Source organism: Fibrobacter sp. HC4, from assembly GCF_023373925.1.
Lineage (GTDB): Bacteria > Fibrobacterota > Fibrobacteria > Fibrobacterales > Fibrobacteraceae > Fibrobacter.
Map to the genome: position 1 here is coordinate 186,105 of NZ_JALCZV010000001.1, position 57,671 is coordinate 243,775.

The following is a 57,671-nucleotide window of genomic DNA, read 5'->3' on the forward strand; positions in this document are numbered from 1 at the left end:
TTCTCGCCGCCAACCACAAACAAAATAAAGAAAAGGCAGTGGAAACCTCGCTAAAATAGCCGTTTCCACCGCCTTTTTCCCACTCAAATTCCAACTTTTCGTGGAATCTACTGCTTGATCGTAGGGGCTTGTCTTGCCACGGGGGCCAGTTCGCCGTGCTTGCGGAACAGGTGTTTGACCAGGGTGTTGAAGCCGCGGAACACGCGATAGCGTTCACGGGGATTCTTGATGGCCATGATGCCCTGACGCAGGATGTAGCTGGGGCGCAGGTAGAACTCGCGGCGAGCCTTGTCGCAGAAGTCCACCAGAGCCTGGCTGGTCAGTTCACCACGCTGGATGGTAGTACGGTGGAAGCCGTCCTTGTCCAACCACTGGTTGTAATCCTTGGTCTGCAAGGCGCCACTTTCCAGAGCTTCCTTGTAGGCTTCGGTGCCGGGGTATGCCATGATCGGGTAGAACTGAGCCGTATTGGGATTCAACTTCTTGGCGTAGTCCAGAGTCATGCGGAGAGTCTGGGGAGTATCGCCGGGGTTACCCACCATAAAGCAACCGTGAACCAGGAGACCAGCCTTGCGGGCATTCTTGGTAAACTCGATAGCCTTGTCGGTATTCTTGATACCCTTGCGGATATTCTGGAGAACTTCGGGAGATGCGCTTTCGAAGCCGACGCACATTTCACGGCCGCCAGCCTTCTTCATCAGCTTAAGCAATTCCAGGGGAACGTCTGCACGGGCATTGCAGCTCCAGGTAATCTTGAGACCGCGTTCCAGAATCAGGTTGCAGATGTCGCGAACATGCTGGTGGTTAGCGGTAAAGGTATCGTCTTCAAAGAAGACTTCACCCAGATCTTCAAAATTTTCCTTGATGTACTGCAGTTCGTCCACCACATCCTTGGGGTCGCGCATACGGAACACATGACCGTTCAGAGTCTGGGGGATAACGCAGTAGCTACAGCGGTTGGGGCAACCACGACCGCTCAAGATAACAATCAGCGGGTTCAGGTTGGCGCCGTAGAAATACTTCTTGTAGCAGCTGTAAAGGTACTTGCGATAGACCTTGGAAACCCAGGGCAGTTCGTTCAAGTTTTCAATCTTCGGGCCTTCGGGCTGGAAGTCGGTAGTTCCGTCTTCCTTGCGGTAGGCAAGACCTGCAATCTGACCTACAGGGGCAGCACCTTCGTCACCACGGAGGGCACGGGCAAGATTGCGGCAGGTGTAGTCTGCTTCGCCAATAACCACATAGTCAAGGCTGGGTTCCATTTCCAGGGATTCCAGAGGTTCTGCGGTGGCGTGAGTACCCATGATGGCAACCTTGGCACCAGGCATAGCTTCCTTGATGGCGTGAACTACCTTAAGGTCGTTCAAAATGCTGGGGGTGCTGGTGCTGCAAATAACCAGTTCTGGGGCGAACTTCTTCATGCCATCCAGGGTCTGGGGCAGGTCCAGCTCCATGGCGGGACTGTCAATGAGCTGAATTTCGTTGTTGTCGGCTTCAACGGTGCCGGCAGCATAGCTCAAGAACATCGGCCAGTAAAGAGTACTAGACTTCGTTACACACGGGCTGCGGGATTCGCGGCTGAACATCGGGTGGAACGGAGGATTTAAAAAAGTAATACGCATAAGCCTTCGCAAAATACAAAAATATAGCGGTATTAGCTACATTTTAAGTAATTGATAAGGGTTTTTCTTGTGTACAGAATGAAATATTTGATCCTCTTAACATTAATGCTGACTTTTAACGAGGCAATCGCCCAGGATTCGCCTTCTAACCCCGAAGTCAGTACCGTTCTGGACACAATCCGCGAAGCCTATCCCGACGGCTCCCCCTCCAGAATCTACACCGTGCAGCACGGCACCACAATCCGCCAAGGCACGGCCATCAGCTACCACCCCAACGGCAAAGTGGCCGTAGAAGCACCCTATGTAGACGGCAAACTGGACGGTGTATTCCACAGCTATTTTGAAAACGGTAAAACCTGGCAGACCATCGGTTACCGAAAAGGCATCGAAGAGGGCATCACTACCACCTACTTTGAAAACGGTTTCAAGAAGAGCAAGGAAGTCTACCGCAGCGGCATCCTTCATGGTGACGTAGAAGAATATTACGAAAGCGGTAAGCTTCGCAGGCGCCTCCCCTACATTTTAGGACAGCTCCACGGTACCGCCAAGGTGTTTGACGAACTGGGGGCAGTCACCGAAGAGATGACCTTTGAAAAAGGTTTAAGGCACGGCCCCTACCGCAAATTCAACAAGGGCATCAAAACCTTCGAAGCAAAGTTTGCAAACAACCGCTGCGTAGAAAACTGCGACTTCTAATCCAGTCTAATTCCGGCCTAAAATTCGGCCTAGTATCCGGCCCACTCGGCTGCAATGCTGGGGCTTGATTCGCGGAGTTTCTTCGCCTCGGGGGAATCGTCGGCAACGGCGATATCGCCGCTGGCAATACGTTCCTTAATATCGGTAAAAGTCTTGGGGCGTTCCGCCTCGGGCAACTTGTCGCCAGGCACCATGCAAGGGGCATCAATGGCGGTCTTCGCCTTGTCCTTAACCGGAGAATACTCGCGGGCGGCAGGAACCACATAGAACTTGTCTTCTTCGGGGCACCAGGCAGTTAGCTTCTTGCCATAGACGCATCCAGAATCCAGGCCCACAAAACCGGGGCGACGATCCACGAAACCCATCTTGGCCCAATGCCCAAACACAACCGTCTTGTGCCAGTTCACTTGTTCGAACCAGGGAATATCATTCCAGTAGCGGACAGAAAGAATAACCTTGGGATCCATATCTTCGAGGCGGGACTTGCCCGGTTCAAGACCGGCATGTACCAGCAAGGCATGAGGCGTATCGCGCCACAGGGGCCAAGTCTTCACCTCGTCAAGGATGTAACGCCAGTCCTCAAGAGGCAGGCGGGAAAAACGGGCGCGCTGCTTTTCGGTCCATTCGCTTTCGTCGGTTGCCATCATGCGGATCAGATGTTCCTCGTGATTACCGCGAACCGTCAGAATCCCATTTTTCTGGATAAACTTGAGAGCCCTCAACATATCGGGTCCCTTGTTGATAATATCGCCGGTCTGGTACAGCGTATCCTTACCGCGGACAAAACCGAAGGCATCTACAATGCGTTCCAGTTCATCGGCGCAGCCATGGACATCCCCGATGTAGAGTGTGCGGGAACTCATACGTGAACTGCCTGACGGACCTTGTTCATTTCGTCGGCGGTCAGTTCGCGGAACTCGCCTGCAGGCAAGTCGCCCAGCTGAAGGCGGCAATAGCTAACGCGCTTCAAGTCGCGGATTTCATAACCCACGGCGCGCATCATACGACGGATTTCGCGGTTCTTGCCTTCAATAAGCACCAGTTCCACAAAACCCTTTTCCAGATAGACATCCGTTGCGAAAGCGATTTCTTCAACGTCGGAATCTTCATCGCGAATATCCACGCCGTCTACCAGGCGCTGGGCGGCATGTTCGCTGAGGGGGCGATCCGTCCACACGAAATAGCTGCGGGGCACTTCAAAACTGGGATGAGTCAGACGATGGAGCAGTTCACCATCATCGGTAAAAAGCAGCAGGCCGCGGCTCTGCAAGTCCAGTCGACCCACATACTTCAAGGACTGGTAAGCCGGCGGCAAATAGTCGTAAACGGTGCGGCGACCCTGAGGATCGTCCTTGGTGCAAACGCAACCGGCCGGCTTATGGAACATGATGGTGGTGGTCTTCTTTGGAAGCTTGGCAACCTTGCCATCCACCAGGACCTGGTCCACATTTTCATCGATCTGATGACCCAAATCGTCAATGACCTGACCATTCACTTCTACACGGCCATCGGCAATGAGAGCATCTGCAGCACGGCGGCTGGCAATTCCACAAAGAGAAATAAACTTGTTTATACGCATAACGAGAAATCAGTGAATAGTGAACGGTTAACTGTTATTCTTCTTCAGCCAGGGAGGTGTACGCTTGGCCTTGGTTTTTTGTTCTGGTTCTACTTCGGGCGGGTACAGCAAACCGAACCTAAGTCCCGCAGTACTGATGCGGAAACTTTCAACGCGGAGTTTTTCAAGCAGGGACTTCAGCCAGAACAAACCGCAAATGATAATGTCATGACGACCATTTTCGAGGCCCGGCAACATGGCGCGCAGTTCCTTGGACAGGTTGCTGATTCGGGTCGTTACCGCATCCAGATCGCTAATGGAAAGTTCCAGTCCTTCGATAGCCTTGTAGTCGAACACCTGCTTGTTCAGGAACACCATGGCCAGGGCAAGGCCCGTCCCACCAATCAGGTAAACAGGCTTCTTGGTCATACCCTTGAAGCTTACGTCCTTGAAGGCTTCCTTCACAAACTTCTTGTACTCGGGTCCGGGAATGGGGCCCATCTCCTTGAACATCTTCAAGGCGCCCACCGGAATAGAGAAAGCCGTTTCGCCGTTGGACAGTTCCGTCGAACCGCCACCGATATCGATGGTCACCAGATCCTTGCCGTGCCATTCACGGACAGAACGGAAGGTGAGCTTGGCTTCTTCTTCGCCAGAAATAATGCGGGGGCGAACCCAGATCGCCTTTTCGACGGCAGCGATCACTTCTTCGGAGTTGCTGGCCTTGCGCATAGCCTCGGTCATGACAACAGCCTGCAGGTCTGCACCCAAGGCATGCAAGTCCATACGGAACTTGGTCATGATGGAAACCAGTTCAGCGATTTTCTTTTCGCTAATGGGGCGCTTGCCCTCTTCATCTTCGGCATCGCCATCGTAGACATCGTCGCCCAGGCGACATACTTCAATTTTCTGGAGCTTTGGGACAAGAATCTTGCGAGGCGCAGTTGATGCGGCAGGTTCACTGGGGGCAGCCGGTTCGCTGACGGCAGGTTCGCTGACGGGTTCGGCGGCAGCAGAGTCTGCAGTTTCGGCAGATTCGGCGGCAGCAGAGTCTGCAGTTTCGACAGATTCGGCGGAGGCGGCGGATTCCCCATGTTCAGACGATTCAGCGGATTCATTAGCGGCAGATTCGCTGGACTCGGCAGACTCAACAGCCTCTTCAGCCATTCCGCCAGCCATTTCGGCGACCTGCGCGGGAGCCTCTTCAAAAGCTGCAATCAGCATGATGCAGCTATGGCTTCCTATATCCACTGTAGCTAAAAGCTTGTTTTTCATGACAATCTCGACGCTAACCGTTCTGTTCTGATTCGGCTACACGGCCATCGGCGGGAGTTTCGGCAGAGGCGGCGGGCGCAGAGTCAGCAGCATTGGCGGCTTCGGCAGCCTTGGCTTCAGCCTCTTCGGCCTTCTTCTTGAAGCCAGCCTTGATCTTTTCGGCAAGGGCGGCGGGATTCGTCAAAAATTCCTTTGCGGAAGCAATAGCCTCTTCCACAGTCCATTCAGAATACTTGCCCACCCAACTGGCCACCAGGTCGCCGGATTCGGAACCAAGTTCCTTTCCCTGGCGAAGTTCCTGACCCATCTTAAGGGCCAGAAGCAAACCCAATTCAAAAGGACGGGGTTCGGACTTTCCTTCCAAAAGCTTTTCTACACGGGAAATGCGTTCCTCGTAAGGAACACCCTCAAACTCAGCAAGATCTTTCTCTGAAATCATAGGGATAAAGATAGAAAAATGCGTTCATACAAAAAGGGCCCTGGAACACGTCCAGGGTCCATAACAAGGAGGTAAATACAACGATTACTTCTTCTTGGAAGCCGGCTTTGCAGCGGGCTTGGCAGCAGCCTTCTTGGCGACCGGCTTTGCAGCAGGCTTGGCGGCAGCCTTCTTGGCGACCGGCTTTGCAGCGGGCTTGGCGGCAGCCTTCTTGGCGGCGGGCTTGGCAGCAGGCTTGGCGGCAGCCTTTTTGGCGACCGGCTTGGCAGCGGGCTTGGCGGCAGCCTTCTTGGCGACCGGCTTGGCAGCGGGCTTGGCGGCAGCCTTCTTGGCGGCCGGCTTGGCGGCGGGCTTGGTGGCAGCCTTCTTGGCGACCGGCTTGGCAGCGGGCTTGGCGGCAGCCTTCTTGGCGGCCGGCTTGGCAGCAGGCTTTGCAGCAGCCTTCTTGGCAGCGGGCTTGGCGGCAGCCTTCTTGGCGACCGGCTTGGCAACGGGCTTGGCAGCAGGCTTTGCAATTACAGTTTTTGTAGCCATTTTTTCCTTCCTTATGGTGAGTTATTGTGAATTTATTGTTTATAAAATAAATTCCAATCCACAAATAATCAACACTTATTTAAACAAATTTTGTAAAAAAGTATTTCAGGCGACATTCATCACATTTTTTTATAAAAAATCAGCATAAACTATCGGCGTTAAAAACAAAAAAAAGAGCTGCACCTTCTAGGTACAGCCCTTAAATTTTCGAGGCGTTTCAAACAACGACGGCGACGAACTTACCAATAACGAACTTGTCAGCGACAAATTCGCCGCACCACCTCAGATTACCTCTTCAGTACGCTACGAGCCTTGTCGAGACGTTGCACTCTTACGAGTGCTAGGCTGTCGGCTCGGCAATAAAATAGGCTACGCCTATTTTGCTGCACTCGCCTTATCAAGCCTTTCCTGAACGATAGCGTCGATAACGGCAGCAACGGTCAGGTTGAAGATGTCGTGGACAGAAGCTTCGGAGTCGGTGAAGTGAACCGGCTTCTTCAAGCCCATCTGTACAGGACCGATGGATTCGCCAACGCCCATTTCCAGGAGCATTCTGTAGGTGGTGTTTGCAGAAGAGAGGCAGGGGAAGATGAGGGTATTCACGTCCTGGCCCTTAATGGTATTGAAGGGGAACTTCTTGTCGCGGAGTTCCTTGTTCAAGGCCACGTTCACCTGCATTTCGCCATCCACGGCGTAGTCCGGATACTGTTCGTGAAGGATCTTCACGGCATCACGGACGCTACCAGCGGTACCCAGGCTTGCGTTCTTGTCGGCACCGAAGTTACCGTAGCTGAGCATAGCCATCACCGGTTCATGAGCAAAGAACTTCACGGCGTCGTGAGTGAGCTTTGCAATGTCCACCAGAGTTTCGGTATCCGGGTCGCGGTTCACCAGAGTATCTGCCAGGAAGAAAGTACCCTTCTTGGTAGAGAGGATGTGCAGAGCGCCGAAGTGCTTGTAATCTTCGCGGATACCGATCATCTTCTTGGCCAGACCGATGTTGGTAGCGAAGGAGCTGTTGGAACCGGAAATCAGAGCGTCTGCGTCACCGGTCTTCACCATCATCATACCGAAGTGGTTGTGTTCCGGCATTTCGTAGGCGGCCTTTTCGAAGGTCACGCCGTTGCGACCGTTTTCGGCGGCATACATTTCGGCGTACTTCAGGCGGCGATTGAATTCCTCGGGAGCGCGGGGATTCACAATTTCGAGGCCAGAAACATCCAGCTTTTCAGAAGCGGCCAGTTCCTTGATGCGTTCCGGGTTGCCCAACAGGATGGGGAATGCGATTCCTTCGTCCTTGGCCTGGATTGCGGCCTTGATCATGTTGACGCTGAGGCCTTCGGTGAATACCACGCGCTTGGGGTTGGAACGAGCCATGTTTTCGTATTCACGAATCAGCTTGTTGTCGTAACCCATCATGTCGCGGAGGCTATCGGCGTAGGCATCCCAGTCGGTAATGGGCTTGCGGGCCACGCCACTTTCGATAGCGGCTTTGGCAACGGCGATAGAAACGTCGGTCAACAGGCGCGGATCCAGCGGCTTGGGAATGATGTACTTGGGGCCGAAGCTGAAGCGTTCGGAGTTGTAGGCAATGTTCACTACATCGGGCACCGGCTTGCGGGCAAGAGCGGCAATGGCGCGGACGGCGGCATGCTTCATGTGTTCGTTGATGGCAGTGGCGCGAACGTCCAGAGCACCGCGGAAGATGTAGGGGAAACCGATAACGTTATTCACCTGGTTGGGATAGTCGGAACGGCCAGTAGCGAAGATGATGTCTTCACGGGCGCTGACGGCTACATCGTAGGAAACTTCCGGAGTGGGGTTTGCAAGGGCAAACACGATAGGCTTGCTTGCCATGGACTGGATCATTTCCTTGGTGAGGATGTTGGGCTTGGAAAGGCCAAGGAACATGTCTGCACCCTTGATGGCTTCTTCCAGAGTCTTGACGTCGGTACGATCGGTAGCAAAGAATTCCTTTTCGGGAGTGAGCTTGCCGCGACCCTTGTAGATAACGCCCTTGGAGTCCAGCATGACCACGTTTTCTTTCTTGACGCCCAGGGAGAGGTACAGCTTGGTGCAAGCCACAGCAGCAGCACCGGCACCATTCACCACCAGCTTGATCTTGTCGATTTCCTTGCCGGCGATTTCGAGAGCGTTAACGAGAGCGGCACTGGAAATAATGGCGGTACCGTGCTGGTCATCGTGCATCACGGGGATGTCCAGTTCCTTCTTCAGGGTTTCTTCGATTTCGAAGCATTCCGGAGCCTTGATGTCTTCCAGGTTGATGCCGCCGAATGTGGGAGCGATACCCTTAACGATTTCGATGAACTTCTTCGGATCCTTTTCGTTCACTTCGATGTCGAAAACGTCGACACCTGCGTAGATCTTGAACAGAAGGCCCTTACCTTCCATCACAGGCTTGCCGGCCATGGCGCCAATATCGCCCAGGCCAAGAACGGCGGTACCGTTAGAAATAACAGCGACCAGGTTGCCCTTACCGGTATAGTCGTAAGCGGTTTCCGGGTTCTTTTCAATTTCGAGACAGGGAACTGCTACGCCCGGGGTGTATGCCAGGCCAAGGTCGGTCTGAGTGCTATGGGGCTTGGTCGGAACAACTTCAATCTTACCCGGCTTGCCGTTAGCATGGTATGCAAGTGCCTTTTCTTCGAAGGTCATCTTTTACTCCTTGAGAGCCTGTGCAACAGATCCATTCAGCTAGATCACCCTTTAGGCTCAATTTTCGGCGCGCAAGATAGAAATTTTCACAAAATTTGTAAAGTTTTTCATTCAGCAGTTTCGCCGTTCAAATCCTCAATTCCGGTAGAGCAATTCTCGGAGCTAGGATCCAGAAGGCATTCGTCTTCTTCTTCGGCATTAGCGGAGCCACCGCAGGCAGAGAAAGCGGTAACAATAGAGAGCAACAGGAACAGACCCAGGAATTTACGTTTCATAAGAACCTCTTCTAATTCAATAACAGTCAACAAAATACAAAAAAAATGCCAGGCTGAAAGCCAGGCATTTTCAAAAGCTCTAAATCAAGCCAGCAAGAAGGATTACTTCTTCTTGGAGTTCTTCTTAGCAGCAGCGGTAGCCTTGAGGCCAGCACCAACCTTGAAGGAAACAGTCTTGGAAGCCTTGATCTTGATGGTAGCGCCAGTCTGCGGATTGCGACCGGTACGTGCTGCACGTTCCTTAACCTGGAAGGTACCGAAACCGATCAGCTGAACGAGACCGTCCTTCTTGATACCAGCGGTGATACCGTCGAGCACAGCGTCAACAGCGCGGCCAGCAGCAGCCTTGGATTCAATGCCAGCTTCCTTGTTGGCGAGAATTGCTTCGATGAGATCTTGCTTGTTCATTATATAACTCCTTGAGTTAGGTTGAGAATTTTTATGCGTATATTATACCTTTTTTTTGAAGCTCTGCGAGAGATTTTTCAAAAAGTTTTCAAAAAATTTTCACAAAACCCCAATAAAATCAAGCCTTCGGCGCCGTTTCGTCCCCGCGATCCACGATTTCATCGGCCTTGCGCTGGATTTTCTCCACGTAGACCAGGCACAGACAGGTAAAGGGAATGGCCACGATCAGCCCCAGGAATCCAAGCAACTTGCCCCAGATCGAAAGGGAAAGAAGGATTCCCACCGGCGGCAAATCCATAGAGGAACCTACGATTTTCGGCACCAGGAAAAAGTCCTGAATCACCTGCACCACGGCGTAGACCACCAGCACGATAATCGCCACTTCCCAAAAAGGCATTCCCGTGTCAAGGGCGTAAACCACAGCCAACAGCAAGGCCACGGGAATGGTGGTCAGCTGCAGGTAGGGCACCATGTTCAAGGCTCCCGAGAACAAACCGAAAGCTACACCCATAGGCAAGCCCACAATGCTAAAGCCGATGGCGTAAAGCACACCAACACTCAAGGCCACCAGGGACTGGGCGCGGAAATAGTTACCCATGAAGCGGTCCATTTCCTTGCCCACGGAACTGGCCGTATGCTTGAACCTGGAAGGCAAAACGCTCACCGCCGCACGACGCAGCTTAGGCATATCCAGCATGATAAACACCAGGTACATGATTACCGCAATCACGCCCGAAATTCCCAGGAAGATGCTGGAGGTCTTCGAAAGCACACCCCAGGCGCCGGGCAAGATCTTTCCGGCCGCAGACTGCACTGCATTCCAGAAATCCAATGTCTTCATGGCATCGGCCACCTGGTCCCAGGAAATCAGGGAACGGGCAGTCCTCCACATATCAGCAGGCACGAAAGCCGTTAGACGACTACTCCAGGCAGAGTCACTGAACATGCGCGGGATCAGTTCCCCCAGGTGCCGCACTTCGTTCACCACCATCGGAATAAAGATCCACAGGGCTCCGGTTATAAGAAGCAACGCCACCAGCAGCACAATGATTACGGCCACGATACGATGTTTTACCTTTGTCTGCAATTTACAGACCAGCGGGTCCAGAATATATGCCATAAGGAAGGCGGCAAAGAACGGAGACAGCACCCCACTCAGGTAGTTCAAGACCCACAGGAGCGCCACCGCCCCGAGCACCATGATCAAAAACCGCATAATGCGGTCCAGCGTCCAGATTTTCGTCATTTTTCTTCTTCCTAGTTTTTGGAAGTACGGGCCACGGGCTTGCGAACAGAGAGGTACACGGAAAGTGCAAAACCAATAAGGGCGAGACCGAGGGCCAGGTACATCAAACTTTTAAAGGGGCGATTCTCGCCCCACAGACGGATGGAGCGCAGAATGATTTCGTCAGGAATTCCGCGGAGGGTTCCTTCCCCATTATAGACTTCAAACAAAACGCCACGTTGCATATAACGTAAGCCATCATCTTCTTCAAGCCCCAGACCAGCCAACCACCACTCGGGCACCTTGAAATCAGACAAGGCGATACGGGCTTCCTGGTCAGCCTTCGCCGGAACAGGCACCGAGGCCACCAGCGGACGATAGCTGGCATAGGCCCCCTGACGGCTGTACACCGGGTCGTTGTTCATAAAGCGGAACGAAACCTTGGCCATTCTCCCTGTTTCAACCAAGACAGCCATGGAATCAAAACGGGTAAAGTCAAAGAAATCCGCAGCAGGGCGATTATCTACCGAAAGCAAGTTCAGCCCCATACCCGCATAAGGGTAAGCCATGCCCGAACGGATATTCACCCGGGCGCTAACCACAGAATCTGTACGAGAAAGTTCAGATGTTGAAAATCCGCCTACCACGCCATCGGTCAAGGCATAAACTTCGTGATGTCCCGTAGGGAACAGCACCATGTGATTTTCGTGGAACTTTCCAAAAACAAAAATCCAAGCTACCAGGAACACCACCAGGCAGCCTACGGAAACAAGAACTTTCTTGAGGGCAGACTTAGTCATGATGTACCGAATGCTTGCGGCCCACAGCCACGATGGTCAAGACCAGCATAATGAACAGCACTCCGCCAAATACCTTGTTGCTCAGACCTTTGGCCTCGATCTTGTAAATCTTCAGGGAGAACGGCTTGCCATGGGGTTGGTTCCAGCCCGGAGCGATTTCAAGACGCACCATGGCCTCCTGATGACGGTCCACCAGAGAAGTATCCACGCGATTGTCGCTATACCAGAATTCGGGAGTGTAGAACTGATCCATGGGAATGGAAACACGCTGACGTCCCTGGACCAGAGGAAGTTCCTTCATGAGCAGACGGTAAGTCCTGGCCACATTGGTATCAGTAACCTCGGGATCGAAGGCCCACAACTTCAGCAGAATTTCAGAAGTGCCTTCGGCCTCCAGGTCAACGATAACGGAGTCTACAAAACTCCAGTCGCGATTGGCAAAACCAGCCTCATCCTTTTTGCGCAAGTCAAAAAGGATGCCGCACCAGCCGCCCTTTTCAGATTCGCCCAGGGCGCAGGTAAAGCGAATGCTGGATTCATCCGCTTCGGAAGAAACTACAGAGGCACCACCATCCGACCTATCATCATAAACAACGACAGAACCCTGGCATTCAAAGGGGAAAACACCATCTATAAAAAATCGTATGGGCAAATTGAAATACGCCACCAAGGTTGCGGCAGCAATTATCGCAAGAATGAAGCAAGTCTTTTTCATTATGCACCAAACAGCATTAGATTTTTCGGTTAGGTCTCATCAGGATCCACAACCGGCTTGATATGAAGATTGTACTGTACCAGGTCCAACGGATCTTCGTCGGGCAGCTTTTCACCAAAAAGCTTATCCACCACATTAAATAATGCCCGGATAAAGAAGAAGTGGTGTTTCCCTTCTTTCTGGGGAGTCTGGAACTTGAATTCCAAAGTTCTCTTTAAAAGTTGGACGGTCTGGGAAGGGGGCAAGTGGAACATCTTGCAACAATTGGTCACGTAGCCGTCAAATCCATAGTCGGGAACCTTGCCCCGTTCCAGCGGTTCACCATGATCAATGCACTTGGGATTTTCGATTACCGGATCCTGGACGTTTTTCTTGAGGAGCGCGTCTAACCACAGTTCGCGGGACTTGTCAGTCAGTTCGCCGCGAAAGGCCATGGTCTGGTCGCAGGGGAAAAAGGTGGAACAGCACTTGGGGCAAATACGAAGATCCAAGTGGCGGAATTTAATTTCGGCTACCTGGGAATTACAAAAGGGGCAATTACTCATGTTATGCAATATAAAAAATGAACAAAGAACATTGCCCGAAAAAAGCGTTCCCGCTTTACTATATTGCACCCCATGGCAAAAGTTGTACAGATTACCGCAGAAAATTTTGAAACAGAAGTTGCACAAGCTTCTGAAACCCGTCCCGTAGCAGTCCTCTTCTCCTCCGCCGAGTATCCGGATTGCGCCCCCTATTCCCAGCTGGTGGGAAAGTTCAGCACCGAACTTGACTTTACCCTGGGCGTCGTCAGTTGCGACGATCGCGCCAACATGCAGTTGATCCAGGCATTCCGCGTACGTTCCGTCCCCGAAATCCACGTGGTGGAAAAAGGCCAGATTGCCGACGTGATCGCAGGCGTGCTGCCCGAAGACGAACTGAAGAAGCGTCTCGAAAAGTTCTACACCAGCGACGAATCCCGCTTTATGGAAGCCCTCGAAATCGCCATCGCCAGCAAGAACTACGAGGTCGCCCTGCCCATGCTGAACGAAGCTCTGCAGAAGACTCCCGACGACAAGAAGCTTTTGCTCCTGTGGGCCAAGGCCAGTCTCGGCATGGGCGATACCGAAAAGGCAAAGGAAATTCTGAAGAAGTTCAACGAAGCCGACGACCAGTATAAGGAAGCCAAGTCCCTGCTGGAACTTCTGGATTTCCATGCGGAAGCCGCCAAGAAGGATGTTCAGGGCAAGGAAGCCATCGTTTATCACGAAGCCTGCTGCATGGCCGCCGCCGAAAATTTTGAAAGCGCTCTCCAGGCATTCCTTAATTTGTACGTAGAAGCCCCGGAATGGAACGACAGCGCAGCAAAGAAGGCTATGCTCACGCTATTCGGCGTTCTGGGACCCAAGCACGAACTGACTTGGAAGTACCGCGCCAAGCTGAACACGATCATGTTCATCTAGTTTAATATTTTTTAGATTAATGTTTAAAGCAAAGATGGGATTCTAGGAATTCCGTCTTTTCTTTTTCAGTGAGATCGCCACGACAGACTCTAATTCCGTCAGCGTAATTAATCCCCATGCCAACCAGGCCTGCGGTTCCACCAACAACAGTACCAACAGAGGCTCCAACAGCAAAACCCACTGGCGTCATAACAAGCATCAAAGATCCAATTACAGGATTGGAGCCCATCGTCGCCTTGGCGGCCTCAAAGAAGAATTCTCCCCCAAAATAAAAGCCCTTTTGGGCGCCCCCGGACAAATGATCAAGGAAAACCTTTCCATTACTTTTGGGAGTCCAAATTTCCGTTCCGCCTTCACAAATCTGAATTTTTTCTACCGGTATGGAAATGACGCTTTTCGAATCATTCGTCACGAACTTTAGGGCATCCTCTCCATAGCTGTAACAGTATCTGCTGGCTTCGAAAAAAGTCACCTGAGAACCGTACTCGTACCGGAAAGTCCTCTCATCACCATGCTGAACTGCAGACTGGTAGGCTTTCAGATCTCTTTCATCTATGGGCTCTGCTTCCGAAAGTTTTTCTGAATTATCACTAATCGAACCAACCTTTGATGAGCCGGAACAGCCCAAAAGCACAGCGGAACACACAATCAGAATCAAATTTAGACTTTTCATAATCAGACCTTCTAACCATTCCAAATCTACATTTTTTCTACATTTGATTTTATGAATATTGATTTCAACCGCAGATTGTCTATCGCCCCGATGCTGGATTGCACCGACCGCCACGAACGTTACTTCTTGCGTTTGATTTCAAAGCACGCGCTGCTGTACAGCGAAATGGTGGTGACTCACGCCCTGCTCCACGCCAAGCCCGAGATGTTCCTGGGGCACGAGGAATTCGAATATCCCGCCGTGCTGCAACTGGGCGGAAGCAACCCCGCCGATTTGGCCAAATGCAGCAAGATGGTAGAAGCCGCCGGATTCCAGGAAGTGAACCTGAATTGCGGCTGCCCCTCGGATCGCGTCCAGAGCGGAAGTTTCGGAGCCTGCCTCATGAAGGACAAGAACCTGGTGGCCGACTGCTTCAAGTCCATGCAGGATGCCGTAAGCATTCCCGTTTCCATCAAGTGCCGCATCGGCGTAGATGAATTCGACAGTTGGGAATTTTTCCGGGATTTCGTCGGCACCGTCGCTGACGCAGGCTGCAAGTACTTTATTATTCACGCCCGCAAGGCCTGGCTGAAGGGGCTTTCGCCCAAGGAGAACCGCGAGGTTCCTCCCCTACATTATGAATTTGTTCATAAGCTGAAGGCAGAAATGCCCCAGCTGAATATTGCCATCAACGGCGGCATCCGCAGCATGGACCAGGTGCTCGCCCACCTAAATGGCGACCCCACTTCTGCTGGAACGGGTGTGGCGCTGGACGGCGTCATGGTGGGTCGCGAACCCTACGAAAATCCCTGGTTCCTGCACGACGCCGACGAACGTGTTTTCGGAGATACCGCTCCCGCCGCCAAGTCCCGCAAGGCCGTCCTTGAAGCATACCTACCCTATGTAGAAAAGCAGTTCGCCGAAGGCTGCCCCGCCACCATCCTGGTGAAGCACATCTACGGCCTTTTCGCAGGCCTCCCCGGCGCCCGCAAGTTCCGCCAGATGCTCAGCGAAGGCGCCCCCAGAGCCAAAAATTACGGCGGACCCGCGGAATTAATCCGCAAGGCCATGGAATTTGTGGTGGAAGAAGTATAAAAACAGCTTACTTTAACCCGATTTTTCCCAAAAATTCCAAAACCCCTTGACAAACACCCCGAAATTTGCTCTATTTGGGGGCACAATTTTAAGTTTAACCTTTAACGGAGATACAATATGCCTTGCGGAAAGAAAAGAAAGCGCAGGAAGATTGCGACCCACAAGCGTAAGAAGCGCCGTCGTCGTGACCGTCACAAGAAGAAACTTCGCTAATATCCGTTAGCATCTTTTGTGATTTTCCTGTAAAGGATATAGAAAGACGGAGTGTTAAGCTCCGTTTTTCGTTTTTTCGTTTTTTAACCGAGCAGTTCCTGAGCTCACCAAAATAAGGAATAGAAAATGATCGATCGCAGCAAGCACTTCCTCCGCCTCGCCGACTGGAGCGAAGAAAAGATTCTCGAAACCGTAGCCATCGCTTCCCGCCTCAAGAAGGAAGTCCATGCAGGCCAGGTCTCCGACCGTCTCCACGGCCAGAACATTGGTATGTTCTTCGAAAAGCCGTCTCTGCGAACGATCACTACTTTCCAGGTGGGCATGAACCAGCTGGGTGGCCACGCCGTGCTGCTCTCCCCGGACTCCATCGGTCTCGGCAAGCGCGAATCCATCAAGGATGTGGCCCGCTGCCTTTCCCGCTGGGTGAACGCTCTCGTTGTCCGCTGCTTCAAGCAGGACCTGGTGGAACAGCTGGCTGAATACGGTTCTATTCCCGTTGTGAACGCCTTGACCGACGACTATCACCCCTGCCAGGCTATCGCCTTCGCCCAGATGATCGAAGAAAATCTCGGCGGCATGAAGGGCAAGACAGTAGCCTTCATCGGCGATGGCAACAACGTCGCCAACTCTTTCCTCGCCCTCTGCTCCAAGGTGGGCATGAACTTTACTTTGGCTTGCCCCAAGGGTTTCGAACAGCCTGCACACGTCATTGAAGAAGCTCAGGCCGACTTCAAGCGCCACGGCTGCCAGTACCGCGTATTCAACGATCCCAAGGAAGCTGTCAAGGACGCCGACATCCTTTATAGCGACGTGTGGGTTTCCATGGGCCAGGAAGGTCAGAAGGAATCCAAGCAGAACCACTTCTTGCCGTTCCGCATCGACGCAGACCTCCTGAAGTACGCCCCGTCCCATGTTAAGGTTTCCCACTGTCTGCCCGCTCACCGCGGCGACGAAATCACCGACGAAGTGATGGACAACCTGGACCTGAACATGAGCTACGAAGAAGCAGAAAACCGCCTCCACGCCCACAAGGCCGTGCTGTGGCAGGTCATGCCCCCGTTCAACAAGTAATTGAACAGCGTAGACTTTTTAAAAAGGCTCCCTCTGGGGGGGGCCTTTTTTCGTTTCCGTTAGAGTACAAAAGGCAGGCTCCCGCGAGAGCCTGCCTTTCTAACCACCAAATTCACTTTAGCTGTTCCGCACTCCGGCGCGTTCAGAACAGTCCTTACCTTAAGTCCTTTTCATTAACTCCATAAAATTTGATGTCATCAATCCAGATTTCCGTATCAAAATATGCAGAAACTGCGATGTTCGTAGCCTGCTTACTAACGTAATCCCAGCCCATGTTTCCATAGGTGCTGTCGCCCACCATAAAGTCGGAAGGTTTCACCACCACACGCTCCCATTCATCCGCACCACCAAGGGTGTCCAGGAACACTGCCTTGCCAGAAGTTCCGTCAACAATGGCTTCAAGATTGAAGGAATAGGAGCCCGTGCCACGAACGAAGTATTCCACGGAATCAATGCCGCTGAAGTCACAAGGATTGGAACTGGAGCAAATCCACAGGCCCATGAAAGACCAATGTCCCTGCATTCCAGAAGTTGTCCAGTGGAATGCCTTGCCCTCGCGACCTGCACCGGCATCTACAACGGCCAGGGCGGCGCTATCTTCAACAGGAGACATGACCACCGTGGTGTCCGTAGGCTTCAAATAAAGTTCGCTAGAATCTCCGGCAAACAGGACGTTAGACTTCAATCCGTTTTCAAAATCCAGGACATTTAGGTATCCCAGGAGCGCGGAGGAACCCGGTTCCTCGTCGGATGAGGATTCCGACTCATCGCTGGAGGAACTTTCGGCAATCTGACCGCTAGACGAACTTTCAGGAGCCGCCAGAGGAACAGTCACCAGGTCCTCGACAATAGAATCGCCGGCGACGATTCGAACGCGGTAATCTGCAGGAGCAAGGCCCTCAATCTTATAGAAGCCTTCGCTATCGGTCTTGACCTTCCGATCGGTACCGTAAACCTGGATCCAGACGCCATCGCTGCCTTCGGGCAAGTCGATCCTACCCGACATGACACTCAGGGGGCTAACGGCAATTTCAGAGGAATCCCCCATCTTGATCTGATTGGCCAGGAGCAGGGCAAATGCGCCACGGCCTTCATCCATCACCTCGAGGGTCATGGAATCTGCAAACAATGTATCGACGCGGACAATGCCGACGGAATCCGAGGTAAAGATCCTGACGGCAGTTTCCTTCTTCAAGACTTCCAAGGCAGGCAGATAGTTCGCAGCCCTCAAGACTGCAGTGGCGTTGGCCACAGGGGCACCACCTTCGTCCACCACCTGGACCACATAGGCGTTTTCTGTTTCGACAGTACTGACACCTGCCACCTCGCTATCCGTGGAACAGGCCACAAGCCAGCCGCCCACAAGCCCGGCAACAATGCACTTAAACATCTTAACCATACCACACCTCATTTTTTTACCCCTTTGGTGGCAGCGGCCTTGCCCGCCACACCTCCATTCTTGACAGCGGTCTTGCCCGCCACCGCGTCCATGTCGGCCACCGGGAACAGCGAGAACATGAACTGCATCACCTTGGTAGGCTTCTGCACCTCTTCTACGCGTTTCTGCACCTGGCGGCGGAATTCCAAGGTCATTTCCTTCAGGTCGTTAAAGCAATCTTCATCTACGCCCACCAGCAGCGACGACATATTTCGCCGGTCAGGTTCGATGGTAGCCAGGGCATTCTGAGCCAGAGCCAGCAACTGGTTCTGGTAGCTGCGAATGGCTGTCACCTTGGCGGTACCCGACGAGGTAAAGTTAGCCTGCCCCACCGCAAACCGTTCCGACGCCAGGGGCGTAATCAGTTTCAGTTCCTTCAAGACGCGGATGGCTTCTTCCACCTGTTCCTTGGAAACCACAGGCGTAATCTGCTTCACCAGCTGGGACACCACCGCCGAGCCGTTGTTCATCTCGATCAGGGTTCGCACCACCGGAATCCACCACTTGCCTAAAAACAGAAGCTCGTTGGTATTGAGTTGGCGCATCTTGACGTCCTTCAGGGACAGCGCCATCTTATAAAGCTTATCCTTCTTGGCGGGGGATTTCGTCTTGGAAGCCGCCACCAGGATTTCAAAAAGTTCGCCACTTCGGCCCTTCAGATCCAGCAGGTCCTTGACCAGGGGGATGCTGCGATTGGGCAAGTGAAGTTCCTTGTTCAGTACGCGGAACATCTGACTGGTTTCAAGGCCAAGTTTCTGCCCCATCATCTTATAGGAATACAGGGGCAACTCCAGCTTGCGCTGGGCATAGTAATTCTTCAGCAGATCCCTGTAATCACCAATTTCGTCGATATTCAGCATAGGCCCTTCTTAATTCTATATAATTTCCCATCTATAAGATAGATTCGCCTCCTGATTTTTTGCCCCCGTTAAAAAATGCCCTTTGCAAAAATTGCAAAGGATTTGTTGGATCAAGGGGTTACCGCAGACGGTCAAGAAGCTAACTTAAAGGTATCGTAAAACCACACCACAAAAAGCCCCGGGAAGGTCCCGGGGCTTTTTTAAACAGTCAGAATTCCCTACGGCTTACGGAGCGCTGTAATCAAACCAGTCGTAGTATTCCTGGTCTTCGTCATAGGTGCAGACCACCACTACATCAAGATCTGCTATGTAGGCGGTAGTACCCTCCATATCTTCATCGCAAGCATACACACCCAAGTCGTCAACCTCATCCAGCATGAGATCATAGCTTCCGGAATCGCCACTAGAGCTGGCAGGAGTTACGCTGGAGCTAGAAGGCAGAGCGCTGGAGCTGGAAAGATTGCCGTCATCATCGTCGTCATCATCGTCGTCATCATCGCTGGAAGAAGAGCTAGGCGGAGTAATATCTTCTTCGTCCATCCACATGTAGTCTTCCAGGTCATAATCGTAAGCGCAGATCAATTCCTGCTCCACGTCCTTGATGTAGGCAGTCTGACCCTTGGTCTTTTCGGAGCAGGCATACTTAGAAAGATCAGAGGATGTCATCACTTCTACATCGTACTTGGAATTGACAGACCTGTCATTGACACAACGCACGGAACGGTAGATGGACTTTTCCAGGGTATTCTTCCTGACACCGCCATCGGTGCTGGTAAAGCGCCAGCTGATAGCGTTTTTCAGGTCAAATTCATCGGAACTCCAGAAGGAGGCGTAATCATCCTGCTCCAAAAACTCGTTACCCTTCTTGTAGCCGGAAGCCAACACGCGGAAACCATACTTGTCGGTTCCGTTACCGTCATCATCCCAGCTAAAGGTTGCCTTCAACTTCTTGCCGGGGTCACTTCCCACAGCGTCAAACAATTCCTGCCATTCATCCTTAGAAGGCAAATGCCACCCATCGGGGCAGACATCCTGGGCATCGCCCCAGTAATACAGGGCGCCGTAATCTTCACAGTTGTCTGTCTTGTCATCATAGCAGAAAGAATTGGAGGACTTGTAGTTCAGGTTTTCCGCCATCCAGAGCTGATTACCGATAGTCACGGTCTTGTAACGTTTATTATCGCGGCTGTCCTTAAAGTCACTGTAGGAAATGGCCGGATTGAATTCTTCAAAATCAACCTCTTCGGAAGAGGAACTCGCGCGCACGGAACTGCTGGATTCCAGATCGTCATCAGTTTCGTTGTCAATCTTGGCGCTGGAAGAAGAAAGGATTTCTTCCTGTTCTTCGCTCGCACTACCGTTACCGCTATCGCCGCAAGCCACAAGGCCCAAAGTGAGGGCACTGCAAACGCCGGCCACACAGCCAACATAAAGAGCATTCTTCAAGATAGTCATAAAACCTCCTAATGATATCGCAAAGATAAAAAAATTTTTTGAGTCCTCCGTAAAAATGGATCCAACGACCTTTTTTTCTATCTTTTTTATCGCTATGGCTAACATCGGATATAGTTTTCTGCTTATTCTGGCGGCCTTCATCTGGGGAACAACCTTTGTGGCCCAGGCAGAAGGCAATTCTGCAGGCCCCTTCGTTTTCACCTGCACCCGCAATCTCATTGCCGCCGCACTGCTTTTCGGCCTAGCCAAGACCCTTGATGCCACTGGCAAAAGCCCTCGGCGTCCCGCCACTCCTGCCCAGCGCAAGAAACTCTGGAAGGCAGGCATTCTCTGTGGCATCGCCCTAACCTTCGGAACCAACTTCCAACAGCTGGGACTGTACCTAGGGACTTCCGCCGGAAAATCCGGATTCCTGACCACCTGCTACATTATCCTCGTGCCGGTCTTAAGCGTATTCATCGGGAAAAAAATCAACTTAAAGTCCTGGATTTGCGTAGGCATCACATTGGTGGGCCTCTATATGCTCTGCATCAAGGACGGCTTCACAGTCGAAGTTTCTGATGGGGTGCTGTTGCTGTGCGCGCTATCTTTCGCCATCCAGATCCTATTCGTAGACAAGTACGGCCCCGACGTAGATAACGTCCGCCTTTCTGCCATACAGTGTCTAGTGGCCTGCGTCCTTAGTGCCGCCCCCATGTTCCTAGTGGATATGGAATGTTCGGCTGCGGGCATGGTCCGTGCCGTAGAAATTTACTCCCACGGATCCGCCTGGATTCCGCTGCTTTATGCCGCCGTACTTTCTAGCGGTGTGGCCTTTACCTTGCAGATTGTGGCCCAGAATAAAATCAAGCCCACCATCGCCTCGTTGCTCATGAGCCTGGAATCGGTGTTTGCGGTTCTGGGAGGCTGGGCCGTGCTGGGAGAACAGCTGACCCTTCGCGAGGGCCTTGGCTGCATCATCATGATGGTAGCCGTCATTCTCAGCATCAAGAAATAGCTCGTCCGAAAGGACAGGGGGCAAAAAGGCAGTGGAAAAGAGAAATTCCACTCCATTTCCACCGCCTTTCTTTTAATTTGTATCAAACAAACTCTCAAAACAAGACAAATTTTACCTCAAACAGGGGTAAAAATGCAGAAAAACACAGCCTTACCCCACCTCTGGCCCCCAATTTTGCGAACGAACAAACAAAAAGGCAGTGGAAAATCGGTTCATACGCCCTTTTCCACCGCCTTTTTTCATTACCTCCGCGAGGCATCTCCATCTCCAAGCATAAAAAAAAGACCTCTCTTTCGAGAGGTCTTTTTCAGTGCGGATGAGAGGACTTGAACCTCCACAACCTTGCGATTACTAGAACCTGAATCTAGCGCGTCTACCAGTTCCGCCACATCCGCATGTTCGTGTGCCCAAATTTTGAAAATTATTTGCGATTTGTCAAGGGTAAAGGGCAAATTTTATTCATTTTTCATTAAAAATTTCCAAAATCCAGTCTTTTCGATGACTTTTCCAGTAACTCCAGTCATGTTCACCGGCCGGATCGAACTTCATATCGCACTGAAGAGAGGAATTTGCCTCCGCTCCCTGGTCCAGGGAATTGCAAAAGCGGGTAATCCAGGGAACTGTCACATCGGCAGGATACAGCCGGTCGGAACCGCCCTGAATAAAACGCCAACGTCCGGTTTGCAGACGACGTTCCCGGGCAATTTCTGCGGCATCGCCAAAGGCGGCCCCATAGGAACTGATCAGCAGTCTGGATTTCACCTGTCGACGGCCCCACAGGGAATAAGCCATTACACCCAGCGCCCCGTCTGAAATTCCCACCAGGTAGATGTTATCGATAGGGTAACCACGACGCCCCGCAATGGAATCCAGGGCCGCATCCACCCAACCAACAGCCACGGGAGTTACCCAATGGTCCTGCTTACAGGCAGACGCACTCATTACGATAAAACCGGGAAGCAGCTCCGCCATATCGCCGCCTGCAACCAACCCCTTTTCACAATTGCCGCTAGTCATACCACCGTGGAACCACACGGCGACAGAGCGGTGATCATTGCCCTTGTTTTGTCCGTTAGACTTTAAATTCCAGACGCCCACCAATCCCTTTTTAGGAGCAGACATGCCCGAAGCTGAGCCATAGGCGACCACGTTCAAGGTATCTTCGGCGGAGGATCCCCAGCACGAAGCCGCAAGGCCCACCACAAGAAACAGCGCCCAGACGGACTTAAAAAATTTCATTGGCTATGCCCGCTTTTTAACAAGCCACATGATCAAGAGCACCTGCGCAGCCAGGGCCATCGCCCCCACAATGCCGCTACCGATAAAGGCATAATAGACCTGGTAATCCATCACCAGTTCATCAAAGCTCAGTTCCCCATCCATAGACGAAATGGAGTGTACTACAAACAAATTGCTTTTTACTCGTACAGCCGTAATCTGCAACGGAATATCCCCAGCATCCATGGCGGCAAAACTGTACCATTCAGCCATATCATCCATCATGTCCTTGGAAGCATACAGCACGAAATTCACATTGTCGTCACCGTTAATCTGGAAGTTGGTCTTGTCAAAAAAGGGAATGTCCGTTCCGCCAAAGATGCTTGGAATCGAGGCGTGGGTCACCGTACCATAGAAAAGCTTGTCTTCTTCCGTAAATCCCTTGAGGGCAGGCATCATATAGGAAAGCAGCCAGCCCGCCAAGAACAGCAGCAGGAAGGCGAAATGCAAATAGGCCGGTTTACGGGAGGTATAGAAACGGAACATAAAACCCACTAGTCAATATTTTTAGAACGGAAGATAAAGAAAAATGTAGAAAGCAAAAGCACCAGACTCAAGAAATAGAAGGCCATGGGAATCCTGGATTTCAGGGAAAGCTCATCCATATTCTGGGACTGGAAGAACTGGATCATGTCTTCACAATACATAGCCGCCATGGAATTGTCGAAACGGCTCCAGGCCAGGGCAAGTTCCTCGTTTTCACGAGACAGCTTGATAAAGTCCGTCTTCAAGTTCTGGGGCAAGCGGGCAATTTCATCTTCACTTAGAGATCCCAAGCCCACCAGGTATCCGGCACGCATGGAATCCAGGGACATCACCATCTTTTGATGAAGGGAGCCTTCCAATTCCATAACCTGGGACCGCACCCCTTCCAGCTGATGATTCCAGGCCATTCGACCGGTCGTATAGCGGCGCATTCCCGCCACCTTGCTCAACACTTCCTTTTCAAAGCGGGACACGGACTCGTAGGACGGGACCTTTACACCAAGACCGCGAATGTTATCCATTTCCCTTGAAAAGGAAACGGCCATTTCCCGCAGGTTCATGGTCTGGGCCTGCACAAAAACAGAATCCGCTCCAAAGCCGATGCGGACACGTTCCATGCCGCGCATGGTAAAAGCTTCCTGCAGCTGGTAATCCGTCAGAGATTTCAGATGACGGGAGTAGATAACCAGTTGCGGCTTCTGGGAAAAATAGAACAGCGCCGTAAGCCCAACCGTAATGGCCAGGACAAGCCAGACCCAAGGCGTACGGACCCGCGTATTGAAGGTATCAGCAAGCTGTTTATTCTTAATATCTAACACAACACGAAATTACCTTTTTCTACTTTAGTTCGTATGAGAGCTTTTCGATTTACAGCTGTTTTTCGGGTCATTTCCCGCTTTTCTGCAACCTTTGCCGTCTGCGGGGCACTCTGCAGTTGCACAATCGAACGAGCCGAAGAAACCATTCTGGCCACCCATGCCAATGGCGCCAAGAAAACTTCCATCTGGGTTTACCCCAATGGCGAAATTCTAAAGCGCAACGAATGGTACTCCGACGGAATCAAGGAATACGAAATTCCCTACAAGGATAACGAGCCCGACGGTGAATTCAAGCGCTGGACGGGCTACGGCGACCTGGTTCTCGAAGGGGAATACAAGAAGGGCTTACGCCACGGAAAATGGATCAGCTATTACGGCGGACATTTCAACAAGAAGAAGGAAGCCATCCGTTACTACAAGGAAGACCACCCTGTAGGCGACTGGGAAGGCTGGCACTTTAATGGTGAGAAAGCATTTGAAGAACATTATAACGAGAACGGAGATTCCGTTGGCGTCTGGAAAAAGTGGGACGAAAACCGAACCTTGGTTGAAGAAAATTCCTGTTTTGAATCAAACGAAAAAGGTCATTTCAAGAAGTTTGCCAAGAGTTGCAAAATCCTGGAAAGTTACGAATGCAATTCGGGAGAACGCGAGGGATCCTACAAACTCTACTACGAAACCTTTGATGCTCCGGACTCTACGGGGGAAAGTTGCAACATATCCAAAATCCGTGAATCAGGAGTCATTGTATACGGAGCTTTAATTCCAGATACACTCTATAGAGCCGACGGTTCAGTCATCAAAACCATCAAGTATGGTGGTGGACATTATAAACGATCCCTCGATCAATGGTTTGACGAGCAAGGCAAGCTAATAAGAGAATCCTTCTACACTGAACAAAATCATAATGGATATACCGGTGTTTCCTACGGCTTATGCGAAGGATCCTCCAACTTTTTTTGCGCAGAAACATCCCATGTTCGAGAATTCAGTCCTAGCGGATCCATGGACAGCAGCGCATTAAGTCAAAAAGAAGCGTTCCGCCAAAGCGTCGGCAAATACAAAGCCTCAATACGTTATATTAAGCCCGACCACAAGTTGCTTTACGAAGAGTTCTGGGATTACGTGCCTGACAAAAGCTTTGGAGATCCGAGAATTCAAGAATCCCGTAGCTTCTATCCCGACAGCATGGGAGGTAAAATGGCCAGCGAAGGATTCTGGAAGTTTGACCTCAATAAGGGATCGCAGCGCAACGGCATCTGGCGCAACTGGTACCCCAGCGGCATCCTCAAGGACAGTCTCACCTACGTGAACGGCGAACGTGTTGGCGAACAGTTCAGCTACGACTCCACCGGCAAGCTGACCATCCACAAGACCGAGAACGGCAAGAACCGCCCCGTGATTATGCATATCCTAGGCAGCGAACGGTAAGAGGACGGGTATGAGGCGCGAGGTATGAGGGCGGAGCCTGCGGCTCCCTTGAGATATTATAATCGCGCCAGAGGCGCCAAACTTACTAATTCATATCTCATAATTCATAACTGTTAATCGTTCATTGTTAATCGCCTCTTGCAAGAAGAACCTCAAAAAATTTCTATCTTATGCCCCACTATGAGTGAAGCTATTAATAACGTAAAACAGGCATTTGACGCAGAACTTGCTCAAACTGACCTCACTAATCAAGAAGCCGTTAACAACCTCCGCGTGAAGTACCTTGGCAAGAAGGGCATGGTAACCGACCTGATGAAGCAGATGGGTTCCCTTTCCGCAGAAGAAAAGCCGGCTTTCGGCAAGCTCGTCAACGAACTTAAGGTGGCCGTCTCCGAAGAAATCGAAAAGGCCATTGCTACCGCCAACGAAGCCGCCCTCCAGAAGAAACTTTCCAGCGGCAGCGTCGACGTATCCCTCCCCGGCGCAGGCATTCCGTCTGGCTCGACCCACCCGCTGTACGACGTCCGCGAAGAGATCATCGACTTCTTCAGCCAGATGGGCTTTGAAGTGGACTTCGGCCGCGACATCGAAACCGACTGGTACAACTTCGAAGCATTGAACACTCCTCCCGACCACCCGTCCCGCGACATGCAGGACACCTTCTACGTGGACGACAAGGTGATGCTCCGTACCCACACCAGCGGCACCCAGATTCATTACATGGAAACCCACAAGCCGCCTTTCCGCATGATCGCTCCGGGCCACGTGTTCCGCGTCGATAACGATGCTACCCACGCCCCCATGTTCCAGCAGTGCGAAGGTCTGGTGGTAGACGAAAACATTTCCTTTGCAGACCTGAAGGGCGTCCTCCAGGTGTTCATGAACAAGCTCTTCGGTGAAGGCGTCAAGACCCGTTTCCGCCCCAGCTTCTTCCCCTTCACGGAACCTTCCGCTGAAATGGACGTGAGCTGCGTATTCTGCGGCGGCGAAGGCTGCCGTCGTTGCAAGGGCACCGGTTGGATGGAAATCGGTGGCTGCGGCTCCGTGGACCCCAACGTGTTCAAGAACTGCGGTATCGACGGTGAAAAGTACACCGGCTTTGCATTCGGCTTCGGTCTAGACCGTATCGCCATGCTCCGCCACGCTATCCCGGAAATCGGCTTGCTCACCGGCAACGACCAGCGTTTCCTGGACCAGTTCTAGTCCGAGCCAAAAGCTTTACAGGGCCTCGCCTTTGGCGAGGTCTTTTTTACGTACAAAATTACGAACAAGAAAGGCGGACCTTGCAAGGTCCGCCTTTCTTTAATAGTTTGCGATCTCGTTTAAGACGTCCAACAATTAGCGCTGCTTAAACCAGTAGCTAAGACCGATTTGGATACCGAAACGGTTTGAATCCACATTATCCAAATCAAAAACATTGGTCAAACCGTAGGTAATACGGCCATCAATGCCCAGACCGAACTTGAACACATAGCCCAAGCCTGCAGCGAAGTCTACGTTAAATCCACTGGCCTCATCTATGGATTCTGCATCGGTAGACCTACTTCCATATTCAGCCCAGCTCAAGGTAGTCAGGTTAAGGCCCAGGTTAACACCCAGATCCATGAAGAAACCCGGAGTAAAATTCAGACGGGCCAGTACGGGGATACTCATGTCAACATACATGATGTATCTATGGTAGTCATCATAATCATCCACATCAAAGTCATATATGGCGTATTCAATACCTGCACCGGTATGAATGCCGAAATTTTCGTTAACCGGGAAGAGCATTTCGAAAGTGAAAGCATCACCGGTACCGATGTTACCATCGGCATCACCCATCAGGGAACCAACGATAAAAGCATCTCGGAGACCGAGACCCACAGCAAAGCTCTGCACGGCGGCAAAAGCAACGAAAGCAAGAACGATTAGTTTTTTCATGTTTCCTCCATATTTAATTTAAGGCGGAGCAAATATAAAAACTTATCCATAAAAAAAAGCCACGAAAGAAAATCTTTCGCGGCCCATTATTGCTAAACAAACAGCTATGTTACTTTACACGATGGAAGTCATCTTCGACGCGGATGATATCGTCTTCGCCGGTGTATTCGCCCACCTGGATTTCGACGATGACCAGCGGAAGCTTGCCTTCGTTCTGCAGGCGGTGTACTTCGCCAACAGGGATGTAGGTGGATTCGTTGGGACGGACGTAGAACACCTTGTCGCCCACGGTGACGGTTGCGGTACCGCTGACTACGACCCAGTGTTCAGAACGGTGCAGGTGCTTCTGCAGGGAGAGGCGCTTGCCCGGCTTCACCACGATACGCTTCATCTTGTAGCGTTCGGAGGATTCCAGCACGGAGTAGGTACCCCAGGGGCGGTTCACCGTCTGAGGCACGCTGATCAGGTCAGAGCCGCGGACTTTCAGTTCTTCCACCACCTGCTTTACCTTCTGGCTGCTGCTGAGAGGAGCAACGAGAAGTGCGTCGGGTGTATCAACGATGAGCATCTTGTCAAGGTCGATGGTTGCGATGGCACGCTGGGAACCCATGACCAGGGAGTTCTTGGAGCCCACTGCAATGTGGCGGGGGTTTACGTTGTTACCATTTTCGTCGTGGGGATATTCGCCATAGAGGCTGTCGAAGGAACCGAGATCGCTCCAGCCGATATCGCTGGGAACCACCTTCACCTTGTCGGACTTTTCCATGACGGCGTAGTCGATGGAATTGGAAGGAATGGCCATCATGTCATCCATAGAAACGCGGATGGGTTCCTTTTCTTCAATGGCGGTATTGGCCAGAGCCTTCTTGGAAGCGGCCAAAATATCCGGAGAATGCTTCTGGAGTTCGTCGAGGAAGGTCTTTGCCTTGAAGCAGAAGATACCGGAATTCCAGTAGAAGTTACCTGCCAGCAAATACTTTTCGGCAGTGGCACGGTCCGGCTTTTCTACAAAACGCTTTACGTTTTCGCCATCGGCTTCGATGTAGCCGTAGCCAGTTTCGGGGCTGGTGGGAGTGATACCGAAAGTGACCAGGTTGCCTTCCTTGGCAAGTTCCTGGGCGCGGAGCAAAACAGCCTTGTATTCATCCTTCTTGCGGATCACATGGTCGGACGGAGAAACCAGGACGATTTCTTCGGGATCCAGGGTCAAGCAGGCCAGGGCGATGGCAGGGGCGGTATTACGGCCCACCGGTTCCAGCAGGAACTTGCCGCCCTTCTTGCCTTCGGCTTCCAGCTGGTCCTTAGCCAGGAAGAACTGGTCGGCGTTGGAAACGATGAACTGGGCTTCGCAGACTGCGGAGTTGGTCACCACGGTCTTGCGGAAGAGGGACTGTCCGTCAAAGAGCGGAGCAAACTGTTTCGGCATCAGGGAACGGCTTACGGGCCAGAGGCGAGTGCCGTTACCACCACAAAGGATAAGGTTGATCATTGAGTTACACCCTATAAATTAAACTTAGAGAATTATTACCGTCCCCACTGACCGCTGGACATCAACTGGATATTACGTCCAGTACTTGCAGCATTGTTAAGCAGAGCACCGGTCGGAGCAATCAAAGAAATGATACGGTTCCAGGTTGCAAGGCCAGAAGCGTCCACATAGACCACGTCATGAGAAGACAGGTTGAAGCGTTCTGCCATAGCAAGGGCCATGGCATTCTTGGCATTCAGCAGATAGACATCGATTGTCGTCTCATTGGAATTGCGAATCACATACACGGAACGGGAATCCGCATTCAAGGCATTCAGACCACCGGAAGAAGCCAAAGCTTCTACAAGGCTCAGCTTGCCATTGTTCACATCTACGGTTCCTACACGGCCAACTTCGCCAAGAACGTAAACCTTGTTGCTCTTCTGAGTTTCCTTCAGAGCGGGAACAAAGATCTGGTCACCGGGGCGGAGCAGAATCTTTTCAAGAGCTAGATTGTTCTGGAAAGCATCCAGATAGTTGATACTATAAACCTTGCCATCGCGGCGGAACTGCATGGCGGAAGGATCGGCATATTCATCAAATCCACCCACAAGGGAAATAGCGTCGGGCAAAGTCATGGGCTTTTCATCAAAGCCTACAGCACCGGGCTTGTTCACGGCGCCAGAAACAAAAGCCTTGCGACCATTGTAACCCGTCACACGCACGTCCACCTGGGGATCGTTCAAAATCTTATCGGAGAGGCGCTTTGTAATTTCTAAACGAAGTTCCTGTGCAGTCAAGCCAGCGACATTCAATTCACCGGCATAGGGGTAGAACAGCTTGCCATCGGTAGTGACCTTCTGACCGGCAGGCTGGTACTGACCCATAGGAGAAGTCAGTTCCGGATGTTCCCAAACCACGATCTGGACCATATCCAGAGGTCCAATATGGTATTCCAGCTGAGGCAGGGAATCCACCATCAAATCCTTGAGATTGCCTGCGGCAGATTCTTCTTCAGCAGAGGCGGCGGCAACGTTTGCCTTGCCCAGATCGCCCTGATCAATGTAGTGAACACGAACGGTATAACCATTATACTCGGCAGAATCGCCAGGCAGAGCCATCTGCATCTGGGGACCAGCGGCGCATCCAGACAAGAGGGCAGCAGCAACACCGCAAAGTCCCAAACAAATCTTCTTCATAAATTCCTCACACCAGGCCTAGGCCTGGCCCTCACTCTGTTTAATTTTTTCGACCCAGTAGGGAGTCAGCTTGGAGATGTAATTCCATGCAAGAACAAATGCATTTTCCGGACGGCGATAGGGGTCAGGTACGTCGACCCTCATGTTTTCGCCATAACGGAAAACCTTGCCTTCCATAAAGGGATAGCGGGCAAGAATATCCATCTTCTGACCGTTTTCCATAGTTAGAATCAAGTCGGCCCACTTTACAATATCCAGGTTGATCTGACGTGCACGATGGGCACTCATATCTACACCATGTTCCAGGGCAATCTTCTGGCTGATTTCGTGAGCAGGGTGATCCACCAGGGCACCCAGACCAGCACTCATCACATTATAATCGGGGCCGAGTTCCTTCTTGAGAAGGTATTCGCCCGTGGGGCTACGGCAAATATTGCCGGTACATACAACAAGAATATTTTTCATCAGGTTAATAATAAAAAAATTAGGCCGATTACAATTCAAAAGCGAAGCCAAGATCCTTCAACAGAGGGTTCTTGGTGTCCTTTTCGCTGAGAAGCGGTTCAAAACCATTTCCCACAGGCCACTCGATTCCGATGGCCGGGTCATTCCAGAACAGACCGCCTTCATCCTTGGGATCATAAAGGCGTGTACATTTGTACACAAAGGTTGCAGTTTCACTCAAAACCACAAAACCGTGAGCAAAGCCTTCGGGAATGTAGAACTGGCGCTTGTTTTCGGCAGAAAGCACCACACCTTCGTACTTGCCGAAAGTGGGGCTGCCCTTGCGCAGGTCCACAGCCACGTCATAAACTTCACCTTCCAACACGCGGACAAGCTTGCCCTGGGGATTCTTTTTCTGGAAATGAAGGCCGCGAAGGACACCCTTCTTGGAGCGGGATTCATTATCCTGAACAAAAACCATATCAAGACCGGCTTCATCAAATTCGGCCTTGTTATAGGTCTCCATGAAGTAACCGCGATGATCACCATAGACGGTGGGTTCAACGATAGTTACGCCTTCAATACTGGTCTTTATAAAATTGAACTTTCCCATATGATTACCTAATATCTAATCTTTCCTTCGGCGACTTTACGCAAGTGCTGGCCATAGGGGCTCTTACCATATTTGGCAGCAGATTCCAGCAACTTGTCCTTGCTGATCCAGCCATTGATGTAGGCAATTTCTTCTATGGCGCTGATCTGGATGCCCTGGCGATTTTCCACCATACGAACAAAGTCTCCAGCCTCGATCAGGCTGTCCATGGTACCGGTATCCAGCCAGGCAAAACCGCGACCCAGCAACTTCACATCCAAGTCACCCTGATCCAGGTAGGTCTTGTTCAGGTCCGTAATTTCCAGTTCTCCGCGAGCGCTGGGTTTCTGGGACTTGGCATATTCGACCACGCGGTTGTCATAGAAATACAAGCCGGTAATGGCATAATTGCTCTTGGGTTCCTTGGGCTTTTCTTCTACAGAAATCACCTTTCCGGCTTCGTCAAATTCCACAACACCGAAACGTTCGGGATCATCCACATAGTAACCGAACACACTGGCGCGACCGTTCTGTTCGGCGTTCTTGACGGCAGCCTTCAGAAGGGGACTAAAGCCGTTGCCGTAGAAAATATTGTCGCCGAGAACCATGGCGCAGCAATCATTTCCAATAAATTCCTCACCCAGAATAAAAGCCTGGGCTAGGCCATCAGGGCTGGGCTGAACCTTATAGCTAAGGTTGAGACCCATCGAGGAACCATCACCCAACAGACGTTCAAAATTGGGAAGGTCCGTCGGAGTGGAAATAATCAAAATATCACGGATTCCCGCCAACATCAAAGTAGACAGCGGGTAATAGATCATGGGCTTGTCGTAAACAGGCAACAGCTGTTTCGAAGTCACCATGGTCAGGGGATAAAGTCTAGTACCGGAACCACCGGCGAGCACAATACCTTTCATTAGTATTTCCCGTACTTGTAGCCGTAACCTTCGGTGCGGCTATGTTCATACTTGTTGATGACAATAGAAGCATGAGCAGTACTGTTGCCCTTGAGGATCTGGCCCATACCTTCCTGAATGGCTTCAATAGAATGCCTATTGTATTCGATGACCATAACGATCTGGGCAGCCAGGCGGCAAGCCAGGGCAGCATCCGTCACCAGCATGATCGGCGGAGTATCCACAATCACCAGATCATACTCAGACTTAAATCTTTCAATCAAATCGGAATAATGCCTGGAGCCAAGAAGTTCAGCCGGGTTGGCAGGGACATTGCCGCAGGGGATCACAAACATGTTTTCCACTTCGGTGGGGTGAATAACTTCTTCCACCTGGACTTCACGGAGCAGCACCTGGGAAAGACCGTTGCCGCGCTTGATTCCGAATTCCTTATGGAGGCGACCCTTACGGAGATCCGCATCAATGAGCAAGACCTTCTTGCCCAGACCTGCAAACAAGGCTGCCAAGTTCACAGAAATAAAGCTCTTGCCTACGCCGGGAATCAGGCCGCTAACACCAATGACAGAACCATTATCGTCCATCATAGAGAATTCCAGGGAAGAACGGAGAGCACGGAGGGATTCCACGGCCACGTCGTCGGGTTCCACCACGGCCAGCGGTCTTGTGCCCTTGGTTCCCTGGGGATTGCCCTTGGGCACCTTTGCATAAACCGTAAAACCAGTTTCCTTTTCGATAAAGCTAGCGCTCTTTACACCGCTGCTGAACTTGGTCTTCAGAGAAATAATCAAAGTACCAAACAGGAAGCCAAGGAACAGGGCGACAGCAACAATCAGCTTGGGCTTGGGCTTAGTGGGTCTGAGAGCCTTTTCAGCAAAGTCCACAATACGCACGGAGCCCACTTCACCGGCAGAAACAAGACGCAGCTGCTGGATATTGTTCAGCATGGTGGTGTAGAGAATCTTGCTCTGTTCCACTTCGTTAGTCAGTTTTAGCACTTCCTGCTGAGTGGTGGGAAGCTTCTTTACCTGGCTGGCGGTTCCTGCCAGTTCACGCTTCAAGGCATCTTCCTGATCTTCCAGAGTCTTTACAGTAGGATGTTCAGAATGGAAAAGTCGAATCGCTTCCTGCTTACGCTGTTGCAAGGCAAGAATGTCCTGTTGCAACTTCATGCGGCGCTGAAGCACCAACTGAGTTTCTGCATTCACGTCTACAGAACCCACGCGGTTACGATAGGCGTTCAAGTTCATGAGAGAGGAATCCATCTGGGCCTTCACATCAGGCAGCTGCTTTTCCAGGAATTCCAACGTCTTCTGGGCTTCAGCATTACGTTCTTCCACATTCTGACGTAAATAAGAAGAGGCTACCTCATTCAATACGGCCATGCCACGATCCGGATAGATATCCTGATAGGTAAATTCCAGGATTCCAGTCTTTTTACCCTTTTCCTTTACGTCAAAGGCGCTACGGAACGAACTGATGGCATCGAGACGCTTACGCTTACGGACGACAAAACGCTGACCCGGGCGAACATCGCAGCTGATAATGCCAAATGCGGCAGAATCACCGGCATAGGGAAACTTGTAGGTATGGCCAGGTTCACCCGACAGAACAACTTTATCAAGGTGGTCATACAGGTCAAAACGACCAGTACTGTCCTTGATTTCCACTTCCCATTCCTTAATCTTGTCAGTCTTGGGGACGCTATCCCAGGGGACTTCAATCTGCGCAAGGTCAAGTCTGCCTTCCCTATGGAGAAGACGGTCCAGGAAATTCAAGGGTTCAGCCTCGTACTGCAGGCGCATCTTTTCGACAGCGGCACCCATCACCTGACGGCTACGAATCAACTCAATTTCTGTTTCGGCAGGAGAAGCGTTGGAGAAAAGGGCTCCAAGTCCACCCATCATACCCATAGAGTTCTTGCTGTTTTTCGATTCAATCTGAAGAAGAGCATCTACCTGGTAAACAGGCCTAATCCACAAGGAGACAAAGACACCTACAATGCCAGCAACCACTAAGCAAGGCAGCATGATATACCAATTTTTGGCAACATCCTTAAGCAATTCAGTCAAGTCGGTTTCTTCTTTCTTTTTCGATGCCATAAAGACCCTTATCTAGAACGAGTTTAAATTCACACCAATGAACTCAAATTTAAAAAATCAGACGTTCCCTCAAAAAACTATCTTTACTTTTATGACTGAAAAAGCCCCCGTTTCTTTAAAAGACTACTTGACTAAAGCCGATTCCGATGTATCATCTGAAGCCCTGCTGGAAAACTTTCTGGCCTGGGCTGATGCCAAGGGTACTACGCTGTACCCCGCCCAGGAAGAGGCAATCCTTGAACTTTTAGACGGGAAAAACGTTATTCTAAATACGCCTACGGGTTCAGGAAAATCCATGGTAGCCCTGGCGCTCCATTTTGACAGTCTGGCCCACGGCCGACGCAGCGTCTACACCTGCCCCATCAAGGCCCTGGTCAACGAAAAGTGGATGGCCTTGTGCAAGGAGTTCGGTCCCGAAAATGTAGGACTTTCTACAGGAGACGCTACCGTCAACCGCGACGCCCCCATCATCTGCTGTACCGCAGAAATCCTTGCCAACATGGCCCTCTGCGAAGGGGAACAGTCTACCATTTCCGACGTGGTCATGGACGAATTCCATTACTATTCCGACAAGGAACGCGGTGTCGCCTGGCAGGTTCCTCTTTTAACCATGCCCAACACCCGCTTTTTGCTCATGAGCGCCACCGTAGGCGCCACGGAATTTTTCGAAAAGGAAATGACCAAGCATACGGGCAAGGAATCCGTCACCGTTCGCTCCACCCAGCGCCCCGTACCCCTGGATTTTACCTACTCCGAAACCGAAATTTCCAACACAGTTCAGCGACTGATCAACGAAGGGAAGGGCCCTGTTTACGTGGTTCACTTTACCCAGGCCGCAGCCGCTACCAACGCCCAGAACTTCATGAGTCTGGACCTTTGCACCAAGGAAGAAAAGGTGGCCATTAACGAGGCCATCAAGGAAATGCGTTTCAGCAGTCCTTACGGCCCCGAAGTAAAACGTTGGCTGAAGCAGGGCATTGGCATCCACCATGCGGGTCTACTTCCCAAGTACCGCATCCTGTGTGAAAAACTGGCCCAAAAAGGTCTGCTGAAGGTCATCTGTGGAACAGACACTCTTGGCGTAGGCGTGAACGTTCCCATTCGTTCCGTGCTGTTCACCCAGCTTTGCAAATATAGCGGCGACAAGACCGCTATTCTAACCGCTAGAGACTTCCACCAGATTGCAGGCCGCGCAGGCCGCAAGGGTTTTGACGACATCGGTTACGTTGTGGCCCAGGCCCCGGAACACGTCATCGAAAATCTGAAACTGGAAGCCAAGACAAAACAGACCGGCAAGAAGTTCCAGAAGAAAAAGCCGCCTGAACACGGCTACGTTCCCTTCGACAAGAACACCTACGAACGTTTGATCCAGGCCCAGCCGGAACCGCTGACCTCCAGTTTCCACGTCAGCCATGGCATGCTCTTGAACATCCTCAGCCGTCCCACCGACGGTTGCAAGGCCATGCGCAACCTGATCAAGGACTGTCACGAAACGGCCGCCAGCAAAAAGCAGTTGAGCAAGCGCGCCTTCCAGCTTTTCCGTGGTCTGGTAGAAGGCCATATTATCGAATTTGCCCCGCAAGTGGCACCGGGCTACAGCAAACTTCGCGTGAACATGGATCTGCAAGATGACTTTTCCATGAACCAGCCCCTTTCACTTTATCTACTGGATACCTTGCCCAAGCTGGATCGTGAAAGCCCCGAATACGCACTGGACGTCATTACTTTATGCGAAAGCATCGTTGAAAATCCCGAAGCCATTCTCCGCATCCAGATGAACAAGGCCAAGAACGCCCGCATGGAAGAACTGAAGGCCCAGGGCATGGAATTCAACCAGCGCATGGAAGAATTGGAAAAGGTGGAATACCCCAAGCCGTTGCGGGATTTCATTTACGACACCTACAATAACTTTGCCGAAACCCACCCCTGGGTAGACGTAAATGTGGAACCCAAGTCTATTGTCCGCGAGATGTTCGAAAACTTCAGCACCTTCAGCGGTTACATCAAGCAGTATGGTTTGCAGCGCATGGAAGCCATCTTGCTCCGACACCTGAACGGGGTTTACAAGGTGTTGGCCCAGACCGTTCCCGACAGCTACAAGAACGAGGAACTCCACGACATGGAAGAATTCCTGGGCGATATGATCCGCAGAACGGACAGCAGCCTGTTGGAAGAATGGGAAAAGATGGCCCACCCCGAAGACTACCAGAAACGTATGGACGATGCAGGCGCCACCGAAATGGAAACCGCCTTCGGTGCCGACAAGGTGGCCGCAGACATTACCTACGACAAGAAGCGCTTTATCAACATGGTCCGCCAGCGCATTTTCCAGCTCATGAGTGCATTGCAGAAGCAGGCTTTTGGCGACGTATTGGATATGTTGGCAGACGACCTTGCAGAAGGCCAAATGCTAGTGGATGGCGAAGGCAAACCCTGGACCGAAAACCGTCTGATGGAAATCATGGCAGCCTACATTGCAGAACACCACAAGTTCCGCCTGGATGTGGAAGGACGTTCCGTACACCACACCATCATTACCTACGAAGGCGAAATCATGCACGTCCAGCAGATGCTTCAGGACGAAGAAGATTTCAATGACTGGAGTATTGACTTCAAGATTGATCTAAAGGAATGCCGTGAGGCAGGCATGCCCCTCCTGAACATGGTCCGCATCGGGGAAGTCTAAAACATCGCGCCGGCGCCTAGCAGTCTTTCACGCAGCGGATAGCAAAGGCGTCGGTCTTGTAGGTATAATCGGCACCGATCTTTCCGCCACGAAATGAAATGCTGCGATATCTAGCATATTCATTTCCCATGCTGGTGGAAGTCCAGTAATAGGCAGACTTGTTCAAGTCATAAAAGTAACCCATGCTATAGCGGCCGCCAGAAGGTATGGAAGCAAAACCTACGCTATCCTTGCCCACCACGGAGCCGTAGCATTCTTCCCAGTACTCGGAAGACTTTAGCATGGTTCCCGGCAGACCGTCCTGCAAGCTTCTGCAAAATTCGCACAGTTCATGCCATTCCTCTTCAGAAGGGATGTGCCAACCTTCGGGTGCGATTCCGCGGAACCTGCCCGACGTAATCAGCGATTCCCCTTCAGCGCCCAATTCGTCTTCGTTATAGCGGGGGCTTAAATTCATGGCGGCGGCCCAGGTATAAAGTCTACCGAACTTGCCCACATTTTTTTCCACCTCGCCGTAGGCGTAACTTCCCACATCGTCGTCGGCGGCACCGCCCTTACTCACATAACGAAGGTTTTCCGCCATCCAGATTTGGTTTCCGATTTTTACCGTACTGTAGATTTCACCGTCACGTTCGTCAACTAAGGAACCATAATCGAATTTCACGCCGTTTTTCATCAAGTATGCGGCATGCTCTTCGTCTTTTACAGTTTTCGTAAATTCAGTACGGTTAAAAAACATAATTTACACCCTATTCTTTACACTATTTGAAATCTTTTCATTTCTTTTCCAATTAGACGTCCCCTATATGCAAAACCCATGCCAAGGGAGGAGAAAGACTAGAGTGAAGAGTGAAGAGGAATCATGAGACACAAAAGAAGTATACTGAGCGGACTGTCATTCTGAACTCGTTTCAGAATCCCATGAATGCATGAGACCCTGAGCGCCCACAGGGCGACGCAAGGCGCCATCGGCGCGATTATGATAATTCGTATCTCGTATCTGATATCTCATATCCTATATCTGGTATCCAATGTCTCGCGGTTCTGGGGTGGGGACGCTGATGGGGTCCGTCTAATTTTTTTTATATTTAGGCCATGACCGCAGAAGAACTTTACAATCGTCTTAAGACTATCCAGCCTGGAGCTGTCCTTTGCACCTATTCCATGGAAAAAGTGGAACAGATGCTTCCCATCATCAACGAAATCAACGAACTGAAGAAGGAACGTGACGCCGTCATTCTCGCCCACAGTTACGTTGCCCCGGAAATCATCCTGGGTGTTGCCGACTACGACGGCGACAGTTTCAAGCTGAGCCAGGACGCCACCAAGGTGGAAGCAAAGACCATCGTCTTCTCCGCAGTCCGTTTCATGGGTGAAACCGCAAAGATTCTGAACCCCACCAAGGACGTCTTGATTCCCGGACCCCTTACCGGCTGTAGCCTGGCCGACTCCATTACCGGAGCCGAAGTCCGCGCCCTCCGCGAAAAGTATCCGGACCACACCTTCGTCTGCTACATCAACACCACCGCCGACGTAAAGGCAAACTGCGACGTTTGCGTTACCAGCTCCAACGTGATGAAGATCGTAAGCTCTCTCGAAAACGACAAGATCGTGTTTGTACCCGATGGACTCATGGGCCAGAACCTCATCGACGAAATGAAGAAGCGTAACATCAAGAAGGAAATCGTTCTCCACAGCGGTTGCTGCTACGTGCACGAAACCTACGATTCCGAACTGATCAACTTCTTCCGTAGCCAGAATCCGGGTCTGAAGGTGGTGAGCCATCCCGAATGCCACCCGGGTGTCGCCCTCCTCAGCGATTACGTAGGCAGCACCGGCCAGATGGTCACCTACATCAAGGACCAGCCCGAAGGCACCCCGTTCCTGCTCCTTACCGAATGCGGTCTCAATGCCCGTATGCAGTACGAGTTCCCCAACAAGCGCTTTATCGGCAGCTGCAGCATGTGTAAGTACATGAAGTCCAACTCCCTGGAAAACATCCTGGAAACCCTCCGTCATCCGGAAGCAGCCCAGCATGTGGAACTGGACGAAGCCACCCGCGTCGCCGCCAAGAAGTGCATCGACGCCATGTTCTACTACGCAGCAAAATAGTTGGAAGTTGGAAGTAGACAGTAGACTGTAGACTGTTTACTGGGGTAGAGTTATGCGAGGTGCCAAGCTTTAACTCATTGCTCACCTCTCACAGCCCATCGCTTTTTGAGGAAATTGATGAAGAAGTTTCTTTTTGTTCTGATTGCCGTGGTCGGTATGCTGTTTTCTCAGGCAGCTGCCGACGAGGGATACTGGCCCAAGTCCTACTTTGCAGAAGTAGGTTTCGGCATTATCGCATCTAAGGGCGACTTTAACGAAAGGTCGACTGCAATCACAGATACCGCAGGCAAAAAAGGTCTCATTCACCAGCCAGCCCTGGATTTTCTGGCAACACCCGACCTTACCATCGGTGCCAACATAGCCCAGTTCACCCTAGCCCTGAATTTCCAGTATTGGACATCCAACCAGACCTTAGCCGGTTTTCCCGATGAATCCTACACGGCAGATTCCCGCATTTGGCGTCTCGGCTTTGAGTTTACATACAACTTATTCTGGCCCGACTATTTCCAGATCGGCCTCGGCGGCGGTTACTCCTACACAAGCATCAACACTAAAAATTCTGTCTACTTCCAGGATGGAGGCGTCCAGAGTTCTGAACTGATGGGTTCTGCAGTAGGCTTTATCGCCAACCTCCATTACTACTTTACAGACCAGCTTTCCATGGTTCCGGCAATCAAGGTTTACGAAAACTGGTTCAAGAACGCATACAGCGGAAGAACCGACAATTGCGATCTGGATCCGTACCTGTGGCAGACCTTCGTGCTGGCCTCTGTCAGTCTGCAGTATACCTTCTAGACAATACATCAACCTCGGACTTTTACATTTAGAGGCCGTGCAAAAAAAGTCGTCAATTTCTATCTTTGGCGACCATGAAAACAATCTCTAGAATCGCTTTCGCTTTCAGCTGCCTCGCAGCAACCGCCAACACATTTGCCATGGACGCCAAGGGCTGGGCATCCACCTACGAATCCATGGCCGCCTTCGAAGACAAGGGCGTACTCAACGAGTATTACAACAACCGCCCCGGCTATGTAAAGCCCATTATCGACAATCTGGGCAATGTGCTGAACAGCAACTGGTATGTAAGCGCAAACGTTCCCCAGAGTCTGACATTTGAAGTGGGCATGCCCTTCTCCATCGTCCCTATCGGAGATGATGACAGAAAATTCTCCGAAACCTTTGACATCTACGGAACTCCCATGGCCTTCGATGTCCCCACCATTTTCGGCGAACACGGCAATCCCCAGGAAAACACCGGCCTAGTTTACGGTAACGAGACCTTGAACGGTCTGGGAGTTTTCACTTACCCCTATCTGCAAGTTGCAGGCAGTTTCTACCACGCACGCGTTGTCCTGCGCGGTATGTTCCTGCCCAGCATCAGCAATCTGACCAAGTTCAATCTTTTCGGTTTCGGTCTGCAGTATAGTTTCGGTCACCTGTTCCAGTATATGTTGCCTCCCGCAGCCCAGGGCCTTGACGTAAGCTTTGTCTTCGGCTACAGCACCAGCGGCATCGGCTACCGCCCCGACGAATACAAGGGCTCTCTCGATCTGGATGTTTCCGCCACCACGTTTGACGTTGTCATTGGCTATAAGCCCATCAACTTTATCGAAGTGATGATGACCTTGGGTTACCAGAGCGCCACCATGAAGTCTTCTGGCCACATGTACCAGGTTGCCGGAACAGATCCCTTCACCGGCGCTGAAATCGAAACCAACGTTATTAACCCCAACATTTCTGTAGACGGCAATAACGGTTTCAAGTTCGGCCTGGCCGTGGCCTTCCAGTTCGGTAGTTCCTTCCACCCGGTTCTCGGATTCGATTACGCCGGCAAGTCCAGCTACACCACCAACGTACTTTACTTCCGTCAGCAGTTGGGTCACGACAAGACCCCCGACGAAATCGCAAAGGAAAAGGGTTACGTTCGCGGCGCCGTGAACGAAAAGGAAGAATCCAAGGTTGAATCAGTCCAGGAAGAAGCTCAGGATTCCTACAATGAAATGAATGACTCTGCAGAACAGATTTCCAACGAAGAACCTGTCGCAGATAATTCCAACGACGATTTCGACTCCCCGTCTTACGACGATTAATCAAATAAAACAAAAAGGCACAAGATGATTACTTTCCTAATTGGCGTTGCTATCCTTATTGGCGGCTACTTCACTTACGGCAAGTTCGTAGAACACGTGTTCGGCCCCGACGACCGCAAGACTCCCGCCACCGAAAATCCCGATGGTGTGGACCGTCTGGTTCTCCCCCACTGGAAGAATATGCTGATCCAGCTTTTGAACATTGCCGGTATCGGTCCTGTGATTGGCGTGATTCTGGGCATCAAGTTCGGCGCCATCGTCTTCATCTTGCTGCCTCTGGGAAACGTGCTGGGCGGAGCCGTACACGATTACTTTAGCGGTATGGTCAGCATGCGCAACAACGGTTACAACGTGCCGGCCCTTTCCCGCAAGTTCATGGGCAAGGGTCCTTCCAAGGTGGTAATGACCTTGATTTCCGTAGCCCTGATTTTGGTGGGCGCCGTATTCACCAACACCCCCGCCCAGCTGATCAACACCCCCATCCTCGTCGGTAACGCCGTATCCCCCACCCTGTTCTGGATTGCGGTGGCCTGCATTTTCGTTTACTACTTCCTCAGCACATTCTTCCCCATCGACAAGATTATCGGACGTATCTACCCGGTGTTCGGCGGTTTGCTGATTTTAGCCTCTCTCGCCATTCTCGTGGGCATCGCCCCCAACCTGAACGTACTTGACGAAATCAACTTCAACGACTTCGGCAGCAACTTTACGCAACATCCGGCTCACCAGCCCATCTTGCCCATGCTGTTCGTAACCATCGCCTGCGGCATCATCAGCGGATTCCATAGTACCCAGAGCCCTCTGGTGGCACGTACCGAATTTACCGAAAAGACCGGCCGTCAGACATTCTACGGTATGATGATTCTGGAAGGTCTCATCGGTATGATCTGGGCTGCCGGCGGTATGTTCATCTATCACCTCCATCCGGAACTGATTACTGGCGCCAGCGGCGTCAAGGTCTTGAGCACCCTGGTTTCTACCGTGCTGCCCTTCGCCCCCATTTCTGTGCTGGTCGTGGTTGGCGTGATTATACTTGCCATTACCAGTGGCGACACAAGCCTCCGCAGCCTCCGTCTGACCATTGCAGAACTTTTGCACATTGATCAGACTTCCGCCAAGAACCGTCTGTTCTTGACCGTTCCCATGTTCGCCATCTGCCTTGCCATTATCTTCTGGAGCAATCTGGACAAGGAAGGTTTCAACATCCTGTGGAACTACTTCAGTTGGAGTAACCAGCTCATGGCCGTCTGCAGCCTCTGCGTTACCGTGGTCTACCTTCGCTGCAAGAAAAAGAATTTCTGGATTGCACTTCTGCCCTGCATGTTCATGACTTTCATTACCGCAGATTATATCCTCTGGGTCAGCCCCACCAACTTGAAGGGAGCTCCCGTAGGTTTCGGTCTGGACTATAATACCGCAAGAGTCATGGCCGTATTCGTAGCCATCGCCCTGGGCGTTTGGCTGGTCCGTCGCGGCAAGGAACTTTCCAGGAGGAACGAATTCGACCCCGACAAGTGGGACCACGAACTGGACAAGAAGAATAACTTCAATCCGCAGTTGCGCAGAAAACAAAAGTAAGCCAACCTAAGTAAAGAGCCATGAGCTATGAGCAGCGAGCTTAAAGCGGAAAGGTTTAAGCGGAAAGAGAAACTTTAACCTTTAAACTTTTAAACTATGCAAATCCAGGGGACCATTAAATCCATCACATTCCACAGTCCGCAGAATGGCTTTACCGTTTTGCGCCTTAATGAGGCGGAATCCAAGAAGGTGGTAGTGGTCACGGGAACCCTCCCGGAACTGAACGTAGGCGAGAATATAAAGTTCGAAGGAGAATGGGGACGTCACCCCAAGTTCGGCACACAGTTCAAGTGTACATCCTTTGAACTCATCGCCATGGCCGACGACAGCGACGTGGTGGCCTACCTGGGTAGCGGACTTTGCCAGGGTATCGGTCCCAAGACCGCGCAGAACATCTATGATGTTTTTGGCGAAGAAACTTTCGACGTTTTAGACAACGATCCAGACCGTTTTCGCAGCGTAAAAATTAAAGGTCTGCCCAAGGCCAAGGTGGAACTTTTCCTGGCCCGCTGGCAAGAGGCACGCCACAGCCGCGAAACCATGATGTTCCTGTACAGCCACGGCATCGTAGGAAGCATCGCCAAAAAACTCTGGACCCGATTCGGCCAGGGGACTGTCCCCAAGATCCGCGACAATCCCTACATGCTCTGCGAGGAAGTTTTCGGCATCGGCTTTTTAAAGGCCGACGAAATCGCCATGAAGCTGGGGCTCCCCAAGGACAGTCCCACCCGTATGCAGGAAGCCTTGCTGTACACCCTGCAGGAAGCCTCCATGGGAGACGGCCACGTATTCCTCCCTAGGGAACAGTTGCTGAGCCGCGCCATCAAAAATCTGCGAATTGACATTTACGATGAGGATTCCGTAAACCGTCTTATTGACCAGTTCGACATCCTCTGCGGCAACGAAAGAATCAGACGTATAAACGACGACTGTTTCCACCCCCTCCTATTTAACGCCGAGCAGCGAATTGCAGACAACATCAAATTCCGTTTATGCAATACCGACTACGAAGCCATCGGCGAAGAATTCGCCAACAGGGAATTACGGGACTGGGAAAGGGCACAGAAATTTTCTTTTGACCCCATTCAGCGCGACGCCATTATCCAGGCTCTGAGCCACAGGATGTTCATCATCACGGGCGGACCCGGCACCGGTAAGACCACCATTCTAAAGGGCATCCTCCATCTGGCCAGAAAGCTGGGCGACAACATCCTGCTTGCCGCCCCCACGGGCCGTGCCGCCAAGCGCATGGGCGAATGCTGTGGCGAAAAGGCAAGCACCATCCACCGCCTTCTGGAAATGGATCCGGTTTCCAGGAAATTCTCGAAAAACGGTTTGAACCAGCTGGATTGTAACCTGCTGGTCATTGACGAATTCAGTATGGTGGATACCTGGCTTGCCGCCTCTCTGTTAGACGCAATCCCCATGAAGGCCCGCATCGTCATTGTTGGCGACGCCGACCAGTTGCCAAGTGTCGGACCTGGCAACGTATTGAACGATTTACTCAGCAGCCCCGGCTTCCCCCATATCCGTCTGCAGCACATTTTCCGTCAGGCCAGCGACAACGACATCGCCGAAAAGGCAAGCAAGATTAACCAGGGAATCACCCCCACTCCCCTTGACGGCCCCAACTTTCACTTTGTCCCCTTCGAGACACCCGAAGAATGCAAGGCCCATCTGGAGCAGTTAATCTCCACCGGCATCAAGAGCAAACTGGACATCAATCTCACCGAGCAGATGCAGGTCCTGGTACCTATGCGCAAGGGTCCCCTTGGTATTTTCGAGTTGAACCCCTTCCTGCAAGGTTTGCTGAACCCCAATGTTCCCCGCCACAAGATGATGGGCGTCGAATGGAGCCAGGGCGATCGCGTCATGCAGGTGAAGAACAACTACGAAAAGAACGTCTTTAACGGCGACGTCGGTACAATCTGGCGCGTGGACGCGGTCAACAAGAAGATTACCGTTTTCTACGACGACAAGACCGTAGACTACGAAGACGACGAGTTGGAAGAACTGACCCTAGCCTACGCCTGCACCATCCACAAGAGCCAGGGCAGCGAATACCCGGCAGTCATCGTGGTACTGGATTCCAGCCATTACGTTATGCTCCAGCGGAACCTGATCTACACGGCCATTACCCGTGCCAAGGGCCATGTGTGGATCCTCTCGGCACCCGGTTCCCTGCACCAGGCCATACGTACCATCCGTAACGCCCGCCGCTTTACCCGTCTTACCGAAAGGCTGGCTACAGGATTCTAATTTCGGGGTTAAACGAACCAAATTCCCTCAAAAAACGCTTTTTCGCCTACCATTTGACGTTGTAAGAATCAAAAAACTTTTTTCTTGAACTACATTTTGCGCGGAAATGCTTTTTACAGTGCTTACATACACAGTGGTTTCACTCCTGGCAGTGTTCTGCCTTTTTTACGCATGGCTCGAAGTGCGCTTTTTCCGCGCGCTGGGTTCTGTGCGTAAGGGCGACTCCGATGTGGAACCCGCTCCAAAGGTAAGCATCCTCATTGCGGCCCGAAACGAAGAAGAAGGGATCCGCGAAACTCTTGAATCGGTCATGAAGCAGGATTACCGCGGTTTTTGGGAAGTCTGGGTCGCCGATGACCGCAGCACAGACAGAACTCCCAAAATCCTGGCCGAGTACGTCGACAAATACCCCGACAGGTTCCATGTCCTGACCATCAAGGACATTCCCGAGGGAGTCAGCCCCAAGAAGCACGCCCTGAGCCTGATGATCGAGGCCTGCAACGGCGAAATCCTCTGCCTGACCGACGCCGACTGCATCGTAAAGCCCACCTGGGTCACAGGCATCGTCGCCGAATTCGAACCCGGCATTGAACTGGTAGCAGGTCACTCCTACATTCCCACGGTCAAGGGTAAGTCTGGCGTTCTAATCTGTATGCAGGCCGTAGAGACTCTTATATATAGAGTGGCAGGAACCGCAGGCTTGGCCATGCACCTGCCCCTGACCAGTACCGGTAACAACCTGGCCTACCGCAAGAGTTTTTTCAAGAGCGTCAAGGGCTTCGAAAACGTCATCAAGATCCAGAGCGGCGACGACGACCTGCTGATGCAGAAACTGGCAGCCGACCGCCCCTGGGCCATGCGCTACTGTATCAACGAAGCCACCTTCGTTACGACTAACGGCAAGGAAACCCTGAAGGAACTTTGGGAACAGCGCAAACGCTGGGCCTCCAAGACCATATATTACACACCGAAAATCGTTTTCGTACTGAGCATGGTGTTCCTGTTCCTGCTGATGGAATGCATCGGGGCGGCCCTTTCACCGTTCAGCTTTACAATTTTCCTGGCCACAGCGATAACATTCGTCGTCAAGTGCGCCGGTGACCTGATTTTAATACTCCGGGGGCTAAGAATCTTTAGGCAGGAACACTTGATCAAATGGTGTATCCCGGTGGAGTTCATCCACGCCCCCTTCACCGTTCTGGCCGTACTCTTCGGCCTCTTCGGACGCTTCAAATGGAAGTAATCTATGGCAACAGCAAAGGCAACTGATACTACTGCGGCAAAGGCTACAAAAACTGCAAAGGCAGCTAAGCCCGCCACAAAAGCAAAGAAATCTGCAGTCCCCGTCGAAGGGAAGACTCTCATTATTGCAGAAAAGCCCAGCGTCGCCCTGGACTTGGTCAAGGTCCTAGGCCAGAAAAACTTCACCAAGGGAAACGGCGTCTACGAAAGTGACACCACCATCGTCAGTCACGCCATCGGCCATTTGGTTGAAATCGCCGACCCCAAGGAAATCGACGAACGATACAAGAAGTGGGAAATGAGCACCCTCCCCATGTTGCCGGAGAAGTTCCCCCTTTCTGCCAACCCCACCACCAAGAGCCAGCTTTCCATCCTGAGCAAGCTGATCAAGCGCAAGGACGTAACCACCCTCGTAAACGCTTGCGATGCTGGCCGCGAAGGTGAATTGATATTCTTCTACATCCTGGACTACGTGCTGAAGGGCAAGTTCACAGGCAAGACCATCAAGCGCCTGTGGATGCAGAGTATGACCCCCGCCGCCATCCAGGAAGCCTTTGACAACATGCGCGACGGCGCCGACATGGAAAACCTGAAGGCCGCCGCCATCTGCCGTAGCGAAGCCGACTGGCTTATCGGTATGAACGGCAGCCGCGGACTTACCGCCTACAACAGTTCCATGGGCGGTTTCCAGATTACCCCCTGTGGCCGTGTGCAGACCCCCACCCTCGCCATCATCGTGAACCGCGAAGAAGAACGCCACCAGTTCGTCCCCAAGAAGTTCTGGACCATCGAGGCCAACTTCGACAACAGCGGCAACAACTATCAGGGCAAGTGGTTTACCCCCAACGGCGACAGCAAGCAGAAACAGATTTTTGACGAAGCCAAGGTCCAAGAAATCCTTTCCAAGTGCAAGGGCAAGACTGGTACCATCGAAGAGACCACCGCACCCAGTTTCCAGAAGTGCGGCCCCCTGTACGACCTGACTACCCTCCAGCGCGAAGCCAACAACCGTTTCGGCTTTAGCGCCAAGACAACCCTTTCAATCGCCCAGGCCCTCTACGAACGCCACAAGGCAACCACCTACCCCCGTACCGACAGCAAGCACTTGCCCGAAGATTATGTGGGACCCGTAAAGGCCACCCTCGGAAAAATTACAGGTTCCCTGGCAACCTTCGCACAAACGGCCCTCAACAACAACTGGGTCGTAAAGACACCCAAGGTTTTCGACAACAAGAAGATCTCGGACCACTTTGCCATTATCCCCACAGGCATCATGCCCACAGACCTAAGCGAAGCGGAACAGAAAGTGTTCAACATGATCTGTCAGCGTTTTATCGCTGTCTTCTACCCGCCTGCAAAGTACCTGAACACCACCCGCGTGACCACCGTCGAAAACGAGACCTTCATTACCGAAGGCAAGATCCTGGTGGAACCCGGTTTCAAGGCCGTGTACGGCAAGGATGCAGACGACGAAGCCAACATCCCGCAGCTGAAGGGCGACAAGGCCAAGGCCGTTGAAATCGAAGCCAAGGAAGACTTTACCAAGCCTCCTGCCCACTACACCGAAAGTACCCTCCTCTCCATGATGGAAAGTGCCGGTAAACTGGTGGAAGACGAAGAACTCCGCGACGCCATGAAGGAACGCGGCCTGGGCACTCCTGCCACCCGCGCAGCCATTATCGAAAAGCTAGTCACCGACAAGTACGTGGTCCGCGACGGCAAGGACATGATCGCTACGGCCAAGGCCTTCGACCTGATCAAGGTATTAAAGGCTATGGATATTGAGGCCCTCACAAGTCCAGAGCTAACTGGTGAGTGGGAATATAAGATGGAGCAGATCGAGAAGGGCAAGGAAACCCGCGAGAACTTCATGAACGGCATTGTAGAAATGACCCGCACCATGGTGAAGAACATCAAGGGCTTCAAGGAAGAAAGCACTACAGGCGAAGCAAGTTTCAGCCCGGTGAACGGCAAGAAGGTTTTCGAGACCGTCAGCAGATACACCACCGAAGATGGAATCGTCATCCGCAAGATGATCGGCGGCAAGAGACTTTCCAACGAAGAAATAGTGGAACTCCTGACCAACCACAAGATTGGTCCCCTTACCGGATTCCGCAGCAAGAAGGGCGTAGAATTTTCTGCCGTAGTTATCATCAACGACCAGAACAAAATCGAGTTCGTCTTCGATGATAACAAGGAAGGATCCGAAATTGAATTGGGCCAGCAGGTAGGCAACTCTCCGCTGGACAACTCCGCTGTGTACGAAACCATGACCGGTTACGTCAGCGATAGCTATGTAAAGAAGGAACCTAGCGGCCTGCAGCTGCCCAAGATTCTTCTCGGCAAGGAAATTCCCCTGGAACAGATCCAGAAGATGCTCTCCGGAACCGAAGTGAAGACCGAACTGATCAAGGGTTTCCGCAGCAACAAGACACACCGCACCTTTGACGCTTTCCTCTACATCGACAAGAAAGGCAAGTTAAAGTTTGACTTCCCGCCCAGAGAATTCAAGCCTCGCCGTTGGGGCGCCAAGAAGGCCTCCGCAAGCAAGAGCTCCGATGAAGATTATGTTCCGTAATGGATCGGCAAGTTCCTTACCTTAAAGGGTAACGAGCAAGTCGAGAGGTGTATGGATTTTGAAATTTAGAACAGCAGTCTTTATTGTATCAAGCGCATTCTGTGCCGTTTTCGCACAGCCGGTGCCGTCTGCCCTAGACAGTGCCGTCATGCAGGTTTCCCCGGACACGTCCCAGGATATTGTCCTGCAGGACCTTTCTGCCATGGCCGCCAAGGCCGCCGCAGATTCCGTTACCGTCAACGAGTCCGTCGCAAGTACCGGAACCGACGCAGAATCCACAGCAGGCACCACCTCCGCAGGCGCCGTCTCCGCAGAATCAGCCCCTGAATCTGCCGCAGAGCCCACTGTAACCGCAGCCACCGCAACAGAGTCCATCCAGGACACCGCAGCGGTCCCAAACCCCTACGACCTTCCCGACGCCTTGATGCCCCTATGGAATTCCATGAGCATCAAGCAAAAGGCCGCCCAGATGGTCATGGTCTATATGACCCCCGCCAGCTTCATGATCGATAATGAATTCGGCGGTATCCTTGTAATGCGCAGTCACCTTAAGGATCTGGAAAAATTCAAGGATGTCATCAGCACCATCAACGACAGCCTCGCAATCCCCCCCGTCGTCGCCGTAGACCAGGAAGGCGGACGAGTAAACCGCATCTCCAGCATCTCGCCCCAGTGGGCAAGAACTCCCAGCGCTAAGGCCATGAGAAAAATGGAGGCGGACTCTATCCAGCAACTGGCTCAGCAAATCGGAAACGTGCTGAAGGAAGCGGGAATCAACATGAATCTGGCTCCCGTCCTGGACCCGGCAAAAGACAGCCGAGGCAAGCGTTCCTTCATGGAAGAATCGGACCGCAGCTGGGGCGAAGACACCACCAATGCCTACAAGGTCCGCGCCTTCGTAAAGGGCATGGCCCAGAGCGGCATCGTCTGCGTTTCCAAGCATTTTCCCGGTTATGATTCCTGGACAAATAGCGACCACCAGATCGCCATCAGCACCACTCCCAAAAAGTCAATCAAGAAAAACGTCGCATTTTTCAACGCCCTCGCCGCAGACATTCCCATCACCATGATGAGCAGCGTCCGCTTTGTCCGCGTGTCAAACCGCCCTGCAGTTTTCGAGCCCAAGATTATTTCGCTGGCCCGTCGCATGTCACCAGAAACAGTCATCCTCACCGACGACCTGTGGGGCGTTTCACTCCGCGCCTGGATCAGTGGGACCGAACGAGTCACCAGCAAAAACTACCCCTCTAAGGATTTCAAGAAACTTGTGCAGACCGCCCTCTCCGCCGGCAACGACATGTTCATGATTACCTATCCCCAGAAAGCAGTGGAAATGGTAAAAATCCTTACGGCCATGTCCAATCAGAACGCCAAGTACAAACAGAGAATCGAAGAGTCCTGCGCCCGTATTCTTAAAATGAAATACCGCGCCGGCATTCTAAAGTAAGCGCGACGCGGTTATCAAAAAATTAGAACATCACTTCTGCTTCAGCCTTGGTAATGTTCTTCACTTCCTTCCGGATTTTTTCAGGACCTGCTTTCTGCAGGCACAGCTTCAGCAATTCCGCAGCAGCCATGGCATCTGCCAGCGCCCGGTGGTGATTAAAGTCCGGAAGATTCAAACTCATGATCAGGTTGTGCAGGCTGTAACTCCCCTGCCCCGGAAAATATCGACGGGTCAACTTTACAGTGCAAAGCCTGGGCGGATCAATCTTGATGCAACAACGACGCAATTCAGCCCGCAAAAAACGGCAGTCGAACTGAACATTGTGCGCCACGAAAATGCGGCCCTGCAAAAGTTCGGCAACTTCCTCGGCAACAGAAGCAAACTGCGGCTGCCCCTGAACCATCTCGTCGGTAATTCCGGTTAAGTTCTGCACAAAAGGCTGTATGGGCATTCCCGGATCCAGCAAGACCTGGTACGTCTTCACCACCTCGAAATCATCCAGCAGAACAATCCCGATTTCTGTAATGCGACCATTTTCCGGCGTACCGCCGGTGGTCTCCAAATCCACAACAGCAAACTTCATGAGTCTACTTTACAGGAATTTCAAATTCAATGGTTTCGCGACCGCAAACAGCCTTGGCCTTCAACACGTTTGCCTTGGGGCGAGCATAAAGAGGAGCCACCATCAAGTTCATAATCTTGCTGCTTTCGCTGGGAGTGGCGGCATCATCGCTGGCAGACTGTGTAAAGATGGGATTCTTGCCCTTGTCGTAAATGTAGAATGTCAAGTCGCGGACCATACCCTTCTTGATCTGTTCCTTGGGAACCTGGAAATAGACGATACCACCCTTGGGAACCTTACGCAGACTATCCTTGATTTCTTCTTCAGTGGCAAAGTCCGCTTCCATAGCCATGCGGACATCTTTCTTTAACTTGTCTACACTTTCGTAATCCACAGAAATCTGATACTTCACATCCTCCGGAACGGCGGTCGGGCGCACATCACGAATCTGTGCATTGTTCTGATAATATTCCCAACGGCCATTGTCGTGCAGGATAACGGTAGAGCCATTGGAAGTCTTGGCAATAATATCTTCGGCAAAGGCACCAACAGTCAAGGCCATAGACAGGGAAACAACAGAAACGAAAGCAAATTTATTCATCATAGAACCAAATATATATGAAAGTCAAAAAAAGGACTGCAAACCTTTTGAAAAAATGTTTTTATAAACAGCCTATCTCATCATGTCGCAGACTTCAGAACCGATGACACCATTCTGGATCGTGGTCATCAATAGACGCTGTTCAATATCGTCCGGCGGATCCGCAGGTCCCACAAAGGGAGCCTTACCCGAGGTCCTGTATTCCTGAACAAGACGTTCTCCAAGTGCGGCGTGCAAAGCAAGACTCGTATCGATGTACTTGAGATGGGTAGGTTCATCTAACATGAAGTTCAAGGGAGCCTTGTGGTTCAGCACACGGCTTTCGGGAACGAATTCACCGAACTCATCTTCGACGCCCATGTTTGCCACCACCAATTCCGGGCGGTTCATGATGACTGTCGTCGCCGAGATAGACAGAGCGCCCTTTACGCCAGTAGCGGTCACCAGGAAGTCAGCTTCTTCAACAGCAGCCTTTACAGCACCATCGTTAAAGCAATCCACGATAGTTACATCGTTGCGTTCCAGCACATGGCAAAAATCAGACGAAGAACTTCTGCGGTTTGTGTCGGTAACAGTTGTCACCTGCATTCCGCGACGAACTCCCTGCAGGGCGATGCCGCAACCAACCTTGCCGCTTCCAAAAACAATCAGCTTCTTATTTTCGAAATCATTATAGCCAAGTTGCTCCAAACCTCTAAAGCAACCATCGCCTGTTCCCAGAATGGTTTCAATGCGCTTCACGATCCCACTATCAGCCACATACACGGGGAATTCAGACTTTTCAAAGAACTGCACTCCGCTGCGAGTCAATTCCACAAAGCCCAGCTTCGGATGGCAAGAAGCGAACTGACCCGCACAATCAAGAATCAGGTCAAAGTCATCAGCCACCTTACCGCATTTAATATCATCATCCGTAACAACAGGGACCCCAGATTCGGTCAGAAGTTCGATAACCGATTCATCACAAGGCATCTGGGTATCGCCTGATACCGCATGTCCCACATAGACCTGAGCCCCGCCAGCAATCAGGGTTCGGTATTCCAGGAGTGTATTCCTGTAAATGGGAGTTGCCACAAGAACCTTGAGGCCCTCAAAGGGGCGTTCACAAACCCACTGGTCCGCAAGGAAAGCCAAGGCGGGATACTCACGGGGATCATAATGTTCGTTGATAATCTCTTCAAAAAGCATGCGACAAAGTTAATAATTAGCGAACAGGTCGGTCGGCATTCGCCTCCCTATGAGGCCCGAGGTCGGTAGCTTCGCTACCTAGAGGATTGAGGAGAGTGAATAGTGAATAGTGAATAGTGTAAAGCTTAAAGAATAAAGGAGATATCTCATATCTCATATCTCATATCTCATATCTCATATCTCATACCTCGAACCTCATTCGGTGTGATTCATAACTATATTTCCACTTGATAAAAAAGGAACTCTTATGAAACGTATTGCAAGGAAATGGATTGAGCTTAGCCTCATCATTCGTATTATCATCGGACTAATTCTTGGCGCTGTCCTCGGATTATTCGCTCCGCAGCTCAGCGCCATCGGCATTCTCGGCACCCTATTTGTAGGCGCCCTGAAAGGTGCCGCCCCCATCCTGGTGTTCGCCCTGGTGGCAAGTTCCATTGCAGGAGCCGGAGAAGGAATCGGCAGCAGATTCCGCAAGGTGATTCTTCTTTACGTCATCAGTTCCATTGGCGCAGCCGCCTTGGCTGTCGCGGGAAGCGAACTATTCCCAGTCACCATGAAATTGTCCGTCTCTGCTGCAGAAGGTGCCGCCCCTAGCGGCATTGGCGAAGTTCTGACGAACCTGGTAAAGAACTGCGTCCAGAATCCCATCGCAGCCCTGGCCGGTGCAAATTACATCGGAATCCTCTTCTGGTCTATCGTATTCGGCTTGGCTCTTAAGAAACTTCCTGTAGACCATACCGTCACCGTCATCACCGACGCTTCCGCCGCCATATCCCAAGTCATCCGCTGGATTATCCAGATGGCACCTTTCGGCATTCTAGGTTTGGTATTCTCCTCCGTTGCCGAAAACGGAATGAGCATCTTCGCCGACTACGGAAAGCTCTTGGCCTTACTGGTGGGCTGCATGCTGGTAGTCGCCCTTGTCCTGAATCCCATCATCATTTTCATCACACTCCGTAAAAATCCCTACCCCCTGGTATTCCGCTGCCTTCGCGACAGCGGCATTACCGCTTTCTTCACCCGTAGTTCTGCAGCCAACGTTCCGGTGAACATGGCACTTTGCGAACGCCTGGGTCTTGAAAAGGACTTCTACTCTGTTTCCATTCCTCTGGGCTGCACCATCAACATGTGCGGTGCCGCCGTGACTATCGCCGTCATGACTCTGGCCGTAGCAAACACCCTGGGCATCCATGTGGACCTTCCCACCGCCTGCATTCTCTGCGTTATGAGTGCCATTGGCGCTTGCGGAACTTCCGGTATCGCTGGCGGCTCCCTATTCCTCATTCCCATGACCTGCTCTATCCTGGGCATCAGCGGCGACATTTCCATGCAGGCTGTAGCTGTGGGCTTTATCCTGGGCGTGGTACAGGACTCCATGGAAACCGCACTGAACTCCAGCAGTGACGTCATCTTCACTGCCACGGCGGAATATCACCACAGGAAAAAGAACTGCTTGAAGATTTAAGGTCTCGCGCAACGCAAGAAATCAAAAATCGCAAACCTCCCGATTTTTTTTCGGGAGGTTTTTCTTATTCACTTTTTTAGAATAGAAATTAGATAATACACCATACAGCCTCCAACACAGAGGCCTACCCCCTAGAAACAGATTTCTACTTTTCCACACTAATCAATTGTGCGTTTCCACGGCCGGGCAGGGGCTTGAAGATTTTTACCATGGCGGTAAGTTCTTCGCCGAAGGCCTTCATGTTGCAGGTAAACATGTAGTTGGTTCCCGCCATAATCTGGGTGGACACGCTCATGGGTGTAAGCTTCAAATAGCCGTAATCCTTGGTGGCTTCGGCAAACACAGCCAAGTCTTCTTCCGTGGGCTGGCGAGATTCACCATATGCGCCTACGAAATTTTTCTCATCGGTACCAGCGCGGACTGCGGCAATATGCTTTTCAATTTCCTCGGCCACATTCACTTCGGGATTGTTGGCGCGACGATTAGAAATGCCGTAGGAAAGCACCACGTTGGCGTTGGGTTCCAACTGTTTCAATTCCTTGGCACTGGCCAGGCGACCGCCGCTTCCGTAAGTACAGAAGGGCACCACCACCTTTCCGCTCAAGTCGTTAGAATCCAGGAAGGTATACATAGGCGGGGCAAAGAATCCAAACATAATGGGAGCGCCCACATAGAGCGTATCGTACTTGGAAAGATCCTGCTTGGCGTTAGCGAGGGCAGGCCACTTCTTAGATTCGCGTTCTGCACGGACAGCGGCAATGGTGCTGTCGTAAGTGGAGGGATAGGGCGTTACAAGTTGCAGTTCAATGGCATCGGCACCCAGCTGCTTTACAAATTCCTCGGCAACCTTCTTGGTGGTTCCCGTCTGGGAATAATAAATCACAGCGGTTTTCTGCGCCTTTGCGTCAGGTTCCGCAGCAGTTTGATTCTGCGCGACTTTCTGTTCATTGCAAGCGGTCATGCAAGCCGCCACCGCTACGACACCAAATACACTTAAGAACTTTTTCATATAAGGCCTCAACTTTATTTCTAAAATATAAGAAATAAAGGCAGACCTGTTTTTATACAAATTAAAAAATGTCTTTTTTAAAAGAGCTATCCTGTTAATTTTTTTTAAATTTGCCAGAACACGTTCCTCAGTCGGCCCGTCATTAGGCAAGCGCAATCGCAACATAAATTCACGTACCGCTAGACAGAGAATCCATTCCAGCTTATGAGACAAAAGGTCAAACGTTCTATTCAGAAAGTCATCCCTTGATTCACATTCTTCTCCATCAAAATAATTTACCGGTCCATCTTTCACCATCCCCTTCACGAAAAACAAACGCATACTAAGCTGACCATTTTCGTGATAGGAGCACTCTACACCTTCAGGCAAATTTCCATTCTGTTCAACATTCCAAATTCTCGATAAAGACGGTTACTGCGATCATAACAGCGACAACGGCCTTTTTCCCAGTATTCAGAAAACGCAAGAGAGCCGTCCCTTCCAAACACAGGAACAAAGCCATCAATCACACGACCATCCCGAAAAACATGGCGACAAATCCGCAAGCCATTTTCAAAGGTCATGATTCTTGGCCCATCTAGCAAACCTTCCCGATAGGTGGCGGTACTACGCAGTGCGCCAGAGGGATAATATTCCTTGCAGGCTCCATCGCGATAGCCGTTTTTCAGAGGGCATTCAAACCATACTTTCCCATTTTCGTGGTAACGTCTTTCCATGTTGTCCATTGTAGACCTCCTTATGCCTACAATGGACCTTTCGGAAACGCTCTTTAGGTCGCCTGACAGGCGACATCAAAAAACGGAAAATATTCCGTCTAATCTATTCCGGCCACACGAAGGTGGCGTTCAGATCCTTCTCGCCGTTATCGATGAGAATATCCTGACCAGTGCAGTTCTTGTTCACCACCGTAAGGAAGTACACCCACTGGGCAATATCTTCGGGAGACGCCCAGCGCTTTAGGGGCGTTACATCCATGATCTGTTTCCAGAGTTTTGCATCATCCATGACAGGGCGGTTCAATTCCGTGGTAACGCCACCCGGCGAAATGCTATTGCAGGTGGCGCCATACTTGGCAACCCGCAAAGCCACGTTTTTCATGTAAGAAAGAAGTCCGCCCTTAGAAGCGGAGTATTCCGGAAATTCGGCACCGGAGTGAGCGGAGGCGGATGCCACCAGAAGTACCGACTTGATGCCGGCATGAAAGGCATACTTTTCTACAAAGTTGATGGAACCTTTCAGATTCACTTCGATGTCCCTACCGGAATTCTGGACGCCAGCGTTACTGATTACGATATCCATCGGTTCATCAATTGCGGGAAGCGAATCCTTGTCCGAGACATCGGCGATGTAATGTCTATATAGTTTGCTCTGGATACTTGCGGGCCCAATATCCAATCCAAAAACAGCGCAACCATTTTGCAGAAAAAGTTCCGCAATGGCGCGGCCAATACCGCAACTTGTACCGCTAATCAGGACGTTCATTTTGCAGCCTTCATGTTCAGGTATTCACGGCCCACGTCATGCTTTTCCCAGCTGCAGACCATCTTGTAGCCAATGGGGCTAATCAGAATTTCACAAAGCAGCTCCATCACGGAACCGGTAATGGAACAGACGATCACCTGGGTCATGGTCCAACCGAAGAACACATGGCTCACCACCATGGCGAAAATAAAGTTGTCTACAAACTGGGCCACCATGGTGGAGATGTAGGAACGGAGTGCAAAATTTTTAAAGCCCGTGGTTTTCGTACTTTTGGCAATCAGGTAGTTCACAATGGAGTTGACGCCCGACGAAGTGAACATGGCAAGAGCAGAACCCAGCACCACATACCAGGAACCGCCAAATGTGGCATTCAGCGCCGCGTTGGCTACGTTCGCCATTTCGGGATTGGAATCCACGTAGCTGTAGAATTCGCCCCACATTCCGGGGGTGCGTGAAAGCAGACTGAACAAGGCGCAAGTGACCAGGTTGATAAACAGCGCCACCATGGAAACCTTCATGGCGGCCTTGGGGCCAAAGCGCTTGCAGATCATGTCCATGCAGAGGAAGGAGAACCAGCTCAGGGTAAAACCGCAATCAAGGGCCAGGTACTCCGTAGAGAACAGCTCCTTGTTGGCGAGCAGGTTCATGCAAACCACAGACAATACAAAAAATGTAACAGCCAGGGAAGGGATATTTCTCAGGAGAACAACGAGGTCTTTCACCTCGTACTTGATTTTTTCAAATAGTGTACGCATAGTTGTTTTTTAAAGAAGGTTAGACAATGACTTCTGTATCACGAAAAATAGAAAATTTTCTATCTTTGGCGCACCATGGTTCCGCATCCCGCGGCACCCAAACTTAACCGGAGGCTAAAATGGCACTTCAATTCTACAACACCGCATCACGCAAGAAAGAGATTTTCACACTTCCTGAAGGCGTTCCCGCCGTGCGTATGTACTGTTGTGGCCCCACGGTGTACCACTTCGCCCACATCGGCAACCTCCGCACCTACATTTTCGAAGACTTCCTGGTCCGTACCTTGAACTACTACGGTTACAAGGTCAACCACATCGTGAACATCACCGACGTAGGCCACCTCACTAGCGATGGCGACTCCGGAGACGACAAGATGGAAAAGGGCGCAGCCCGCGAAGGCAAGTCCGTCTGGGATATCGCAAAGTTCTACACCGACGCCTTCATGAACGACTGGCATCGTCTGAACATTCAGGAACCCACCCGCTGGACTCCCGCCACCCAGCACATCCAGGAAC

Annotated in this window: 53 protein-coding genes and 1 tRNA gene (1 of these 54 only partly in view); 18 read left to right on the forward strand and 36 right to left on the reverse strand. The window is 51.5% G+C overall.

The genetic code is table 11. The annotated features are described in order from the left end of the window. Positions 1-107: 107 nt before the first annotated feature. A complete protein-coding gene (locus MMG03_RS00825) occupies positions 108-1,619 on the reverse strand; it encodes a B12-binding domain-containing radical SAM protein (protein ID WP_249505405.1) in 1,512 nt (503 codons plus the stop codon). A 105-nt stretch (positions 1,620-1,724) separates the two neighbouring features. Between MMG03_RS00825 and MMG03_RS00830 the strand changes: the two genes are divergently transcribed. After that, entirely contained in the window at positions 1,725-2,315 is a 591-nt protein-coding gene (locus MMG03_RS00830) for a toxin-antitoxin system YwqK family antitoxin (protein WP_158236559.1), read from the forward strand. A 29-nt stretch (positions 2,316-2,344) separates the two neighbouring features. Here MMG03_RS00830 and MMG03_RS00835 read toward each other — a convergent pair whose 3' ends face one another. From MMG03_RS00835 to MMG03_RS00890, 12 genes are all read right to left on the reverse strand, one after another. Then, positions 2,345-3,178, reverse strand: a complete 834-nt coding sequence (locus MMG03_RS00835) for a metallophosphoesterase (RefSeq protein WP_073233461.1) — start codon at positions 3,176-3,178, stop codon at positions 2,345-2,347. Then, positions 3,175-3,894 carry a pseudouridine synthase gene (locus MMG03_RS00840; protein WP_073155475.1) on the reverse strand — a complete coding sequence of 240 codons (720 nt, stop codon included), beginning with the start codon at positions 3,892-3,894 and terminating at the stop codon, positions 3,175-3,177. The genes MMG03_RS00835 and MMG03_RS00840 overlap by 4 nt, the downstream gene beginning before the upstream one ends. A 27-nt stretch (positions 3,895-3,921) precedes the next feature. Next, positions 3,922-5,148, reverse strand: a complete 1,227-nt coding sequence (locus MMG03_RS00845) for a phosphatase (RefSeq protein WP_249505406.1) — start codon at positions 5,146-5,148, stop codon at positions 3,922-3,924. 13 nt (positions 5,149-5,161) lie between these two features. Further along, positions 5,162-5,587, reverse strand: coding sequence for a hypothetical protein (locus MMG03_RS00850; RefSeq protein ID WP_073233457.1), 426 nt, complete (start codon positions 5,585-5,587; stop codon positions 5,162-5,164). Positions 5,588-5,671: 84 nt separating this feature from the next. Then, complete coding sequence (locus MMG03_RS00855) at positions 5,672-6,121, reverse strand: hypothetical protein (protein ID WP_249505407.1); 450 nt, start codon at positions 6,119-6,121, stop codon at positions 5,672-5,674. Between the two features lie 375 nt (positions 6,122-6,496). Next, positions 6,497-8,797, reverse strand: coding sequence for an NADP-dependent malic enzyme (locus MMG03_RS00860; RefSeq protein ID WP_249505408.1), 2,301 nt, complete (start codon positions 8,795-8,797; stop codon positions 6,497-6,499). A 107-nt stretch (positions 8,798-8,904) separates the two neighbouring features. After that, a complete protein-coding gene (locus MMG03_RS00865; protein WP_249505409.1) occupies positions 8,905-9,072 on the reverse strand; it encodes a hypothetical protein in 168 nt (55 codons plus the stop codon). A 102-nt stretch (positions 9,073-9,174) separates the two neighbouring features. Further along, entirely contained in the window at positions 9,175-9,480 is a 306-nt protein-coding gene (locus MMG03_RS00870; protein WP_073155467.1) for an HU family DNA-binding protein, read from the reverse strand. 118 nt (positions 9,481-9,598) lie between these two features. Further along, positions 9,599-10,726, reverse strand: a complete 1,128-nt coding sequence (locus MMG03_RS00875; RefSeq protein ID WP_073155465.1) for an AI-2E family transporter — start codon at positions 10,724-10,726, stop codon at positions 9,599-9,601. A gap of 11 nt (positions 10,727-10,737) precedes the next feature. Continuing rightward, positions 10,738-11,505 (reverse strand): hypothetical protein, encoded by a 768-nt coding sequence (locus MMG03_RS00880; protein WP_101478676.1) that lies wholly within the window; start codon positions 11,503-11,505, stop codon positions 10,738-10,740. Then, entirely contained in the window at positions 11,498-12,220 is a 723-nt protein-coding gene (locus MMG03_RS00885; RefSeq protein WP_073283231.1) for a hypothetical protein, read from the reverse strand. Before MMG03_RS00885 ends, MMG03_RS00880 begins: the two co-directional genes overlap by 8 nt. A 29-nt stretch (positions 12,221-12,249) precedes the next feature. Further along, positions 12,250-12,765: a hypothetical protein gene (locus tag MMG03_RS00890; protein WP_101478675.1), complete on the reverse strand. Its 516-nt coding sequence runs from the start codon at positions 12,763-12,765 to the stop codon at positions 12,250-12,252. A 72-nt stretch (positions 12,766-12,837) separates the two neighbouring features. On the opposite strand from MMG03_RS00890, the gene MMG03_RS00895 reads away from it, so the two are divergent. Then, entirely contained in the window at positions 12,838-13,662 is an 825-nt protein-coding gene (locus MMG03_RS00895; protein WP_073155454.1) for a tetratricopeptide repeat protein, read from the forward strand. A gap of 16 nt (positions 13,663-13,678) precedes the next feature. On the opposite strand, the gene MMG03_RS00900 is transcribed toward MMG03_RS00895, so the two are convergent. Then, the gene (locus tag MMG03_RS00900) at positions 13,679-14,359 is read right to left on the reverse strand and encodes a hypothetical protein (RefSeq protein ID WP_249505410.1); all 681 of its coding nucleotides are present in this window, start codon (positions 14,357-14,359) and stop codon (positions 13,679-13,681) included. Positions 14,360-14,386: 27 nt separating this feature from the next. Here MMG03_RS00900 and dusA point away from each other — a divergent pair, with 27 nt between their 5' ends. Both dusA and argF read left to right on the forward strand, forming a co-directional pair. Next, positions 14,387-15,409, forward strand: coding sequence for a tRNA dihydrouridine(20/20a) synthase DusA (dusA, locus tag MMG03_RS00905; protein WP_249505411.1), 1,023 nt, complete (start codon positions 14,387-14,389; stop codon positions 15,407-15,409). Between the two features lie 339 nt (positions 15,410-15,748). Then, on the forward strand, positions 15,749-16,693 hold the full coding sequence (gene argF / locus MMG03_RS00910; RefSeq protein WP_112132544.1) for an ornithine carbamoyltransferase: 945 nt from the start codon (positions 15,749-15,751) through the stop codon (positions 16,691-16,693). A gap of 154 nt (positions 16,694-16,847) precedes the next feature. Here the strand turns inward: argF and MMG03_RS00915 are convergent, their stop codons facing one another. The 3 genes from MMG03_RS00915 to MMG03_RS00925 all read right to left on the reverse strand — a co-directional run bounded on the left by MMG03_RS00915 (position 16,848) and on the right by MMG03_RS00925 (position 20,446). Next, positions 16,848-18,092 (reverse strand): carboxypeptidase-like regulatory domain-containing protein, encoded by a 1,245-nt coding sequence (locus MMG03_RS00915; RefSeq protein WP_249505412.1) that lies wholly within the window; start codon positions 18,090-18,092, stop codon positions 16,848-16,850. 8 nt (positions 18,093-18,100) lie between these two features. Further along, positions 18,101-18,991, reverse strand: a complete 891-nt coding sequence (locus MMG03_RS00920; protein WP_083539604.1) for a DUF4423 domain-containing protein — start codon at positions 18,989-18,991, stop codon at positions 18,101-18,103. Positions 18,992-19,216: 225 nt separating this feature from the next. Next, the gene (locus MMG03_RS00925; protein ID WP_249505413.1) at positions 19,217-20,446 is read right to left on the reverse strand and encodes a fibrobacter succinogenes major paralogous domain-containing protein; all 1,230 of its coding nucleotides are present in this window, start codon (positions 20,444-20,446) and stop codon (positions 19,217-19,219) included. A 94-nt stretch (positions 20,447-20,540) separates the two neighbouring features. Between MMG03_RS00925 and MMG03_RS00930 the strand changes: the two genes are divergently transcribed. Next, entirely contained in the window at positions 20,541-21,443 is a 903-nt protein-coding gene (locus MMG03_RS00930) for a DMT family transporter (RefSeq protein WP_073233718.1), read from the forward strand. A gap of 311 nt (positions 21,444-21,754) precedes the next feature. Here MMG03_RS00930 and MMG03_RS00935 read toward each other — a convergent pair. From MMG03_RS00935 to MMG03_RS00950, 4 genes are all read right to left on the reverse strand, one after another. Further along, positions 21,755-21,838: transfer RNA gene (locus tag MMG03_RS00935), tRNA-Leu, on the reverse strand. A 64-nt stretch (positions 21,839-21,902) separates the two neighbouring features. Beyond that, complete coding sequence (locus MMG03_RS00940) at positions 21,903-22,682, reverse strand: hypothetical protein (protein ID WP_249505414.1); 780 nt, start codon at positions 22,680-22,682, stop codon at positions 21,903-21,905. A gap of 3 nt (positions 22,683-22,685) precedes the next feature. Further along, a complete protein-coding gene (locus MMG03_RS00945; protein ID WP_249505415.1) occupies positions 22,686-23,207 on the reverse strand; it encodes a hypothetical protein in 522 nt (173 codons plus the stop codon). A gap of 8 nt (positions 23,208-23,215) precedes the next feature. Continuing rightward, positions 23,216-24,025, reverse strand: coding sequence for a hypothetical protein (locus tag MMG03_RS00950; protein ID WP_083537946.1), 810 nt, complete (start codon positions 24,023-24,025; stop codon positions 23,216-23,218). Positions 24,026-24,058: 33 nt separating this feature from the next. On the opposite strand from MMG03_RS00950, the gene MMG03_RS00955 reads away from it, so the two are divergent. Next, on the forward strand, positions 24,059-25,456 hold the full coding sequence (locus tag MMG03_RS00955; protein ID WP_249505416.1) for a toxin-antitoxin system YwqK family antitoxin: 1,398 nt from the start codon (positions 24,059-24,061) through the stop codon (positions 25,454-25,456). Between the two features lie 180 nt (positions 25,457-25,636). Continuing rightward, a complete protein-coding gene (gene pheS, locus MMG03_RS00960) occupies positions 25,637-26,659 on the forward strand; it encodes a phenylalanine--tRNA ligase subunit alpha (protein WP_073233429.1) in 1,023 nt (340 codons plus the stop codon). Positions 26,660-26,794: 135 nt separating this feature from the next. Here the strand turns inward: pheS and MMG03_RS00965 are convergent, their stop codons facing one another. The 7 genes from MMG03_RS00965 to MMG03_RS00995 form a co-directional block, all read right to left on the reverse strand. Beyond that, entirely contained in the window at positions 26,795-27,379 is a 585-nt protein-coding gene (locus MMG03_RS00965; RefSeq protein WP_073283251.1) for an outer membrane beta-barrel protein, read from the reverse strand. 109 nt (positions 27,380-27,488) lie between these two features. Then, entirely contained in the window at positions 27,489-28,868 is a 1,380-nt protein-coding gene (locus MMG03_RS00970; RefSeq protein ID WP_073155417.1) for a mannose-1-phosphate guanylyltransferase/mannose-6-phosphate isomerase, read from the reverse strand. Positions 28,869-28,903: 35 nt separating this feature from the next. Next, entirely contained in the window at positions 28,904-30,046 is a 1,143-nt protein-coding gene (locus MMG03_RS00975; protein WP_073155414.1) for a polysaccharide biosynthesis/export family protein, read from the reverse strand. An 18-nt stretch (positions 30,047-30,064) separates the two neighbouring features. Beyond that, entirely contained in the window at positions 30,065-30,511 is a 447-nt protein-coding gene (locus tag MMG03_RS00980) for a low molecular weight protein-tyrosine-phosphatase (RefSeq protein WP_073155412.1), read from the reverse strand. 28 nt (positions 30,512-30,539) lie between these two features. Next, positions 30,540-31,103, reverse strand: coding sequence for a dTDP-4-dehydrorhamnose 3,5-epimerase (rfbC, locus tag MMG03_RS00985; RefSeq protein WP_073155408.1), 564 nt, complete (start codon positions 31,101-31,103; stop codon positions 30,540-30,542). An 8-nt stretch (positions 31,104-31,111) separates the two neighbouring features. After that, positions 31,112-31,999: a glucose-1-phosphate thymidylyltransferase RfbA gene (gene rfbA, locus MMG03_RS00990; protein WP_073155406.1), complete on the reverse strand. Its 888-nt coding sequence runs from the start codon at positions 31,997-31,999 to the stop codon at positions 31,112-31,114. Then, positions 31,999-34,098 (reverse strand): polysaccharide biosynthesis tyrosine autokinase, encoded by a 2,100-nt coding sequence (locus MMG03_RS00995; RefSeq protein WP_073233424.1) that lies wholly within the window; start codon positions 34,096-34,098, stop codon positions 31,999-32,001. Before MMG03_RS00995 ends, rfbA begins: the two co-directional genes overlap by 1 nt. A 91-nt stretch (positions 34,099-34,189) precedes the next feature. Here MMG03_RS00995 and MMG03_RS01000 point away from each other — a divergent pair, with 91 nt between their 5' ends. After that, complete coding sequence (locus MMG03_RS01000; protein ID WP_073283256.1) at positions 34,190-36,784, forward strand: RNA helicase; 2,595 nt, start codon at positions 34,190-34,192, stop codon at positions 36,782-36,784. A 16-nt stretch (positions 36,785-36,800) separates the two neighbouring features. On the opposite strand, the gene MMG03_RS01005 is transcribed toward MMG03_RS01000, so the two are convergent. Then, on the reverse strand, positions 36,801-37,523 hold the full coding sequence (locus MMG03_RS01005) for an FISUMP domain-containing protein (protein WP_073155399.1): 723 nt from the start codon (positions 37,521-37,523) through the stop codon (positions 36,801-36,803). A gap of 356 nt (positions 37,524-37,879) precedes the next feature. Between MMG03_RS01005 and nadA the strand changes: the two genes are divergently transcribed. The 8 genes from nadA (at position 37,880) to MMG03_RS01045 (ending at position 50,090) form a co-directional block, all read left to right on the forward strand. Then, a complete protein-coding gene (gene nadA / locus MMG03_RS01010; protein WP_249505417.1) occupies positions 37,880-38,896 on the forward strand; it encodes a quinolinate synthase NadA in 1,017 nt (338 codons plus the stop codon). A 117-nt stretch (positions 38,897-39,013) separates the two neighbouring features. Continuing rightward, the gene (locus MMG03_RS01015) at positions 39,014-39,691 is read left to right on the forward strand and encodes a hypothetical protein (protein WP_249505418.1); all 678 of its coding nucleotides are present in this window, start codon (positions 39,014-39,016) and stop codon (positions 39,689-39,691) included. 74 nt (positions 39,692-39,765) lie between these two features. Continuing rightward, positions 39,766-40,986, forward strand: coding sequence for a DUF6588 family protein (locus MMG03_RS01020; RefSeq protein WP_101478662.1), 1,221 nt, complete (start codon positions 39,766-39,768; stop codon positions 40,984-40,986). A gap of 24 nt (positions 40,987-41,010) precedes the next feature. After that, positions 41,011-42,564 (forward strand): carbon starvation protein A, encoded by a 1,554-nt coding sequence (locus tag MMG03_RS01025; protein WP_073233412.1) that lies wholly within the window; start codon positions 41,011-41,013, stop codon positions 42,562-42,564. A gap of 96 nt (positions 42,565-42,660) precedes the next feature. Continuing rightward, a complete protein-coding gene (locus MMG03_RS01030; protein ID WP_249505419.1) occupies positions 42,661-44,823 on the forward strand; it encodes an ATP-dependent RecD-like DNA helicase in 2,163 nt (720 codons plus the stop codon). A 106-nt stretch (positions 44,824-44,929) separates the two neighbouring features. Continuing rightward, positions 44,930-46,066, forward strand: coding sequence for a glycosyltransferase (locus tag MMG03_RS01035; RefSeq protein ID WP_249505420.1), 1,137 nt, complete (start codon positions 44,930-44,932; stop codon positions 46,064-46,066). 3 nt (positions 46,067-46,069) lie between these two features. Further along, on the forward strand, positions 46,070-48,643 hold the full coding sequence (locus tag MMG03_RS01040; protein ID WP_249505421.1) for a DNA topoisomerase III: 2,574 nt from the start codon (positions 46,070-46,072) through the stop codon (positions 48,641-48,643). Between the two features lie 58 nt (positions 48,644-48,701). Continuing rightward, positions 48,702-50,090, forward strand: a complete 1,389-nt coding sequence (locus MMG03_RS01045; protein WP_249505422.1) for a glycoside hydrolase family 3 N-terminal domain-containing protein — start codon at positions 48,702-48,704, stop codon at positions 50,088-50,090. 22 nt (positions 50,091-50,112) lie between these two features. Here MMG03_RS01045 and MMG03_RS01050 read toward each other — a convergent pair whose 3' ends face one another. The 3 genes from MMG03_RS01050 to MMG03_RS01060 all read right to left on the reverse strand — a co-directional run bounded on the left by MMG03_RS01050 (position 50,113) and on the right by MMG03_RS01060 (position 52,441). Beyond that, entirely contained in the window at positions 50,113-50,673 is a 561-nt protein-coding gene (locus tag MMG03_RS01050; RefSeq protein WP_073233406.1) for a PolC-type DNA polymerase III, read from the reverse strand. Between the two features lie 4 nt (positions 50,674-50,677). Further along, positions 50,678-51,256 (reverse strand): hypothetical protein, encoded by a 579-nt coding sequence (locus tag MMG03_RS01055; RefSeq protein WP_073283268.1) that lies wholly within the window; start codon positions 51,254-51,256, stop codon positions 50,678-50,680. 69 nt (positions 51,257-51,325) lie between these two features. Further along, a complete protein-coding gene (locus tag MMG03_RS01060; RefSeq protein ID WP_073155365.1) occupies positions 51,326-52,441 on the reverse strand; it encodes an adenosylhomocysteinase in 1,116 nt (371 codons plus the stop codon). A 247-nt stretch (positions 52,442-52,688) separates the two neighbouring features. Between MMG03_RS01060 and sstT the strand changes: the two genes are divergently transcribed. After that, positions 52,689-53,909: a serine/threonine transporter SstT gene (sstT, locus tag MMG03_RS01065; RefSeq protein ID WP_073233400.1), complete on the forward strand. Its 1,221-nt coding sequence runs from the start codon at positions 52,689-52,691 to the stop codon at positions 53,907-53,909. Positions 53,910-54,054: 145 nt separating this feature from the next. Here the strand turns inward: sstT and MMG03_RS01070 are convergent, their stop codons facing one another. The 4 genes from MMG03_RS01070 to MMG03_RS01085 form a co-directional block, all read right to left on the reverse strand. Beyond that, positions 54,055-54,918 (reverse strand): flavodoxin, encoded by an 864-nt coding sequence (locus tag MMG03_RS01070; RefSeq protein ID WP_112132594.1) that lies wholly within the window; start codon positions 54,916-54,918, stop codon positions 54,055-54,057. Positions 54,919-55,271: 353 nt separating this feature from the next. Beyond that, the gene (locus tag MMG03_RS01075; protein WP_073155355.1) at positions 55,272-55,643 is read right to left on the reverse strand and encodes a toxin-antitoxin system YwqK family antitoxin; all 372 of its coding nucleotides are present in this window, start codon (positions 55,641-55,643) and stop codon (positions 55,272-55,274) included. A gap of 94 nt (positions 55,644-55,737) precedes the next feature. Further along, entirely contained in the window at positions 55,738-56,400 is a 663-nt protein-coding gene (locus tag MMG03_RS01080; RefSeq protein ID WP_073155353.1) for an SDR family NAD(P)-dependent oxidoreductase, read from the reverse strand. Beyond that, a complete protein-coding gene (locus MMG03_RS01085; protein WP_073155351.1) occupies positions 56,397-57,155 on the reverse strand; it encodes a VUT family protein in 759 nt (252 codons plus the stop codon). Before MMG03_RS01085 ends, MMG03_RS01080 begins: the two co-directional genes overlap by 4 nt. Positions 57,156-57,274: 119 nt before the next feature. Here MMG03_RS01085 and cysS point away from each other — a divergent pair, with 119 nt between their 5' ends. After that, on the forward strand, positions 57,275-57,671 hold the 5' portion of the coding sequence (gene cysS, locus MMG03_RS01090) for a cysteine--tRNA ligase (RefSeq protein ID WP_073155348.1). The gene runs 1,064 nt beyond the window's last position; the window shows 397 of its 1,461 coding nt (coding positions 1-397); the start codon lies at positions 57,275-57,277; its stop codon lies beyond the right edge, outside the window.

What these genes read in the sequence shown, in the direction of transcription:
- MMG03_RS00825 (WP_249505405.1), bottom strand. Translation starts at nt 1,619, where the DNA reads ATGCGTATTACTTTTTTAAATCCTCCGTTCCACCCGATGTTCAGCCGC.
- MMG03_RS00830 (WP_158236559.1), top strand. Translation starts at nt 1,725, where the DNA reads ATGCTGACTTTTAACGAGGCAATCGCCCAGGATTCGCCTTCTAACCCC.
- MMG03_RS00835 (WP_073233461.1), bottom strand. Translation starts at nt 3,178, where the DNA reads ATGAGTTCCCGCACACTCTACATCGGGGATGTCCATGGCTGCGCCGAT.
- MMG03_RS00840 (WP_073155475.1), bottom strand. Translation starts at nt 3,894, where the DNA reads ATGCGTATAAACAAGTTTATTTCTCTTTGTGGAATTGCCAGCCGCCGT.
- MMG03_RS00845 (WP_249505406.1), bottom strand. Translation starts at nt 5,148, where the DNA reads ATGAAAAACAAGCTTTTAGCTACAGTGGATATAGGAAGCCATAGCTGC.
- MMG03_RS00850 (WP_073233457.1), bottom strand. Translation starts at nt 5,587, where the DNA reads ATGATTTCAGAGAAAGATCTTGCTGAGTTTGAGGGTGTTCCTTACGAG.
- MMG03_RS00855 (WP_249505407.1), bottom strand. Translation starts at nt 6,121, where the DNA reads ATGGCTACAAAAACTGTAATTGCAAAGCCTGCTGCCAAGCCCGTTGCC.
- MMG03_RS00860 (WP_249505408.1), bottom strand. Translation starts at nt 8,797, where the DNA reads ATGACCTTCGAAGAAAAGGCACTTGCATACCATGCTAACGGCAAGCCG.
- MMG03_RS00865 (WP_249505409.1), bottom strand. Translation starts at nt 9,072, where the DNA reads ATGAAACGTAAATTCCTGGGTCTGTTCCTGTTGCTCTCTATTGTTACC.
- MMG03_RS00870 (WP_073155467.1), bottom strand. Translation starts at nt 9,480, where the DNA reads ATGAACAAGCAAGATCTCATCGAAGCAATTCTCGCCAACAAGGAAGCT.
- MMG03_RS00875 (WP_073155465.1), bottom strand. Translation starts at nt 10,726, where the DNA reads ATGACGAAAATCTGGACGCTGGACCGCATTATGCGGTTTTTGATCATG.
- MMG03_RS00880 (WP_101478676.1), bottom strand. Translation starts at nt 11,505, where the DNA reads ATGACTAAGTCTGCCCTCAAGAAAGTTCTTGTTTCCGTAGGCTGCCTG.
- MMG03_RS00885 (WP_073283231.1), bottom strand. Translation starts at nt 12,220, where the DNA reads ATGAAAAAGACTTGCTTCATTCTTGCGATAATTGCTGCCGCAACCTTG.
- MMG03_RS00890 (WP_101478675.1), bottom strand. Translation starts at nt 12,765, where the DNA reads ATGAGTAATTGCCCCTTTTGTAATTCCCAGGTAGCCGAAATTAAATTC.
- MMG03_RS00895 (WP_073155454.1), top strand. Translation starts at nt 12,838, where the DNA reads ATGGCAAAAGTTGTACAGATTACCGCAGAAAATTTTGAAACAGAAGTT.
- dusA (WP_249505411.1), top strand. Translation starts at nt 14,387, where the DNA reads ATGAATATTGATTTCAACCGCAGATTGTCTATCGCCCCGATGCTGGAT.
- argF (WP_112132544.1), top strand. Translation starts at nt 15,749, where the DNA reads ATGATCGATCGCAGCAAGCACTTCCTCCGCCTCGCCGACTGGAGCGAA.
- MMG03_RS00915 (WP_249505412.1), bottom strand. Translation starts at nt 18,092, where the DNA reads ATGGTTAAGATGTTTAAGTGCATTGTTGCCGGGCTTGTGGGCGGCTGG.
- MMG03_RS00920 (WP_083539604.1), bottom strand. Translation starts at nt 18,991, where the DNA reads ATGCTGAATATCGACGAAATTGGTGATTACAGGGATCTGCTGAAGAAT.
- MMG03_RS00925 (WP_249505413.1), bottom strand. Translation starts at nt 20,446, where the DNA reads ATGACTATCTTGAAGAATGCTCTTTATGTTGGCTGTGTGGCCGGCGTT.
- MMG03_RS00930 (WP_073233718.1), top strand. Translation starts at nt 20,541, where the DNA reads ATGGCTAACATCGGATATAGTTTTCTGCTTATTCTGGCGGCCTTCATC.
- MMG03_RS00940 (WP_249505414.1), bottom strand. Translation starts at nt 22,682, where the DNA reads ATGAAATTTTTTAAGTCCGTCTGGGCGCTGTTTCTTGTGGTGGGCCTT.
- MMG03_RS00945 (WP_249505415.1), bottom strand. Translation starts at nt 23,207, where the DNA reads ATGTTCCGTTTCTATACCTCCCGTAAACCGGCCTATTTGCATTTCGCC.
- MMG03_RS00955 (WP_249505416.1), top strand. Translation starts at nt 24,059, where the DNA reads ATGAGAGCTTTTCGATTTACAGCTGTTTTTCGGGTCATTTCCCGCTTT.
- pheS (WP_073233429.1), top strand. Translation starts at nt 25,637, where the DNA reads ATGAGTGAAGCTATTAATAACGTAAAACAGGCATTTGACGCAGAACTT.
- MMG03_RS00965 (WP_073283251.1), bottom strand. Translation starts at nt 27,379, where the DNA reads ATGAAAAAACTAATCGTTCTTGCTTTCGTTGCTTTTGCCGCCGTGCAG.
- MMG03_RS00970 (WP_073155417.1), bottom strand. Translation starts at nt 28,868, where the DNA reads ATGATCAACCTTATCCTTTGTGGTGGTAACGGCACTCGCCTCTGGCCC.
- MMG03_RS00975 (WP_073155414.1), bottom strand. Translation starts at nt 30,046, where the DNA reads ATGAAGAAGATTTGTTTGGGACTTTGCGGTGTTGCTGCTGCCCTCTTG.
- MMG03_RS00980 (WP_073155412.1), bottom strand. Translation starts at nt 30,511, where the DNA reads ATGAAAAATATTCTTGTTGTATGTACCGGCAATATTTGCCGTAGCCCC.
- rfbC (WP_073155408.1), bottom strand. Translation starts at nt 31,103, where the DNA reads ATGGGAAAGTTCAATTTTATAAAGACCAGTATTGAAGGCGTAACTATC.
- rfbA (WP_073155406.1), bottom strand. Translation starts at nt 31,999, where the DNA reads ATGAAAGGTATTGTGCTCGCCGGTGGTTCCGGTACTAGACTTTATCCC.
- MMG03_RS00995 (WP_073233424.1), bottom strand. Translation starts at nt 34,098, where the DNA reads ATGGCATCGAAAAAGAAAGAAGAAACCGACTTGACTGAATTGCTTAAG.
- MMG03_RS01000 (WP_073283256.1), top strand. Translation starts at nt 34,190, where the DNA reads ATGACTGAAAAAGCCCCCGTTTCTTTAAAAGACTACTTGACTAAAGCC.
- MMG03_RS01005 (WP_073155399.1), bottom strand. Translation starts at nt 37,523, where the DNA reads ATGTTTTTTAACCGTACTGAATTTACGAAAACTGTAAAAGACGAAGAG.
- nadA (WP_249505417.1), top strand. Translation starts at nt 37,880, where the DNA reads ATGACCGCAGAAGAACTTTACAATCGTCTTAAGACTATCCAGCCTGGA.
- MMG03_RS01015 (WP_249505418.1), top strand. Translation starts at nt 39,014, where the DNA reads ATGAAGAAGTTTCTTTTTGTTCTGATTGCCGTGGTCGGTATGCTGTTT.
- MMG03_RS01020 (WP_101478662.1), top strand. Translation starts at nt 39,766, where the DNA reads ATGAAAACAATCTCTAGAATCGCTTTCGCTTTCAGCTGCCTCGCAGCA.
- MMG03_RS01025 (WP_073233412.1), top strand. Translation starts at nt 41,011, where the DNA reads ATGATTACTTTCCTAATTGGCGTTGCTATCCTTATTGGCGGCTACTTC.
- MMG03_RS01030 (WP_249505419.1), top strand. Translation starts at nt 42,661, where the DNA reads ATGCAAATCCAGGGGACCATTAAATCCATCACATTCCACAGTCCGCAG.
- MMG03_RS01035 (WP_249505420.1), top strand. Translation starts at nt 44,930, where the DNA reads ATGCTTTTTACAGTGCTTACATACACAGTGGTTTCACTCCTGGCAGTG.
- MMG03_RS01040 (WP_249505421.1), top strand. Translation starts at nt 46,070, where the DNA reads ATGGCAACAGCAAAGGCAACTGATACTACTGCGGCAAAGGCTACAAAA.
- MMG03_RS01050 (WP_073233406.1), bottom strand. Translation starts at nt 50,673, where the DNA reads ATGAAGTTTGCTGTTGTGGATTTGGAGACCACCGGCGGTACGCCGGAA.
- MMG03_RS01055 (WP_073283268.1), bottom strand. Translation starts at nt 51,256, where the DNA reads ATGATGAATAAATTTGCTTTCGTTTCTGTTGTTTCCCTGTCTATGGCC.
- MMG03_RS01060 (WP_073155365.1), bottom strand. Translation starts at nt 52,441, where the DNA reads ATGCTTTTTGAAGAGATTATCAACGAACATTATGATCCCCGTGAGTAT.
- sstT (WP_073233400.1), top strand. Translation starts at nt 52,689, where the DNA reads ATGAAACGTATTGCAAGGAAATGGATTGAGCTTAGCCTCATCATTCGT.
- MMG03_RS01070 (WP_112132594.1), bottom strand. Translation starts at nt 54,918, where the DNA reads ATGAAAAAGTTCTTAAGTGTATTTGGTGTCGTAGCGGTGGCGGCTTGC.
- MMG03_RS01075 (WP_073155355.1), bottom strand. Translation starts at nt 55,643, where the DNA reads ATGGACAACATGGAAAGACGTTACCACGAAAATGGGAAAGTATGGTTT.
- MMG03_RS01080 (WP_073155353.1), bottom strand. Translation starts at nt 56,400, where the DNA reads ATGAACGTCCTGATTAGCGGTACAAGTTGCGGTATTGGCCGCGCCATT.
- MMG03_RS01085 (WP_073155351.1), bottom strand. Translation starts at nt 57,155, where the DNA reads ATGCGTACACTATTTGAAAAAATCAAGTACGAGGTGAAAGACCTCGTT.